Annotated in this window: 57 protein-coding genes and 1 tRNA gene (1 of these 58 only partly in view); 35 read left to right on the plus strand and 23 right to left on the minus strand. The window is 71.4% G+C overall.

What is annotated here, in order from left to right:
• Positions 1-82: 82 nt before the first annotated feature.
• The 5 genes from ACYVAQ_RS20210 to ACYVAQ_RS20230 all read right to left on the minus strand — a co-directional run bounded on the left by ACYVAQ_RS20210 (position 83) and on the right by ACYVAQ_RS20230 (position 5,187).
• Positions 83-799: a gamma-glutamyl-gamma-aminobutyrate hydrolase family protein gene (locus ACYVAQ_RS20210; RefSeq protein WP_460792311.1), complete on the minus strand. Its 717-nt coding sequence runs from the start codon at positions 797-799 to the stop codon at positions 83-85.
• Positions 800-884: 85 nt separating this feature from the next.
• The gene (locus tag ACYVAQ_RS20215) at positions 885-1,664 is read right to left on the minus strand and encodes a 3-oxoacyl-ACP reductase (protein ID WP_460792312.1); all 780 of its coding nucleotides are present in this window, start codon (positions 1,662-1,664) and stop codon (positions 885-887) included.
• Positions 1,665-1,688: 24 nt separating this feature from the next.
• Positions 1,689-3,050 carry an aldehyde dehydrogenase family protein gene (locus ACYVAQ_RS20220; RefSeq protein ID WP_460792313.1) on the minus strand — a complete coding sequence of 454 codons (1,362 nt, stop codon included), beginning with the start codon at positions 3,048-3,050 and terminating at the stop codon, positions 1,689-1,691.
• Positions 3,047-4,414, minus strand: a complete 1,368-nt coding sequence (locus ACYVAQ_RS20225) for a glutamine synthetase family protein (RefSeq protein WP_460792314.1) — start codon at positions 4,412-4,414, stop codon at positions 3,047-3,049. The genes ACYVAQ_RS20220 and ACYVAQ_RS20225 overlap by 4 nt, the downstream gene beginning before the upstream one ends.
• A gap of 8 nt (positions 4,415-4,422) precedes the next feature.
• Positions 4,423-5,187 (minus strand): FadR/GntR family transcriptional regulator, encoded by a 765-nt coding sequence (locus ACYVAQ_RS20230; protein WP_460792315.1) that lies wholly within the window; start codon positions 5,185-5,187, stop codon positions 4,423-4,425.
• Between the two features lie 131 nt (positions 5,188-5,318).
• On the opposite strand from ACYVAQ_RS20230, the gene ACYVAQ_RS20235 reads away from it, so the two are divergent.
• From ACYVAQ_RS20235 to ACYVAQ_RS20260, 6 genes are read left to right on the plus strand one after another with little or no spacing between them, the layout of a single operon-like run.
• A complete protein-coding gene (locus tag ACYVAQ_RS20235; protein ID WP_460792316.1) occupies positions 5,319-6,917 on the plus strand; it encodes an amino acid permease in 1,599 nt (532 codons plus the stop codon).
• Complete coding sequence (locus ACYVAQ_RS20240) at positions 6,914-7,660, plus strand: phosphotransferase (protein WP_460792317.1); 747 nt, start codon at positions 6,914-6,916, stop codon at positions 7,658-7,660. The genes ACYVAQ_RS20235 and ACYVAQ_RS20240 overlap by 4 nt, the downstream gene beginning before the upstream one ends.
• Positions 7,653-8,837: an MFS transporter gene (locus ACYVAQ_RS20245; RefSeq protein WP_460792318.1), complete on the plus strand. Its 1,185-nt coding sequence runs from the start codon at positions 7,653-7,655 to the stop codon at positions 8,835-8,837. The genes ACYVAQ_RS20240 and ACYVAQ_RS20245 overlap by 8 nt, the downstream gene beginning before the upstream one ends.
• A gap of 10 nt (positions 8,838-8,847) precedes the next feature.
• Complete coding sequence (locus ACYVAQ_RS20250) at positions 8,848-9,765, plus strand: hypothetical protein (RefSeq protein ID WP_460792319.1); 918 nt, start codon at positions 8,848-8,850, stop codon at positions 9,763-9,765.
• A 52-nt stretch (positions 9,766-9,817) separates the two neighbouring features.
• Complete coding sequence (locus ACYVAQ_RS20255) at positions 9,818-10,960, plus strand: LLM class flavin-dependent oxidoreductase (RefSeq protein WP_460792321.1); 1,143 nt, start codon at positions 9,818-9,820, stop codon at positions 10,958-10,960.
• Positions 10,957-11,598 carry an FMN reductase gene (locus ACYVAQ_RS20260; protein ID WP_460792322.1) on the plus strand — a complete coding sequence of 214 codons (642 nt, stop codon included), beginning with the start codon at positions 10,957-10,959 and terminating at the stop codon, positions 11,596-11,598. The genes ACYVAQ_RS20255 and ACYVAQ_RS20260 overlap by 4 nt, the downstream gene beginning before the upstream one ends.
• Before the next feature lie 106 nt (positions 11,599-11,704).
• Here the strand turns inward: ACYVAQ_RS20260 and ACYVAQ_RS20265 are convergent, their stop codons facing one another.
• Complete coding sequence (locus ACYVAQ_RS20265; protein WP_460792323.1) at positions 11,705-12,232, minus strand: YbhB/YbcL family Raf kinase inhibitor-like protein; 528 nt, start codon at positions 12,230-12,232, stop codon at positions 11,705-11,707.
• A 68-nt stretch (positions 12,233-12,300) separates the two neighbouring features.
• Between ACYVAQ_RS20265 and cobA the strand changes: the two genes are divergently transcribed.
• Both cobA and ACYVAQ_RS20275 read left to right on the plus strand, forming a co-directional pair.
• Positions 12,301-13,530, plus strand: coding sequence for a uroporphyrinogen-III C-methyltransferase (gene cobA / locus ACYVAQ_RS20270; protein WP_460792324.1), 1,230 nt, complete (start codon positions 12,301-12,303; stop codon positions 13,528-13,530).
• Between the two features lie 13 nt (positions 13,531-13,543).
• Positions 13,544-14,350, plus strand: a complete 807-nt coding sequence (locus ACYVAQ_RS20275; protein WP_460792326.1) for a TrmH family RNA methyltransferase — start codon at positions 13,544-13,546, stop codon at positions 14,348-14,350.
• Here the strand turns inward: ACYVAQ_RS20275 and ACYVAQ_RS20280 are convergent.
• A complete protein-coding gene (locus ACYVAQ_RS20280; protein ID WP_460792327.1) occupies positions 14,326-18,174 on the minus strand; it encodes a S8 family serine peptidase in 3,849 nt (1,282 codons plus the stop codon). The genes ACYVAQ_RS20275 and ACYVAQ_RS20280 overlap by 25 nt on opposite strands.
• 223 nt (positions 18,175-18,397) lie before the next feature.
• Here ACYVAQ_RS20280 and ACYVAQ_RS20285 point away from each other — a divergent pair, with 223 nt between their 5' ends.
• From ACYVAQ_RS20285 to ACYVAQ_RS20305, 5 genes are all read left to right on the plus strand, one after another.
• Positions 18,398-18,886 (plus strand): hypothetical protein, encoded by a 489-nt coding sequence (locus ACYVAQ_RS20285; protein ID WP_460792328.1) that lies wholly within the window; start codon positions 18,398-18,400, stop codon positions 18,884-18,886.
• 222 nt (positions 18,887-19,108) lie between these two features.
• The gene (locus tag ACYVAQ_RS20290; RefSeq protein ID WP_460792329.1) at positions 19,109-19,576 is read left to right on the plus strand and encodes a hypothetical protein; all 468 of its coding nucleotides are present in this window, start codon (positions 19,109-19,111) and stop codon (positions 19,574-19,576) included.
• 3 nt (positions 19,577-19,579) lie between these two features.
• Positions 19,580-19,951 (plus strand): RIO1 family regulatory kinase/ATPase domain-containing protein, encoded by a 372-nt coding sequence (locus ACYVAQ_RS20295; RefSeq protein WP_460792330.1) that lies wholly within the window; start codon positions 19,580-19,582, stop codon positions 19,949-19,951.
• A 38-nt stretch (positions 19,952-19,989) separates the two neighbouring features.
• Positions 19,990-21,303, plus strand: coding sequence for a DUF6421 family protein (locus tag ACYVAQ_RS20300; RefSeq protein WP_460792332.1), 1,314 nt, complete (start codon positions 19,990-19,992; stop codon positions 21,301-21,303).
• On the plus strand, positions 21,300-22,355 hold the full coding sequence (locus ACYVAQ_RS20305) for a threonine aldolase family protein (RefSeq protein ID WP_460792333.1): 1,056 nt from the start codon (positions 21,300-21,302) through the stop codon (positions 22,353-22,355). The genes ACYVAQ_RS20300 and ACYVAQ_RS20305 overlap by 4 nt, the downstream gene beginning before the upstream one ends.
• Before the next feature lie 63 nt (positions 22,356-22,418).
• Here ACYVAQ_RS20305 and ACYVAQ_RS20310 read toward each other — a convergent pair whose 3' ends face one another.
• Both ACYVAQ_RS20310 and def read right to left on the minus strand, forming a co-directional pair.
• Positions 22,419-23,327 (minus strand): alpha/beta hydrolase, encoded by a 909-nt coding sequence (locus tag ACYVAQ_RS20310; protein ID WP_460792334.1) that lies wholly within the window; start codon positions 23,325-23,327, stop codon positions 22,419-22,421.
• A 179-nt stretch (positions 23,328-23,506) separates the two neighbouring features.
• Positions 23,507-24,112, minus strand: coding sequence for a peptide deformylase (gene def / locus ACYVAQ_RS20315; RefSeq protein ID WP_460792335.1), 606 nt, complete (start codon positions 24,110-24,112; stop codon positions 23,507-23,509).
• 98 nt (positions 24,113-24,210) lie between these two features.
• Here def and ACYVAQ_RS20320 point away from each other — a divergent pair, with 98 nt between their 5' ends.
• Positions 24,211-25,575 (plus strand): acyl-CoA dehydrogenase family protein, encoded by a 1,365-nt coding sequence (locus ACYVAQ_RS20320; RefSeq protein ID WP_460792336.1) that lies wholly within the window; start codon positions 24,211-24,213, stop codon positions 25,573-25,575.
• A gap of 163 nt (positions 25,576-25,738) precedes the next feature.
• Positions 25,739-26,953 carry an acyl-CoA dehydrogenase family protein gene (locus ACYVAQ_RS20325; protein WP_460792337.1) on the plus strand — a complete coding sequence of 405 codons (1,215 nt, stop codon included), beginning with the start codon at positions 25,739-25,741 and terminating at the stop codon, positions 26,951-26,953.
• Positions 26,954-27,022: 69 nt separating this feature from the next.
• Here the strand turns inward: ACYVAQ_RS20325 and ACYVAQ_RS20330 are convergent, their stop codons facing one another.
• Positions 27,023-27,508, minus strand: a complete 486-nt coding sequence (locus ACYVAQ_RS20330; protein WP_460792338.1) for a hypothetical protein — start codon at positions 27,506-27,508, stop codon at positions 27,023-27,025.
• 167 nt (positions 27,509-27,675) lie between these two features.
• Between ACYVAQ_RS20330 and ACYVAQ_RS20335 the strand changes: the two genes are divergently transcribed.
• Entirely contained in the window at positions 27,676-28,224 is a 549-nt protein-coding gene (locus tag ACYVAQ_RS20335) for a nucleosidase (RefSeq protein ID WP_460792339.1), read from the plus strand.
• Positions 28,225-28,237: 13 nt separating this feature from the next.
• On the opposite strand, the gene ACYVAQ_RS20340 is transcribed toward ACYVAQ_RS20335, so the two are convergent.
• Complete coding sequence (locus ACYVAQ_RS20340) at positions 28,238-28,828, minus strand: LysR family transcriptional regulator substrate-binding protein (RefSeq protein WP_460792340.1); 591 nt, start codon at positions 28,826-28,828, stop codon at positions 28,238-28,240.
• A gap of 67 nt (positions 28,829-28,895) precedes the next feature.
• Here ACYVAQ_RS20340 and ACYVAQ_RS20345 point away from each other — a divergent pair, with 67 nt between their 5' ends.
• Together ACYVAQ_RS20345 and ACYVAQ_RS20350 are read left to right on the plus strand one after the other, a co-directional pair.
• Complete coding sequence (locus ACYVAQ_RS20345) at positions 28,896-29,351, plus strand: HNH endonuclease (protein ID WP_460792342.1); 456 nt, start codon at positions 28,896-28,898, stop codon at positions 29,349-29,351.
• A 56-nt stretch (positions 29,352-29,407) separates the two neighbouring features.
• Positions 29,408-29,492 (plus strand) — tRNA-Leu (locus ACYVAQ_RS20350).
• Positions 29,493-29,575: 83 nt separating this feature from the next.
• Here ACYVAQ_RS20350 and ACYVAQ_RS20355 read toward each other — a convergent pair.
• The 3 genes from ACYVAQ_RS20355 to ACYVAQ_RS20365 all read right to left on the minus strand — a co-directional run bounded on the left by ACYVAQ_RS20355 (position 29,576) and on the right by ACYVAQ_RS20365 (position 32,312).
• Positions 29,576-30,778, minus strand: a complete 1,203-nt coding sequence (locus tag ACYVAQ_RS20355) for a ScyD/ScyE family protein (RefSeq protein WP_460792343.1) — start codon at positions 30,776-30,778, stop codon at positions 29,576-29,578.
• A gap of 107 nt (positions 30,779-30,885) precedes the next feature.
• Positions 30,886-31,188, minus strand: a complete 303-nt coding sequence (locus ACYVAQ_RS20360; protein WP_460792344.1) for a MoaD/ThiS family protein — start codon at positions 31,186-31,188, stop codon at positions 30,886-30,888.
• 8 nt (positions 31,189-31,196) lie between these two features.
• Positions 31,197-32,312 (minus strand): WD40/YVTN/BNR-like repeat-containing protein, encoded by a 1,116-nt coding sequence (locus tag ACYVAQ_RS20365; RefSeq protein ID WP_460792345.1) that lies wholly within the window; start codon positions 32,310-32,312, stop codon positions 31,197-31,199.
• Positions 32,313-32,435: 123 nt separating this feature from the next.
• On the opposite strand from ACYVAQ_RS20365, the gene ACYVAQ_RS20370 reads away from it, so the two are divergent.
• Both ACYVAQ_RS20370 and ACYVAQ_RS20375 read left to right on the plus strand, forming a co-directional pair.
• A complete protein-coding gene (locus tag ACYVAQ_RS20370; RefSeq protein WP_460792346.1) occupies positions 32,436-33,107 on the plus strand; it encodes an HAD family hydrolase in 672 nt (223 codons plus the stop codon).
• Positions 33,108-33,147: 40 nt separating this feature from the next.
• The gene (locus ACYVAQ_RS20375; protein WP_460792347.1) at positions 33,148-33,879 is read left to right on the plus strand and encodes a methyltransferase domain-containing protein; all 732 of its coding nucleotides are present in this window, start codon (positions 33,148-33,150) and stop codon (positions 33,877-33,879) included.
• Positions 33,880-33,885: 6 nt separating this feature from the next.
• Here ACYVAQ_RS20375 and ACYVAQ_RS20380 read toward each other — a convergent pair whose 3' ends face one another.
• The 4 genes from ACYVAQ_RS20380 to ACYVAQ_RS20395 are packed head-to-tail and all read right to left on the minus strand — an operon-like array spanning position 33,886 to position 37,059.
• A complete protein-coding gene (locus ACYVAQ_RS20380; protein WP_460792348.1) occupies positions 33,886-34,320 on the minus strand; it encodes a hypothetical protein in 435 nt (144 codons plus the stop codon).
• Positions 34,320-35,144 (minus strand): lysophospholipid acyltransferase family protein, encoded by an 825-nt coding sequence (locus ACYVAQ_RS20385; protein ID WP_460792350.1) that lies wholly within the window; start codon positions 35,142-35,144, stop codon positions 34,320-34,322. Before ACYVAQ_RS20385 ends, ACYVAQ_RS20380 begins: the two co-directional genes overlap by 1 nt.
• A 44-nt stretch (positions 35,145-35,188) precedes the next feature.
• Positions 35,189-36,409 carry an aminotransferase-like domain-containing protein gene (locus tag ACYVAQ_RS20390; RefSeq protein ID WP_460792351.1) on the minus strand — a complete coding sequence of 407 codons (1,221 nt, stop codon included), beginning with the start codon at positions 36,407-36,409 and terminating at the stop codon, positions 35,189-35,191.
• Positions 36,406-37,059, minus strand: coding sequence for a TetR/AcrR family transcriptional regulator (locus ACYVAQ_RS20395; protein ID WP_460792352.1), 654 nt, complete (start codon positions 37,057-37,059; stop codon positions 36,406-36,408). Before ACYVAQ_RS20395 ends, ACYVAQ_RS20390 begins: the two co-directional genes overlap by 4 nt.
• A gap of 116 nt (positions 37,060-37,175) precedes the next feature.
• On the opposite strand from ACYVAQ_RS20395, the gene ACYVAQ_RS20400 reads away from it, so the two are divergent.
• The 5 genes from ACYVAQ_RS20400 to ACYVAQ_RS20420 are packed head-to-tail and all read left to right on the plus strand — an operon-like array spanning position 37,176 to position 43,030.
• Entirely contained in the window at positions 37,176-38,105 is a 930-nt protein-coding gene (locus ACYVAQ_RS20400) for an ABC transporter substrate-binding protein (RefSeq protein WP_460792353.1), read from the plus strand.
• Complete coding sequence (locus tag ACYVAQ_RS20405) at positions 38,102-39,001, plus strand: amino acid ABC transporter permease (RefSeq protein WP_460792354.1); 900 nt, start codon at positions 38,102-38,104, stop codon at positions 38,999-39,001. Before ACYVAQ_RS20400 ends, ACYVAQ_RS20405 begins: the two co-directional genes overlap by 4 nt.
• Positions 39,001-39,762, plus strand: a complete 762-nt coding sequence (locus tag ACYVAQ_RS20410; protein ID WP_460792355.1) for an amino acid ABC transporter ATP-binding protein — start codon at positions 39,001-39,003, stop codon at positions 39,760-39,762. Before ACYVAQ_RS20405 ends, ACYVAQ_RS20410 begins: the two co-directional genes overlap by 1 nt.
• Positions 39,762-41,438 (plus strand): amidohydrolase, encoded by a 1,677-nt coding sequence (locus ACYVAQ_RS20415; RefSeq protein ID WP_460792356.1) that lies wholly within the window; start codon positions 39,762-39,764, stop codon positions 41,436-41,438. The genes ACYVAQ_RS20410 and ACYVAQ_RS20415 overlap by 1 nt, the downstream gene beginning before the upstream one ends.
• Complete coding sequence (locus ACYVAQ_RS20420; protein ID WP_460792357.1) at positions 41,435-43,030, plus strand: thiamine pyrophosphate-binding protein; 1,596 nt, start codon at positions 41,435-41,437, stop codon at positions 43,028-43,030. Before ACYVAQ_RS20415 ends, ACYVAQ_RS20420 begins: the two co-directional genes overlap by 4 nt.
• A 15-nt stretch (positions 43,031-43,045) precedes the next feature.
• On the opposite strand, the gene ACYVAQ_RS20425 is transcribed toward ACYVAQ_RS20420, so the two are convergent.
• Entirely contained in the window at positions 43,046-43,612 is a 567-nt protein-coding gene (locus tag ACYVAQ_RS20425) for a M23 family metallopeptidase (protein WP_460792358.1), read from the minus strand.
• 350 nt (positions 43,613-43,962) lie between these two features.
• Between ACYVAQ_RS20425 and ACYVAQ_RS20430 the strand changes: the two genes are divergently transcribed.
• From ACYVAQ_RS20430 to ACYVAQ_RS20440, 3 genes are all read left to right on the plus strand, one after another.
• A complete protein-coding gene (locus ACYVAQ_RS20430) occupies positions 43,963-44,241 on the plus strand; it encodes a hypothetical protein (protein ID WP_460792359.1) in 279 nt (92 codons plus the stop codon).
• A complete protein-coding gene (locus ACYVAQ_RS20435; RefSeq protein WP_460792360.1) occupies positions 44,234-45,526 on the plus strand; it encodes a M20/M25/M40 family metallo-hydrolase in 1,293 nt (430 codons plus the stop codon). Before ACYVAQ_RS20430 ends, ACYVAQ_RS20435 begins: the two co-directional genes overlap by 8 nt.
• Before the next feature lie 66 nt (positions 45,527-45,592).
• Positions 45,593-46,792: a cytochrome P450 gene (locus ACYVAQ_RS20440; protein ID WP_460792404.1), complete on the plus strand. Its 1,200-nt coding sequence runs from the start codon at positions 45,593-45,595 to the stop codon at positions 46,790-46,792.
• Positions 46,793-46,838: 46 nt separating this feature from the next.
• Here ACYVAQ_RS20440 and ACYVAQ_RS20445 read toward each other — a convergent pair whose 3' ends face one another.
• A complete protein-coding gene (locus tag ACYVAQ_RS20445) occupies positions 46,839-47,078 on the minus strand; it encodes a DUF5703 family protein (RefSeq protein ID WP_460792361.1) in 240 nt (79 codons plus the stop codon).
• 5 nt (positions 47,079-47,083) lie between these two features.
• A complete protein-coding gene (locus ACYVAQ_RS20450) occupies positions 47,084-48,037 on the minus strand; it encodes an aldo/keto reductase (protein WP_460792362.1) in 954 nt (317 codons plus the stop codon).
• A gap of 69 nt (positions 48,038-48,106) precedes the next feature.
• Between ACYVAQ_RS20450 and ACYVAQ_RS20455 the strand changes: the two genes are divergently transcribed.
• Positions 48,107-48,934 (plus strand): undecaprenyl-diphosphate phosphatase, encoded by an 828-nt coding sequence (locus tag ACYVAQ_RS20455; protein ID WP_460792405.1) that lies wholly within the window; start codon positions 48,107-48,109, stop codon positions 48,932-48,934.
• Between the two features lies 1 nt (position 48,935).
• Here the strand turns inward: ACYVAQ_RS20455 and corA are convergent, their stop codons facing one another.
• Positions 48,936-49,916 (minus strand): magnesium/cobalt transporter CorA, encoded by a 981-nt coding sequence (gene corA / locus ACYVAQ_RS20460; RefSeq protein WP_460792363.1) that lies wholly within the window; start codon positions 49,914-49,916, stop codon positions 48,936-48,938.
• Positions 49,917-49,941: 25 nt separating this feature from the next.
• Here corA and ACYVAQ_RS20465 point away from each other — a divergent pair, with 25 nt between their 5' ends.
• Genes ACYVAQ_RS20465 through ACYVAQ_RS20485 form a run of 5 tightly spaced genes read left to right on the plus strand, consistent with a single transcriptional unit; the run spans position 49,942 to position 54,108 of the window.
• Positions 49,942-50,643: a histidine phosphatase family protein gene (locus ACYVAQ_RS20465; RefSeq protein WP_460792364.1), complete on the plus strand. Its 702-nt coding sequence runs from the start codon at positions 49,942-49,944 to the stop codon at positions 50,641-50,643.
• A gap of 10 nt (positions 50,644-50,653) precedes the next feature.
• Complete coding sequence (locus tag ACYVAQ_RS20470; protein WP_460792365.1) at positions 50,654-51,199, plus strand: DUF3090 domain-containing protein; 546 nt, start codon at positions 50,654-50,656, stop codon at positions 51,197-51,199.
• A gap of 13 nt (positions 51,200-51,212) precedes the next feature.
• On the plus strand, positions 51,213-51,950 hold the full coding sequence (locus ACYVAQ_RS20475; protein ID WP_460792366.1) for an SCO1664 family protein: 738 nt from the start codon (positions 51,213-51,215) through the stop codon (positions 51,948-51,950).
• 23 nt (positions 51,951-51,973) lie between these two features.
• Positions 51,974-53,197 (plus strand): cysteine--1-D-myo-inosityl 2-amino-2-deoxy-alpha-D-glucopyranoside ligase, encoded by a 1,224-nt coding sequence (mshC, locus tag ACYVAQ_RS20480; RefSeq protein ID WP_460792367.1) that lies wholly within the window; start codon positions 51,974-51,976, stop codon positions 53,195-53,197.
• Complete coding sequence (locus tag ACYVAQ_RS20485; protein ID WP_460792368.1) at positions 53,197-54,108, plus strand: hypothetical protein; 912 nt, start codon at positions 53,197-53,199, stop codon at positions 54,106-54,108. The genes mshC and ACYVAQ_RS20485 overlap by 1 nt, the downstream gene beginning before the upstream one ends.
• Here the strand turns inward: ACYVAQ_RS20485 and ACYVAQ_RS20490 are convergent.
• Positions 54,105-54,950 (minus strand): PAC2 family protein, encoded by an 846-nt coding sequence (locus tag ACYVAQ_RS20490; protein ID WP_460792406.1) that lies wholly within the window; start codon positions 54,948-54,950, stop codon positions 54,105-54,107. The two genes, ACYVAQ_RS20485 and ACYVAQ_RS20490, sit on opposite strands and share 4 nt — an antisense overlap.
• 128 nt (positions 54,951-55,078) lie before the next feature.
• On the opposite strand from ACYVAQ_RS20490, the gene metH reads away from it, so the two are divergent.
• On the plus strand, positions 55,079-55,113 hold the beginning of the coding sequence (metH, locus tag ACYVAQ_RS20495) for a methionine synthase (protein WP_460792369.1). 3,700 nt of this gene lie beyond the right edge of the window; only the first 35 of its 3,735 coding nucleotides appear in the window; it begins with the start codon at positions 55,079-55,081; the stop codon falls past the right edge of the window.

Raw genomic sequence — 55,113 nt, forward strand, 5'->3', positions numbered from 1 at the left:
TGCGCGCCAGTCCGAAGACGGCACCGAGGCTATGAGCCAGACACCGGGTGATCAGGATCCAACCACCGCCGGAGCGGTGCCATCACCCTGACACTGACGACGAGGCTAGGACCGCCGCGACGAAGCCCGCGAAGAGGCCCGCGTCCGCGGCGGTCTCCGGGTGCCACTGCACCCCGACCCGAAACGCGTCGCCGGGGGCCTCCATCGCCTCGAGCGTGCCGTCGGCGGCGGTGGCGACGGCCGTGAAGCCGGGGTGGGTGGCGACGGACTGGTGGTGGTGGCAGCTGCCCGTGACCGAGCCGCCGACGAGGGTGGCCAGGCGCGAGCCGGGCGCGACGGTCACCGCGACGGGGCCGAAGACGTCGCCGCCGGGGGAGTGCTCGGTGTGGCCGACCCGGTCCGGCACGTGCTGCTCGAGCGTCCCGCCCGCGTGGACCGCCATCAGCTGCATGCCGCGGCAGATGCCGAGGACGGGCAGGCCGGCGTCGTACGCGACCGAGAGCAGGGCGAGCTCCCACGCGTCCCGGTCGGGGCGCCACCCGGCGGTGCGGTCGTGCGGCTCGGCGCCGTAGCGGGCGGGGTCGACGTCCGCGCCTCCGGCGATGACGAGCCCGTCGAGGCGACCTGCCACGGCAGCGGCCGCGCCGGACGCGGCGACCGGCGGCAGCAGGACCGGTACGCCGCCGGCGGACTCGATCGCGGCGGCGTACTGCGTCGGGAGGAGGTCGGCCGCCTGGTGCCAGACGCCCCAGGCGGCCTCCTCCCGGTAGGTGGTGATGCCGATGAGCGGCGTGCTCACAGATCGACCAGCTTCGTTCGCTCGGACGCGGCCTCAAGGCACAGTCCGTTGGCGCCCTTCGGGCCGAGGCGGCCGCGCCGCTCGCTCACAGGGGCGTCACGTAGGCGCCGCTGATGCCGCCGTCGACCAGGAAGGTGTTGGCGGTCATGAACGACGAGTCGTCGCTGGCGAGGAACAGGACGGCGGACGCCATCTCCGACGGCTCGGCGAACCGGCCGAGCGGCACGTGGACGAGCCGGCGAGCGGCGCGCTCCGGGTCCTTCGCGAACAGCTCCTGCAGCAGCGGTGTGTTGACCGGTCCGGGGCACAGCGCGTTGACCCGCACGCCCTGGCGCGCGAACTGCACACCGAGCTCGCGGCTCATCGACAGCACGCCGCCCTTGGAGGCCGAGTAGGAGATCTGCGACGTCGCCGCGCCCATCACGGCGACGAAGGACGCCGTGTTGATGATCGATCCCTTGCCCTGCTCCAGCATGTAGGGGAGCGCGGCCTTGCAGCACAGGTAGACCGAGGTCAGGTTGACCTCCTGCACCTTGCGCCAGGCGTCCAGGTCGGTGTCGAGGATCGAGTCGTCCTCCGGCGGGCTGATGCCGGCGTTGTTGAAGGCGATGTCGACCGAGCCGTAGGTGTCCTTGGCGGTCTTGAAGAGCGCGTCCACCTGCTCCTTCGACGTCACGTCGACGCGGACGTACGTCGCCACGTCGGCACCGCCCAGCCGCTCGACCAGCTCCGCGCCGCGGGCGTCGTCGATGTCGCCGATGACGACCTTCGCGCCCTCCTCGACGAACCGCTCCACGGTCGCCAGCCCGATGCCCGAGCAACCGCCCGTGACGACCGCGACGCGGCCCTCGATCCTGCCTGCCATCTCTCTCCTTCGTGTGGTGCGCGATCAGTGCGCGATGAAGACGTTCTTCTCCTCGGTGAAGGCGTACGGCGCCTCCGGTCCGAGCTCGCGTCCGAGGCCGGACGCCTTGTAGCCGCCGAAGGGCGTCCAGTACCGCACCGAGGAGTGCGAGTTCACGCTCAGGTTGCCCGCCTCGACGGCGCGTGCGACCCGCAGCCCGCGGCCGAGGTCGTTGGTGAAGATCGACCCGGACAGGCCGTACTCGGTGTCGTTCGCGAGCTCGATCGCGTGCCCCTCGTCGTCGAACGGCATCACCGCGACGACCGGGCCGAACACCTCCTCGCGCCAGATCCGCTCGGCCGGGTCCTCGACCCCCACAACGGTCGGTGGCACCCAGAACCCCGCGCCTCCCGGAGCGGAGCCGGTGAACAGGGTGGTCGCCTCGTCGAGGAACCCGGCCACCCGGTCGCGCTGCGCGGCCGAGATCAGCGGGCCCATGTCGCCGCCCTGGTCGGTGCCGGGGTCGACGACCCGCACCGCCTCGACGGCCGGCTGGAGGAGCGAGAGGAACTCGTCGTACGCCGAGCGCTCGACCAGGATGCGCGAGCGTGCGCAGCAGTCCTGGCCGGCGTTGTCGAAGACGGCTCCGGGCGCGGCTGCCGCGGCGGCCGCGAGGTCGGCGTCGGCGAAGATGATGTTGCTGCTCTTGCCGCCGAGCTCCAGGGTCACGCGCTTCACCTGGTCGGCACAGCCCGCCATGATCTGCTTGCCGACGCGGGTCGAGCCGGTGAAGCAGACCTTGCGCACGAGCGGGTGCGTCACGAACCGCTCGCCGACCACGTCGCCCCGTCCGGGGACCACGGTGAGCACGTGCTCGGGCAGCCCGGCCTCGAGCGCGAGCTCGCCGAGCCGGATCGCGGTGAGCGGAGTCAGCTCCGCGGGCTTCAGGACCACCGTGTTGCCGGCGGCGAGCGCGGGCGCGAAGCCCCAGCCCGCGATCGGCATCGGGAAGTTCCACGGCACGATCACGCCCACCACGCCGAGCGGCTCGTGGAAGGTCACGTCGAGGCCGCCCGGGACGGGGATCTGCTTGCCGAAGAGCCGCTCGGGTGCCGCCGAGTAGTAGGTCAGGACGTCGCGGACGTTGCCCGCCTCCCAGCGCGCGTTGCCCCAGGTGTGGCCTGCGTTGCGGACCTCGAGCTCGGCGAGCTCCTCGACGTGGGCGTCGACGACGGCGGCGAACCGGCGCAGCAGCGCCGCGCGCTCCGCCGGCGGGAGGGCACGCCACGCCGGGAACGCCCCATGGGCGGCCTCGATCGCGGCGTCGGCCTCGGCGAGCGAGGCGAGCGGCACGTCCTGGACGGGAGCCGCGGTGGCCGGGTTCAGGATGGTGAACAGGTCGGTCACAGCCGCTCGAACCCCCGCTTGCGCTCCCAGTCGGTGACGGCTGCGTCGTACGCCGCCAGCTCCACGTCCGCCATGTTCACGTAGTGGTCGACGACGTCGTCGCCGAAGACCTTGCGGGCGATCTCGGATGCGTCGAACCGGTCGCGGGCGTCGCGCAGTGTCGTGGGGATCCGCGGCCGGCCGGCGGCGTCGTACGCGCTGCCGACGAGGGGCGGCTCGAGCTCGAGCTCGTTCTCGACGCCGTACAGGCCGCCCGCGAGCATCGCGGCGATCGCGAGGTAGGGGTTCACGTCGCCGCCGGGCACGCGGTTCTCCAGGCGCGCGCCGGCCCCGGTGCCGACCAGGCGCACGGCACACGTGCGGTTGTCCTCGCCCCACGCGATCGTCGTCGGCGCGAAGGAGCCCGCGGCGAACCGCTTGTAGGAGTTGATGTTCGGCGCGTAGATCAGCGTGAAGTCGGCCATCGTGGCGAGGATGCCGGCGATGAAGCGCTCGTAGAGCGGCGTGCGCGCTCCGTCGCCCCAGAACACCGTCTCGCCGTCCGGGCCGCGCAGCGACAGGTGGATGTGGCAGGAGTTGCCCTCGCGCTCGTTGTACTTCGCCATGAAGGTGAGCGACTGGCCGTGCTGCGCGGCGATCTCCTTGGCCATCGTCTTGTAGACCGAGTGGTTGTCGGCGGTGGCCAGCACGTCGTCGTACAGGAAGCCGATCTCGTGCTGGCCGTAGTTGCACTCGCCCTTGGCGCCCTCGACGTTCATGCCGGCGGCGTACGTCGCGTTGCGGATGTCGCGCAGCAGCGGCTCGACCCGGGACGTGCCGATGATCGAGTAGTCGACGTTGTACTGGTTGGCCGGCGTGAGCCCCAGGTAGTCGAGGTCGTGGGCCTGCTCGTAGGTCTCCTCGAAGACGATGAACTCCAGCTCGGTCCCGGCCACCGCGGTGAAGCCCAGGTCCGCGGCCTTCGCCCGCTGGGCGGCGAGGATGGTCCGCGGTGACTGCACGACCGGGCTGTGGTCCGGCCACTCCAGGTCGCACTGCACCAGAGCCGTGGCCGGGTGGTGGGGGAGCAGCCGGATGGTGTCGAGGTCGAGGGCGAACTCCATGTCGCCGTACCCGCGCTCCCAGGAGGTGATCGCGTAGCCGTCGACGGTGTTCATCTCGACGTCGACGCCGAGCAGGTAGTTGCACCCCTCGGTGCCGTGGCCGACCACGTGCTCCAGGAAGTACGCCGCGTGCAGCCGCTTGCCCTGCAGCCGCCCCTGCATGTCGGTGAACCCGACCACGACGGTGTCGATGTCGCCGGCCTCGACGGCAGCGGTCAGCTGCTCGACGGTGAGGTGCCGGTCGTTCCGCGGATGCGTCACGTCGTCTCCTATCCGACCAGACCGCGCAGCAGCGCGGCCGTGTCGTCGCAGTGTTGTTCCATCGCGCGCCGGGCACGGTCGGGCCGGCCGTCGCGGATCGCCTTGGCTACCGCGGCGTGCTGGTGGTCGGAGTGGTCGATGTTGCGGTCGAGCACCGGGATGGCGAGCAGCATCTCGTTGAGCACGCGCTGCACGTCGGTCACGCTCGCGATCACGCGCGGCGAGGCGGACAGCGTCGCGATCGTCAGGTGGAAGCGGGAGTCGGCCTGGCGGTGGGTCGCCGGCTTCCGTGCCGTGGTCACGTCGTCGAGGGCCGCTTGCAGCTTGTCCAGCTGGTCGCGGTGGAGGAGGCCGTCGCGGTTGCGCGCGGCAGCGAGGTACGCCGCCCCCGGCTCGATCACGCGCCGGAAGTCCAGCGAGTCCAGCCACTCGGCACGCACCTCGGGGGTGAGGCGGGCCGCCTTGCGGGCCGACGGGGTGCGCGGCTTGAGGGTGACGACCGTGCCGCCCCCACGGCCGCGCCGGGTCTCGACGAGGCCGGCCTCGCGCAGCGCCGCGATGGCCTCGCGGAGCGCCGCTCGTGACACGCCCATCCGCTCCGCCAGCTCGCGCTCGCCGGGCAGCGTGCTGCCCAGCGGGTAGACGCCGAGGCGGATCGCGGTGGCCAGCTGCTCCACGCACGCCTCGAAGACGTGGTGGCTGCGGACCGGCCGCAGCACGCTGCCCTGGAGGTCGAGCTCCGGGGGCTGTGGGGCGGGTGAGGCAGGGGGCACGGCGTCATCCTGGCAACAGGTGCTCTTCAAGTAAAGGTCTGAGTTCATACCTTTTTTACGTGGATCTGTTTACAAGCCGTTCGGCACGGGTCTAGCGTCCCGAAGAACTCGTTCTCACGGAGGTGTTCCCCATGCCCGAAGGCCACGACGAGGACCTCGTCGCGCACAGCAGCGACGAGGCCCATCTCGCGAAGCTGGGCTACAAGCAGGAGCTGGCGCGGACCTGGTCCGGCTTCTCCAACTTCGCCATCTCGTTCTCGATCATCTCGATCCTGGCGGGGTGTCTGACGACGTTCGCCACCGGCTGGAACAACGGCGGTCCGGCGGCCATCGCCTGGGGTTGGCCGATCCTGTCGATCCTGATCCTCGTCATCGGGCTGTGCATGTCCGAGTTGGTGTCGGCGTTTCCGACCTCGGGAGGCATCTACTGGTGGGCGAGCAAGCTGGGCAGCCCCGCCCACGGCTTCTACGCCGGCTGGCTCAACCTCATCGGCCTGCTCGCCATCGACGCCTCGGTCGCCTACGGCTGCGCGACCTTCTTCGACGCGACGCTGGGCTACCTGGACAGCGGCTACACGGCCGGCAACCTCGACCGGATCTTCCTGTACTTCTTCATCGTCCTGGCGCTCGCGGCAGCGATCAACATCTTCTCCAGCCACCTGCTCGCCGTGCTCAACAACGTGTCGGTGTGGTGGCACGTGATCGGTGCAGCGGCGATCGTCGTGATCCTGTTCTTCTTCCTGAAGGACGGCGCGCACCACGCCTCGATCGGCGACGTCTTCGGCACGACGGTCAACAACACCGGCCTGTTCCAGGGTCACAAGAGCCTCGGTGCGTTCATCTACCTGCTGCCGCTGTCGGCACTGCTGACCCAGTACACGATCACCGGGTACGACGCGTCCGTGCACCTCTCCGAGGAGACCCAGGGCGCCGCCAACAACGCGGCCAAGGGCATCTGGCAGTCGATCCTCTACTCGGCCATCGGCGGCTGGATCCTGCTCCTGGCCGTGCTCTTCGCCGTGCAGAACGTCGGCGACGTCTCCGGCGGGGGCGGCACGTTCTTCGCCGTGATCGGCGCGGCCCTGACCTCCAAGATGGCGGCGCTCGTCGTGTTCATCTCGACGGCCGGTCAGTTCTTCTGCACCTGCGCCTGCATGACCTCGACGAGCCGGATGTTCTTCGCCTTCTCCCGCGACGGCGCCGTCCCCGGCGCCAGGCTGTGGTCGAAGCTGAACGCGCACAAGGTGCCGGTCTACGGCGTCATCGCGTCCGCCGTCGTCGCGCTCGTGCTGACGCTTCCGGCGCTCGTCAAGGTGAACGAGGGCACGGCCGACACCCCGATCTACGTCCCGGTCGCCTTCTACGCGGTCGTGTCCATCGGCGTCATCGGCCTGTACCTGTCCTTCGCGATCCCGATCTACCTGCGCTGGAAGCACGCGAGCGCGTTCGAGGTCGGCGGCTGGAACAACGGAGCGAAGTACCGCTGGATGAACCCGCTCGCCGTCATCGAGATCGCCATCATGTCGGTCGTCGGGATGCTGCCGACGTACATCCTCGGCGTGCCGGGCGCGAGCGGGTTCTCCATGAAGTACGTGAACTACGCGGTCATCGTGGTGCCCGTCGCGCTCATCGCGCTGACCATCTACTGGCATCTCGACGTGAAGCACTGGTTCAAGGGGCCGATCCGCACGATCGAGGAGCCGGAGGAGCCCGTAGCCTCGACCGTGTGACCGACGGCGATGTCCTCGAGCGCCTGGCCGTCCTGGCCGGGCGCTCGTGGTCGTCCGAGGCACTCGCCGGAGGGTTGAACAACAGCGCCTTCCGGGTGCGTACGACGGACGGCCGGCGACCCGAGCTGGACCTGGTCGTGCGGCACTGGCCCGTCGACGACGGGCTCGACCACGACGTCGAGGTGGCGGCGTCGACGGCCGCGGCGTCGGTGGGAGCCGGGCCGGTCGTGGTGGCGCACCAGCCGGCCGACCGGCTGCTCGCATTCGAGCACGTCCCCGGCCGCTCGCTGACCGTTGCCGACCTCCATGACGACGCGACGCTGGCCCGGGTCGCCGCCGCCCTGCGCCGGCTGCACGAGGTCTCCGCCGACGTGCCGGAGCTCGGCCTGCTCGCTCGGACGACGGTGCCCGAGGACGTCGCCGCTGCGCTGGGGGAGGACCCGGAGCCGCTGGTGCTCTGCCACAACGACCTGGTCCCCGACAACCTGGTGGACGACGGCACGACGGTCACCCTCATCGACTTCGAGTACGCCGGACGTGGCGAGCCGTCCGCCGAGCTGGCCGGCCTCGCGATCGGAGCCGGTTTCGACGAGGAGCGGGTCGCGCTGCTCGTCCGGTTGTACGACGGCGTGGCGTCGCCCGACCGGCTGCAGCGGGTGCGGCTCTGGCAGGTCGTCGTACGACGCCTCTGGAGCGACTGGGCCCGCGCCCACGGTCACCCGCAGTGGGTTCTCGATGAGTGAGTCGCGCCCCACCCTGCGCCCGTGGCACTTCGTGCTCGCCTTCGGCGTGGTCAGCCTGCTCGCCGACATGGTCTACGAGGGAGCCCGCAGCATCATCGGCCCCTACCTCGCGACGCTCGGCGCATCCGCGACCGTGGTCGGCCTCGTCGCCGGCGCGGGGGAGTTCATCGGCTACGGGCTGCGTGTGGTCTCGGGCTACGCGGTCAGCCGCACCCAGCACTACTGGGTCTGGACGATCCTCGGCTACGCCCTGACGGTCCTCAGCGTCCCGCTGATCGGCGTCACCGGCGCCCTCGCGCCGGCACTGCTGCTCTACGGCTCGGAACGGCTCGGCAAGGCCGTCCGATCGCCCGCCAAGGACACGCTGCTGTCGCACGCCTCCAGCGCCACCGGCCGGGGCAAGGCGTTCGGCGTCCACCAGGCGATGGACCAGACGGGCGCGATCATCGGGCCGCTGCTGCTGGCGGCGGTGCTCGCGTGGCACGAGGGCGACTACCGGTTGGCGTTCGGGGTGCTCGTGGTGCCCGGCGTCGTCGTCCTCGCGGTGCTCCTCTGGCTGCGAGCGCGGGTACCCGACCCGCTGGCCTACGAGGAGCCGGACCGGCCCGCGAAGCCCGCGGCGACCTTGGCGATCGAGCCGTTGCCCGCCCGCTTCTGGTGGTACGTCGGTGCCGTCGCGATCCTCTCCTGCGGGGTCGCGTCCTTCCCGCTGCTCGCCTTCCACGCCGTCCACGTGCACCTCCTCGCGCCGTCGCTGGTGCCGGTCCTCTTCGCCGTCGCCATGGCGGTGGACGGGCTCACCGGTCTCGTCGTCGGCAAGCTGTACGACGACCGCGGCCCGGTCGTCCTCCTGCTCGTGCCGCTCGCTGCCATCGCGTCCGTCGGAGCGTTCAGCCTGACCGCATGGGTGGTCTGGGCGGGGGTCGCGATCTGGGGCATGGTCAACGGCGTCCTCGACTCGACCGTCAAGGCGGTCGTGACCGAGCTCGTGCCGCCAGCCCGTCGCGCTGTCGCGTTCGGCTGGCTGGCGCTGGTGCGCGGTCTGGGCCTTCTCGTCGCGGGCGGCGTGCTGGGCGCGGTCTACGACCAGGGCCGGGTCCTGGCCCAGCTGGTCGTCGTCGCCGCCAACGTCGTGGCGTTCGCGGCCCTCGCGGTGGTGCTGCCGCGGCGGCGGTGAGGAACCCGGGATGCCCCGGGTGCGTCGTACCGGCATGATCACGAGACTCGGCGGTGTCCTGCTGGCCGCCTCGCTGCTGGCCGGCTGCGGTGCCGCGGCCACGACTGCCGCCGACGCGCCGGTGTCGGCGTCCGGCACTCCTGCCACCTCCGGGTCGGCGACGACGGCGGGCAACCGCGCCCTCGCCCTCGCCGAGTCGCACCGTCTGCTGACCGTCCTGAGCCCGCCGAGCGGTGGGCGGGTGGTCGCCTCCGCGCCGGCGGCGTCCCTGCGTGACCAGGCGTGGGGGATGAGCCCGTCCGACAGCTCGCTCTCGCGCCACGCGTGGTGGACGGTCCCGATGGCGCCCACGGTCTTCGTCGCGTGGCTGCGGGAGCAGCACGTGGCCGGGCTGACCTCCTCGGACGGCGGGAGCGTCGGCGGGACCGGCATCGGGACCATCGACATCACGAACTTCACTGGCGACAGCACGGCGGCCTACAGTGCACCGACGCTGTCGTTCGGCTACGTCCCGCACGCCGGCGGTGTCGCGGTGCGGCTCGACACCTTCCTCGCGGCCCGGTACGCCCGGACGACGTACCTCGCGACCGACACCACCCGGGTCCTGATCCGCACCGTGACCACCTACGCCGACGGGCGACGGAGGACGACGCGCGGCAGGACGGTGTCGGATCCGGCCCAGGTACGGCGGCTGGTCGCGGCGGCGAACGGGCTGTACGGCATCGTCACCGTCCCCAACATCTTCCACTGCCCGATGATGCTGAGCACGACGACCGCCACCGCGGTGTTCTCCGGACCCTCCGGCACCTACGCCGTCTCGGGACCCTCCACGACGTGCGGTGCGGTCCTGTCCGTACGCCACGACGGCCGCCTGGTCCCGCCTGCGCTCGACCCCGGTCAGGGCTGGTTCCCGCTCCTCGGAATATAGTTGACATGTCACCTGTTGCAGCGGGTGACAGCAACTCACCCAGGAGCACACCATGCAGATCGGAATCTTCACCGTCGGCGACGTGACCACGGACCCGACGACCGGACACACCCCGTCCGAGCACGAGCGGATCAAGGCCACCGTCGCCATCGCGAAGAAGGCCGAGGAGATCGGCCTGGACGTGTTCGCCACGGGGGAGCACCACAACCCGCCGTTCATCGCGTCCAACCCGACCGCGACGCTGGCCTACATCGGCGCGCAGACCGAGAACATCATCCTGAGCACCGCGACCACGCTGATCACCACGACCGACCCGGTCCTGATCGCCGAGGACTACGCGAAGATCCAGCACCTCACCGACGGCCGTGTCGACCTGATGATGGGCCGCGGCAACACCGGCCCGGTCTACCCGTGGTTCGGCAAGGACATCCGCCAGGGCATCAACCTGGCGATCGAGAACTACGCCCTGCTGCGCAAGCTGTGGAGCGAGGACGTCGTGAACTGGGAGGGCCGGTTCCGCACCCCGCTGCAGGGCTACACGAGCACCCCGCGGCCGCTGGACGGCGTGGCGCCGTTCGTGTGGCACGGCTCGATCCGCAGCCCCGAGATCGCCGAGCAGGCGGCGTACTACGGCGACGGCTACTTCCACAACCACATCTTCTGGCCGGCCTCGCACGCCGCGCAGATGATCGACCTCTACCGCGAGCGCTTCGAGCACTACGGCCACGGCACGGCCGACCAGGCGATCGTCGGCCTCGGCGGGCAGATCTTCATGAACAAGGACAGCCAGGAGGCCGTCCGCCGGTTCCGTCCGTACTTCGACAACGCCCCGGTCTACGGCCATGGCCCGTCGCTGGAGGAGTTCACCGAGCACACGCCGCTGACCGTCGGGTCTCCGCAGCAGGTGCTCGAGCGCACCCTCACCTTCCGTGAGTACGCCGGCCACTACCAGCGTCAGCTGTTCCTGGTCGACCACGCGGGGCTGCCGCTGAAGACCGTGCTCGAGCAGCTGGACCTCCTCGGCGAGATCCTGCCGGAGATGCGCAAGGGCTTCGCCGAGGGCCGTCCGGCCCACGTCCCGGACGCCCCGACCCACGCCAGCCTCGTCGCCGCCGCGGGTGGCGCGAAGGACTCCACCGTGCACGCCGAGGACACCATGACCGGCACCACCGACCGCGAGGAGGTCACGGCATGACCACGAAGATCGTCATCGTCTCGGCGGGGCTCTCCGTCCCGTCGTCGACCAAGCTGCTCGCCGACCAGCTCGGCACCGCCGTCGAACAGGCGGTCCACGCCCGCGGCGGTGAGGTCGAGGTCCGGCACGTCGAGCTGCGCCCGCTGGCCCACGCCCTGGCCGACAACCTGGTGACCGGCTTCGCCTCGGGCGAGCTGGCCGAGGCCATCGACGTCGTGCGGCAGGCCGACGGTCTCGTGGTCGTCACGCCGGTGTTCGCCGCGTCGTACTCGGGGCTGTTCAAGACGTTCTTCGACGTCATCGAGAACGGCGCCCTGGACGGCAAGCCGGTCGTGCTCGCCGCGACCGCGGGCACCGCTCGGCACAGCCTCGTGCTCGACCACGCGCTTCGGCCGCTGTTCGCCTACCTGCGCGCGGTGGTCCAGCCGACCGGTGTCTTCGCCGCGAGCGAGGATTTCGGGGACGACCAGCTGGCCAAGCGCATCGACCGAGCTGCCGCCGAGCTGGCGGCCGCGGTCGGTGGACCCGCCGCCGTGGAGCGGCCGGCGCCGCGCCGGCGGACTGTCGAGGACGAGTTCGCGGACGTCACGCCGTTCGCCCAGCTGCTCGCCGAGGCGGGTGGGGACTCGGTGCGCTGAGTCGGTGCAGGAATCCCCGGTCGACCGGGGATTCCTGCGCTTGTCGGGTGTTGCAACACCCGACAAGCGCAAGGAAACCTCCGCCGGCCGGGACGTTGGCCCACCGTCAGTGCTGGTAGGTCCCCGTCAGGATCGCCCGCCCGGCCGTCTTGAAGGCCAGGTTGAAGCCGACCACGGCCGGAGTCGCGTCACCGTCGACGCCGAGCTTCGGCTCGGTGACCGCGTGCACCACGAAGAAGTACCGGTGCACCTGGTCGCCCTGCGGCGGTGCCGCACCACCGAAGTCGCGCGTCCCGAAGTCGTTGCGGACGTGGAACGCGCCCTCGGGCAGGCTGGCGTCCGACGAGCCGGCGCCGGTGTCGAGGCTGGTGACGTCGCCGGGGATGTCGACGACGACCCAGTGCCAGAACCCGCTGGGAATGGGGGCATCCGGGTCGAAGCAGGTCACCACGTAGCTCTGCGTACCCTCCGGGCCCCGCTCCCACGAGAGCTGGGGCGAGGTGTTGCCGCCGTCGTACACCTGATCGGGCTTCAGCGGCTGCCCGTCGGTGACGTCGGCGCTGGTGACCGCGAACGACGGGGCGGCGGGCAGGAGCGGGTACGGGTCCGGGCTGACCGGGCGATCGAGACTCATGCCACGAAACTAGTCCGAGCGATGGGCCCGGGCCAGGGGATGATGCGCAGGTTCGGAAGAATAGGCCCGTGAGCGACTTTCCGCCGTACCTCTCTGGTCTGCGCCTGTCCGGCCGTCGTGTCGTCGTCGTCGGCGGTGGACACGTGGCCCAGCGACGGGTGCCGCAGCTGATCGCGGTCGGAGCCGACGTGCACGTGGTGGCGCCGGACGCCACGCCCGCGATCGAGGGTCTTGTCGGCTCGGGCGAGGTCACCTGGCACCGGCGACCGTTCAGCGACGACGACCTGGCGGGCGCCTGGTACGCCTTGGCCCTCACCGACGACCGTGCGGTCAACGACCGGATCAGCGAGCTGTGCGAGCAGCACCGGATCTTCTGCGTGCGCTCCGACGACGCGACGCTCGGCACCGCGTGGACCCCCGCGACCGGCCGGTACGACGACCTCACCGTCGCCGTCCTCGGCAACCGGGACCCGCGCCGCTCCGCCGCCGTCCGCGACCACGTCGTCGAGGCGCTGCGCGAGGGCCGGATCCAGACCTCGCACGGCCGGCCCGGCGGCGAGAAGGTCGCGGGCGTGACCCTCGTCGGCGGCGGCCCCGGCCATCCCGACCTGATCTCGATCGCCGGCCGCAAGGCGCTGATGGAGGCCGACGTCGTCGTCGCCGACCGCCTCGCCCCGCGCGAGCTGCTCGGCGACCTTCCCGCCGACGTCGAGCTGATCGACGTGGCCAAGCTCCCGCGCGGCCGGTCGGCCATGCAGGAGGAGATCAACCGCGTGATCGTCGACCGTGCCCTCGCCGGGAAGCGGGTGGTCCGGTTCAAGGGCGGCGACAACTTCGTCTTCGGCCGTGGCTACGAGGAGATCCTGGCGTGCCGCGACGCCGGCGTACCGGTCACCGTCATCCCCGGTCTCACCTCGCCGGTCGCGGTGCCGGCCATCGCGGGCATCCCGGTCACCCACCGCGGCATCACGCACGAGTTCTGCGTCGTGTCCGGGCACATCCCGCCCGAGCACCCGGACTCCCTCGTCGACTACGAGGCGCTGGCGCGGATGCGCGGCACGGTCGTCCTGATGATGGCCGTCGAGAACGCGCCGGCGATCGCGAAAGCGCTAGTCGCGGGCGGGCGCGCGGCGGAGACGCCGGTTGCGGTCATCTGCGACGGCACCATGCCGACCCAGCGCACCGTGCTGGCCACCCTCGGCACGCTTGCGGACCGGCTGGTCGAGGAGCAGGTGAAGCCGCCGGCGATCATCGTCATCGGCGAGGTCGTCCGGGTGGCCCACCCCGACGCGTTCTGATGGCAGCTTCCTGATGGCGCAGCTGGTCGAGATCACCGACCCGGCCGATCCCCGGCTGGCGGACTACCGCGACCTGCGCGACGTCCAGCTGCGCACGTCGCTCGAGGCCGAGCACGGCCTCTTCCTTGCCGAGGGGGAGAAGGTCGTACGCCGGGCCGTGGCCGGTGGCGCGCGCCCCCGGTCCTTCCTCCTGGCGCCGCGCTGGATCGCCGGGCTGCAGGACGTGCTCGACGCGACCGACGCACCCTGCTTCGTGCTGTCCGAGGCGATGGCCGAGCAGGTGACGGGCTTCCACGTCCACCGCGGCGCGCTGGCGTCGCTGGAGCGCCCGCCCCTGCCGCCGCTGGACGAGGTGCTCGACGGCGCCCGTTCGATCCTGGTGCTCGAGGAGATCGTCGACCACACCAACGTGGGCGCCATCTTCCGCTCCGGCGCGGCCCTCGGCTTCGACGCCGTGCTGCTCGCGCCCCGCTGCGCCGACCCGCTCTACCGGCGCTCGATCAAGGTCGCGATGGGGGCAGTGTTCTCCGTCCCCTGGACCCGCCTGGATTCCTGGTACGACGCCCTGCCGGACCTCGAGGCACGCGGCTTCACCACCGTGGCGCTCACGCTCGCCGACGACGCGGTGCCGATCGAGGAGGCCGTCGCGGGCGTCGACAAGGTCGCACTGGTGCTGGGGTCGGAGGGTCACGGCTTGTCCCCGAGATGGCAGGAGACCGCCGCCCGCCGAGCGATCATCCCCATGAGCAGGGGGATCGATTCGCTCAACGTGGCGGCGGCCTCCGCGGTCGCCTGCTACGTGACGACCACGCGCACCTGAGCCGACTTCCCGGCCAGGTAGTTGCTGTCGCCGGCGTACGAGGCGACCAGCGTGAGCGTGCCCTTGGCGGCGGAGGTGAACTTGATCCTCGCCGTGCCGCCCGTGAGCGTGGCCTTGCCGAGCACCTTGGTACCGGACATCAGCCGCACCGTGCCGGTGGGGGCGATGCCCGCGACCGTCGCCACGGAGACGGTCGCGGTGGCGAACCTCCCGTGCACGAGGGTCTTCGGCGCGACGAGCTTGACCGTCGAGGCCGACTTCGTCACCGTCAGCGTCGCCGGTGCCGAGACGCCCGGCTGGTAGTTCTCGTCACCGGCGTACGACGCCACGACGGGGAGCTTCCCCGCCTTCGCGGACGAGAACGTCAGCGTCGCCGTCCCGTCCACCGCGGTGCCGGACGCCACCTGGGTGCCGCCCGCCGTGAGGGTGACGGCACCGGTGGCGCCGGGGCCGGCGTCCTTCGGGATCGTCACCGTGGCGGTCACGGTCTGGCCACGGGCGGCCGTGGTCGGAGCCAGGCTCAGGCCGACGGTGGCGGCGGCGTTGAGCCTGACGACCTGGGCCTTGTCGCCGACGGCGTTCTGGAAGTGCACGAGCAACGCACCCTTGCCGTTGTCGGCGGCGTACGAGGCCGGGTCCCGGGTCAGCTTCAGCACCGATGCCTCGGAGTCGGGGAACAGCAGCGGGCTGGCGTCGCCCGTGTAGCTGCCCGCGACCGAGACGCCGGGGTGCAGCACGTCCATGCTGAGCGGGTCGGACAGGGCCCCGGTGGCGTCCATGCCGATCGTGTCGATCGGGTCGCCCGAGTACGGCGTGTACGACGAGATGCCGTAGCTGATCCGCGAGTGGTCCGCGTCGATCCCGGGCAGGGCTGCGATCGCCACCGGCAGCACCAGAGTGTCGCTGTGCAGCAGGGCCGTGTCGGTGTCGCCGAGCGCGGCGTTGATCGGCTCGGCGTCGAGCACGTCGCCGGTGTCGAGGTCGACCAGCTGGGACACCAGCACGTCGGTCCCGGACAGGCGGGTGTTGTAGAGCACCGCGTCGGCCACCCCGTCACCGTTCGTGTCGATGGAGACGTCGAACTCCTGCATCCCGGACGCGGTGCGCCACGGGCCCTGGGTGTTGACCGCGAAGTAGGCCATGCCGTCCGACAGCGGGTCCTGCCCGTTGGCCCTCAGCTGCGGGGCGTCCGAGGTGGTGCCGACGTACCTCAGGTCGGCCGACCGCTGGTCCTCGAAGCTGACGCAGCCGCTGGTGACGGTGTCGGTGCACGTCGGCGCGCTGCCGTCGACCGCCTGCAGCTCGAAGCCCGCCACGGTGGACTGCACCTTGGTGTCGCCCGACCCGCTGTTGACCTGCCCGCCGGTGAGCGGGAGCAGGGTCGACTGCGAGGCTCCCGCGGGGAGCGTCATCGAGGCAGGCTGCGTCATCGTCGAGGCGGCCCGCGGCGCGGCGTACACGGGGACGCGCAGCTGCGGGGCGGATCCGGTCGGCGTGAGCAGCAGGTTGCCGCTCACGTCGGACTGGTAGACGCGGGGGAGCCCACCCTGGGTCAGGTCGACCGTCGGGTCGTGCGTCTTGGTCAGCTGTGACGGGTCGACAGTCAGCGTGACCGTGACGATCGTGGAGGACCGCGGGTCCAGCGTCACCGACGACGGCGAGACGCTGACGTCGGCGCCGGGCGCGGTGGTGCGGGCGTCGTAGGTGACGTCGTACGTCGTCGTCGAGGTGGTCGTGTTCTGGACCTTGACCGTCTTGGTAAGCGTCATCGGCTGGCTGGTCTCGACCGGGCCGAAGGACGCGCTCACCGAGCCGTGGTCCTCGGCGTTGTAGGCCAGCACGCCGTTGTCGAGCGCGGCCTTGACGTCGAGCCGGCCGGAGCCGACCCGCTGCGGGCCGTACTTGTCGCCGGTGTGACCGGTGCCCGTGTAGAGGTCCTGGCCGGCGGTGTTCATCAGGTCGGCCTTGACCTGCTCGGGGCTCCAGTCGGGGTGGGCCGACCGGACGAGCGCGGCGGCGCCGGCGACCATCGGCGTGGCCATCGACGTACCGCTGTCGTTCGCGCCGTCCGAGCCCGTGCCGCTGCCGACCGAGTAGACGCTCTCGCCGACGGCGGTGACGTCGGGCTTGACGTTGCCCGCGTCGCCGATGCCACGCGAGGAGAAGCCGGTGACCATGTCGTCGCGGGCACCGTTCGGGATCACCTGTCGGAAGCCCGAGGCGGTCGTGCTGCCGACGGTCACCGGGGTGTCGGCCTCGAGGGCGCTGCGGATGGCGTCGCCACCGCTCTTGGTGACGAGGACGCCGGGGATCGCTGCCGAGCCGGTGATGCCGGCGGAGAAGGTTTCGGAGTCGTCGGCGAAGATGAAGCCGGTCGCGCCGGCGGCGGCGAGCTTCGCGGCGCGCGCGGCGGAGCCGCAGCGCCGGTTGCCGCTGTCGTCGGTCCACTCGACGAACGCGATCTTGCCGCTGACCGCGGCGGCGTCGCTCGCGTTCAGCGTGCTGCAGCCGTCGAGGTTGCTGGGGTCGGTCACCCGGGCCACCGAGCCGGACAGGTCGGGGTCGTCGGCCCAGTCGTAGGCGATGGAGCGCTCCGCGCCGTAGCTGTCGGTCGTCGGGGCGGTGAGGTTGAGCGCGTCGAGCTGGGCGTAGGAGTCCGTGCTCGCGGCCACCGTCAGGGCACTCGGGGCGTCGCCCGGGCTGCCGCCCACGTCGTACAGGTCGTTGGCGTTGCCGCTGGCGACGACCATCTCGACGCCGGCGCGCGTCGCGCCCTCGACCGCCACCGAGTCACCGTCCTGGGGCGAGCCGAAGTCGGAGCCCAGGGACAGGTTCGCCACGTCGACGTGGTCGGAGATGTCGCCGTCGTCGTTGGGGTCGAGCGCCCGGTCGATCGCGTCGCCCACGAGGTCGGTGCTGCCGTCGCAGCCGAAGACCCGGAACGCGTAGAGCTTGGCCTTCGGGGCCATGCCGGGGCCGATCTTCATCGAGGCGAACGGGGTGCTGTTGTCGTAGGAGCCCGTGTACGTCGAGCCGTCGGCGTTCTCTCCGTAGCCCGCCACCGTGCCGGCGACGTGCGAGCCGTGGCCGTTGCAGTCCAGCGGGTAGGCATCCGGGCTCGGGACGGGGTTGTACGTCGCGGAATTCGGGTCTGCGTTGTAGCCGTCGCCGGCGAAGTCGTAGCCGCCGATGACCTTGGTGCCGGGGAAGTCCACGTCGTCACGGCCCTGGTCGGCCTGGGCCGCCTTGAACGCCGCGACGGTGCCCTCGCCGCCGAGGTCGGCGTGGGTGTAGTCCACACCGGTGTCGATGATGGCGACGGTCGAGCCCGCGCCGAGGTCGCCGTACGCCGTCCAGGCCTGCGGTGCGCCCTGCAGCGGGACCGCGTAGGAGTTGGACGCGGTCTTGGGTGCGATCGGGTAGACCGCGCGGACGCCGCGCAGCCCCCGCAGAGCGTCGAAGTTGCTCACGTCGGTCACGACGGCGACGCCGGCTGCGGCCGCGTGCATCCGGTACAGGACGCGCGAGCCGTGCGGCAGTCGCCCGATCACGGCGTTCTGGGCCAGCGTGACGGTGTTGAGCTGCGCCTTGGCCGCGGCCTTGGCCGTCCCGACGCCTGCGCTGCGGTTCTGCGCGTACGCGGTCGCCGTGCTCCTGGTGTCCAGCGTGACCAGGAAGGCGTACCGGCCGCGGTGCGGCAGGCCCGCGATCCGGGCACTCGCGCCGTCGCGTTCGGCGGCTGAACGGAGGTGGGCGAGTCCCTGTGCGGAGACACCCACCCCGTCGGTCAGCGGCTGCTGCGGTGCGGCCGACGCGCTCGACATTCCCAACGACGCCGCGATCGCCGCGGCTGCACCGGCGGCAAGGATCTTTCGCCGCCTCTTGATATCCCGATACATCTCCACCCTCTGGTGTCGTGAGCCCGAAAATGATGCGGGTGCGCGACGCATCCCCCTCACCCACCGTGAACCACACCACATCTCGGTCGGCGATGTGGCGGAACCGTGCATCTCGGGCGTGGCGCCGTCGCGGTGCGAGACTTCGCAGATGGCTCCTGCCCGGCTGCTCTCCTCCGTCGTGGACGCGCCATGGCTCCCCGCGGGCAGCACGGCGCAGGCATGGGTCGGTGAGGGATGCCCGGTCCCCGAGCCGGTGATCATCGTGCGGCTCCTGCTCACGCGCGGCGGCGCGGACGGTCCTGAGCTCTTCACCGTGCCGACCGAGCGCGGTGCGGACCTGCCAACGCTGCGCCTCGGTGCGGGAACAGGCTGGGCGGCGGGTCTGGCCGAGCTGGCACTGCGCGTGCACGGCCGTCCCGGCTCGGCGCACCGGTGCATCGGCTACATCAGGAACGTCGTACCGACGCCCGATGCCGACTACCCGCACGCCACACCGTGGGCGCACGTCCCGGTGTTCGCGCCGCTCGAGCGGGTGGAGCCGGTGGTTGAAGGGGAGTGGGTGAGCCTTCGGTCGGGCCGAGCCGGGCTCGGGGCGCGGCACTGGTGGCCGATCGTCGAGCACCACCTCGGCGACTGACCGATCACCGTCAGCGGTGGGGGTGCGGACCTCGACCGGCCACACCCGGGTGTCGAGACCCCCGGGAATCCGGTTGCGGCGGTGAGCCGGTGGTGGGGAGTATCGGCGACGACGAGGTGTCGGCGACCGCCGGCTCCGTGATCGAGAGGAGAGGTGACGTGTCCATCGCTGTCCTCGGCCTGTCCACCACCGGCCTTCTCGATCTCACCCGGAGCTACCACCGTGTCCCACCCTCTCGAGGGGATTGACCCCTCCTTCGTCTTCGACTTCCAGACCTACGACGAGGTCGGCGCCGGCCAACGCTGGTCGACCTGGCTCAGCGTCGAGCCGCTCCCGCGCGGTCCCGAGCCGCGGCCGGACTGGCTGGTGACGTCCCAGGGCGCCATCGACACCGAGCTCGGCATCCTCAAGACCGGCAAGGAGGCCGACGTCTTCCTGCTCGAGCGCGCCGATCCGCACGCGCCCGACAAGCGGGCGGTGATGGCAGCGAAGCGCTACCGGGACGCGAGCCACCGCACCTTCCACCGCTCGGCGACCTACACCGAAGGGCGCAGCGTCAAGCGCTCACGCGACGAGCGCGCGCTGAAGCGCGGCTCGACCTGGGGGCAGGTCGTCGCGGCGGGCGAGTGGGCCGTCGCGGAGTGGAATGCGCTCAACCGGCTCTGGCTGGCCGGAGCGCCGGTGCCCTAACCGGTGCAGATCGACGGCACCGAGCTGCTGATGGAGTGGATCACCGACACCGAGGGGGAGTCGGCTCCCCGCCTGGCCCAGACCCGCCCGGACCGCGCGCTGCTCCGGGAGTACTTCGACCAGCTGGTCGAGGCGTTGGCGCTGCTGGCGCAGTCGGGCATCGTGCACGGCGACCTGTCGGCGTACAACATCCTGGCGACGGGGGAGCGCGTGGTCATCATCGACCTGCCCCAGGTCGTCGACCTCGTCGCCAACCCCGCCGGCTTCGACCTGCTGCTGCGTGACTGCACCAACGTGTGCCGCTGGTTCCGGGCGCGCGGCCTGGAGGTCGACGAGCAGCAGGTGTACGCCGACCTGCTGAGCCATGCCTTCTGATGGTGGCCAACAGCAAATCCTTCTGTAAACTGGTCTGCATGACGGAAAACATCCGCAGCAACAGTGCCTGGACGACGCTCCGTGACGCTGTGACCGCCTTCCAGGCCCACCAGGGCACCGACGGTTCCGCGCCGGACGCCCCGGCCGGGCTGATGGACACGATCCGCCACAGCATCGCGGAGCTGGCGCCGAGCTTCCCGCACGACGCGGCGTACCTGACCGCGCTCGACGCCGATCTCGCGCGCTGGCAGGACGAAGGCTTCGGCAAGCCGGACTTCCTCGACTCACTGACGGTCTTCAACCCGTCGGCCGCCCGCGCCGACGGCCGTCAGCACCTCGTCGTCTTCCCGATGTACACCCAGAACGGCAGCGCCGAGCGCCACCTCGAGGCCGTCCTGATCCACGAGGTGTGGCCGGAGTGGCTGGCCGAGCTCGAGGCCACCCGCTACGACAACCCGATGTTCGTCCCGATCCGGTTCGACGACTTCACCAGCGGCTACGACACCCACTCGGCCGTGCTCTTCCCGGAGACGGTGGCCGTCCGCGAGACCCCCGCGAAGTACACCTGGGGCGCCATCTTCTGCGACCGCGAGGCCGCCCGCTTCCGCGCCGTCACGTCGGCCGCCGCCGACACCCTCAGCCTCGAGCTCGACGACGACGTCCGCGACCTGCTCGCCGACCAGTCCCGCTGCGAGGAGGCGTTCGTCCTCTGGGACCTCATCCACGACCGCGCGCACAGCCACGGCGACCTGCCCTTCGACCCGTTCATGATCCGCCAGCGCCAGCCGTTCTGGATGTACGGCCTGGAGGAGCTGCGCTGCGACCTCACCGCGTTCCGCGAGGCCCAGAATCTCCTCGAGCTCGGGGTCGCCCAGGCCGCCGACGTCCAGCACGCCGTGCTCTTCGACCGGCTGTTCCGCTTCCCGGTCTCCGGCGACCGCGTCCGCAACTACGACGGCATGGGCGGGCAGCTGCTCTTCGCCTACCTGCACCAGCACGACGCGATCCGGTGGACCGACAACCGGCTGCACATCGACTTCGCGGCCGCCCGCAAGCACACCGCGGCCCTCGGCGAGGAGATCGAGCGGTTCTACCGCGCGGGCATCGACCGCCCGAAGCTCACCCACTGGCTGGCCGGTCACGAGCTGGTGTCGACGTACCTGGCTCCGCACCCGGCCTCGCGCTGGGCGCACGCCTCCGAGTGCCTCGACCTGACCCTGCCCCCGCGCCAGCTCGTCGACGAGGTGCTGGCCGACGAGTTCCCGCTGAGCATGTTCTACGAGGCGCTCTCCCGGAAGCTCGGGGGAGTCATCGAGTCCACGCGGGGCGTGACCGGCACACTGTCTGCATGATCGAGCAGCGCCACGACCCGGCCCGGGTCGGCTTCGCCAGCGACAACTACGCCGGAGCGCACCCCGAGGTGCTCGCCGCCCTGGCTGCCGCCAACGGCGGACACGTCAGCGCGTACGGCGCCGACCCCTACACCGAGGCCCTCCCGCGACTGTTCGCCCCGCTGTTCGGCGACGGGCTCGAGGTCTACCCGGTGTGGAACGGCACCGGCGCCAACGTGGTCAGCCTGCTCGCGCTCACCGAGCGGTGGGACGGCGTCGTCTGCACGACGGACGCCCACATCAACACCGACGAGTGCGGTGCCCCCGAGCGGGTCGGCGGGCTGAAGCTGCTCCCCGTGCCGACCGAGCACGGCAAGCTGACGCCGGCCGACCTCGCGATCCCGCTGCGCGAGTTCGAGGACGAGCACCGGGCCCGGCCCAGCGTGCTGTCGCTGACCCAGACGACCGAGCTCGGCACGGTCTACACGCCCGACGAGGTCGCCGAGCTGGCGCGGATCGCGCACGGCTACGGCATGGCGGTCCACATGGACGGTGCGCGGCTGGCCAACGCGGCCGCCGCCCTCGACGTACCGGTGCGGTCGTTCACGCGCGACGCCGGCGTCGACGTCATCTCCTTCGGCGGCACCAAGAACGGCCTGGTGTTCGGCGAGGCCGTCGTCGTGCTCTCCCCGGAGAAGATCCGCGGCCCGCTCTACGTCCGCAAGTACGCCATGCAGCTCAGCTCGAAGATGCGGTTCATCTCGGCGCAGTTCGAGGCGCTGCTGCACGACGACCTGTGGCTGCGCAGCGCCGCGCACGCCAACGCGATGGCGCAGCGGCTGGCGGCCGCGGTCTCCGACGTGCCGGGCATCGAGCTCACGGCGCCGGTCGAGGCCAACGCGGTGTTCGCCCGGCTCCCGCGGGTCGTCGCCGACAAGGTCTCCGAGGAGTTCCCGTTCTACCTGTGGGACGAGTCCGACCACGACAACCCGGTCGCGCGGTGGATGTGCAGCTTCGACCTCACCGAGGCCGACGTCGACGCGTTCGTCGCCGCCTTGCGGGCTGCCTCCTAGGTCTCGATACGCGGCCGCACTCGACCTCTTCGGCGACGCGAGCTCGCACGCTCGCTCGCTGCCTCAGAGAAGGTCCCCGAACTTCCCGATCGTCTCCACGATCGCGGCCTGCGACGCCGACGAGAAGGCATCGAGGTCGAAGAAGCCGTGGATGAGGCCGGGGTACGTCGTGTGCTGCACCGGTACGCCGGCAGCCGCCAGCGCCTCGGCGTACGCGATCCCCTCGTCGCGAAGCGGGTCGAGCTCGGCGGTGACGACGACAGCCGGCGCGACGCCGTGCAGGTCACCGTGGAGGGGCGCGATCAGGGGATCGGTGGTCGAGGTGCCCTCGGGCACGTAGTGCCCCATGAACCAGGCGATGGTGTCTGCTTCGAGGAAGTATCCCTTCGCGTTGTCGGTGTGCGAGGGGTAGGCGGTGCCGCCGTCGGTCGCCGGGTAGACGAGCAGCTGCGCCTTGATGCCCGGCACCCGCTGGGCCACGACGGCGGACAGGTTGCCACCCGCGGAGTCGCCCGCGACGCCGAGCGACTCCGAGCCCCCGAAGTCGGCGAGTCGGGAGGCGACGTCCTTCGTCGCGGCGATCGCGTCGAGCGGCGCTGCCGGGAACGGGTGCTCGGGTGCGAGCCGGTAGTCGACCGACACGACCACGGCGCCCGCGCCCACGCAGATCGCGCGCGCCATGTTGTCGTGCGTGTCCAGGTCGCCGACCACGAAGCCGCCGCCGTGGAAGAGCACGACGGTGGGCACCGGGCCGGACTTGTCCGGCCGGTAGACCCGCGCCCGGAGCGGACCCTCGGCCCCCGCCACCTCGGTCTCCTCGACCGAGGCCACCGGGACGACGGTCTCGGGCGGGCGGAGGTGGACGGTCAGCGTGCGGAAGGCGTCGCGTGCGCCGGCGACGTCCATCTCGGCCATCGGCGTACCGGCGGCGACGAGGTCGAGCAGCGGGGCGATCTGCGGGTCGAGGGGCATGCCCGGCAACCTAGGGCATGGCTCCTTACTCACCGCCTACTACGCGACGTTTCCGCCTCGATGCGGCTGCGTTGGAGCCGCTCGACGTGCGATCCAGCATGCCGTCGCGTCTCCGCCTTGCCGCATCGGCCGCAAACGCCGCTCGCTACGGCGCTGAGTAAGGAGACATGCCCTAGCCGTCAGGTGGGCCACTCGGCGGGGTAGTCCGGAACCGCGGCGTCGTGCTGCTTCTGCAGCTTCTTGCGAGCGCGGTTGGCCAGCCGGTCCCCGAACACCATGCCCCGCGTGTGGTCGGTCTCGTGCTGCAGGCAGCGCGCGAGCAGCCCGTCGCCCTCGAAGCGGACCGGCTCGCCGTCCAGGCCGAAGCCGGTCACGGTGGCGACATCCGGGCGGGCGCACGGCACGAACGCGCCCGGGAAGGACAGGCAGCCCTCGTCGCCGTCGTCGAGGGTGCGGTCCTTGCCCTCGGGCAGCTCCAGGCTCGGGTTGCAGACCACGCCCACCCAGTGCTCGCCGGACGCGTCGGGGCAGTCGAACACGAACACCGCCTGGTCCACGCCGATCTGGCAGGCGGCGAGGCCGACGCCGTCGGCGGCGTACATCGTCGCGACCATGTCGGCGACGAGGGCGGCGAGCGCGTCGTCGTACGCCGTCACCGGCTGCTGGGGTCGGTGCATGACGGGCGTGCCCCACCGGGTCATCGGACGGACCGTTCCGCCGCGCGGCAGCGGGCCGTACGGCGCGTGCGTGGTCTGCTCGGGAGGGGGAGTGGTGCCGCGGGCCATGGCGGTGATCCTAGGTCTGCGCCGTGCGACCGATGACACACGGGGTCATTCCGGACGGAGGTGTAGCGCGCTGTGTAACTCTGAGTTACATTTTCGGTATGTCCCTCCTTCCGAACCTCAAGCCGGGCGGCAAGCACGGGGTTCCGCGCAACGAGAGCCGTGACCCCATCGGCATCCTCGTCGCCGGCCTCAGCAAGCTCGCCCAGAGCGACCTCATTGACAAGGTCGGCCTGCGCAAGCAGACCGAGCAGGCCGTCTTCAGCGTCACCCGCTCCGGGTTCAAGACCATGACGAACGCGAGCCGCACGTTCTCCAAGAAGGGCAAGAAGGGCGCCCCCGGCGCCCGGCCCGCCCCGACCGCGGGCACCGGACCGTTCGACCTGACGCCGTCCGAGGACGAGCAGATGCTCGTCGACGTGGTCAGCGACTTCGCCGACGAGGTCGTGCGGCCGGCGGCCGCCGAGGCCGACAAGGCCTGCGCCGCGCCCGACGAGCTGCTCAAGGCGAGCCTGGAGATCGGCCTGCCCATCCTCGGCCTGCCCGAGTCCCTCGGCGGCATCTCCGAGGAGCGCTCCGCGATGGCCGGCACGCTGGTCGCCGAGGCGCTCGCCAAGGGTGACATGGGCCTCGCGGTCGCCACCCTCGCTCCCGGCTCGGTCGCCACCGCGATCGGCCTGTGGGGCACCGACGAGCAGCAGCAGACCTACCTCCCGGCCTTCACCGGCGCCGAGGTCCCCGCCGCGGCGCTCGCGCTCAACGAGCCGGCCGTCCTGTTCGACGTGATGGCGCCCGCGACGACCGCGACCAAGACCGCCGACGGCTATGTCCTCAGCGGGCGGAAGAGCCTCGTGGCCCGCGGCGACAGCGCCGAGCTGTTCGTCGTCGGCGCGCAGCTCGACGGCAAGCCGGTCCTGTTCCTCGTCGAGTCGTCGACCGAGGGCCTCAGCGTCGGCGGCGACCCCGCCATGGGCGTCCGCGCCGCATCCCTGACCACCCTCACGCTCGAGGACGTCAAGGTCGGTCCGGACGCGATCCTCGGCGAGACCGACGGATCGACGTACGCCGAGTGCGTGCGGCTCTCCCGCCTGGCCTGGTGCGCGCTCGCGCTCGGCACAGCCCAGGCGGCGCTCGACTACGTGACGCCGTACGTGAAGACCCGCGAGGCGTTCGGCGAGCCCATCGCCCACCGCCAGTCGGTCGCGTTCATGGTCGCCAACATGGCCATCGAGCTGCAGGGCATGCGGCTGCTGACCTACCGCGCCGCGGCTCGTGCGGCCGCGGGCAAGGACTTCAGCAAGGAGGTCGCGCTGGCCCGCAAGGCGTGCGCCGACCACGGCATGCGGATCGGCCTCGACGGCGTGCAGCTGCTCGGTGGTCACGGGTTCGTCAAGGAGCACCCGGTGGAGCGGTGGTACCGCGACCTGCGTGCCATCGGCATCATGGAAGGGACGGTGCTCGTGTAGTGCCTCACTCCCGAAGTGCTGGCGCGCTTCGCGCGCCCACAGCACGCACCTCGCTGCGTTGCCGTCGCTCGGAATACAGCCCGGTATGCCTTCGCTCCGGCGCCTTGCGATGCACGCACTCTGACCACGCCAACCCCACCATCACTTCAGGAGTGAGGCACTGATGGCCATCAACCTGGAAGTTCCCAAGAAGCACCGCCAGCTCATCGACCAGGCCCACCAGGTCGCGATGAACATGCTGCGGCCGATCTCGCGCAAGTACGACGTCGCCGAGCACGAGTACCCCACCGAGCTCGACATGCTCGCCGCCATGATCGACGGCCTCGCCGAGTCGGGTGCGAGCGAGGGCGCGGGCGCCACCGGCGTACGCCGTGACGAGGCGGACGCCGACAAGGGCGTCAAGAACGGCTCCAACATGGCCTCGGTGACCTCGGTCGCCGAGATGTGCTGGGGAGACGTGGGCCTGCTGCTCTCGATGCCGCGGCAGGGCCTGGGCAACTCGGCCATCGCCTCGGTGGCGACCGACGAGCAGCTCGAGCGGTTCAAGGGCACCTGGGCCTCGATGGCGATCACCGAGCCGTCCTTCGGCTCCGACTCCGCGCAGGTCTCCATGACCGCGGTGCTCGACGGCGACCACTACGTGATCAACGGCGAGAAGATCTTCGTGACCTCGGGCGAGCGGTCGGACTCCATCGTCGTCTGGGCGACGCTGGACAAGTCGCTCGGCCGCGCGGCCATCAAGTCCTTCGTCGTCACCAAGGACATGCCCGGCGTGAAGGTGGAGCGGCTCGAGGAGAAGCTCGGCATCCGGGCCTCCGACACCGCGGTGATCACGTTCACCGACGTGCGGGTGCCCAAGGAGAACCTGCTGGGCTCGCCGGAGATCGACGTGAAGCAGGGGTTCGCGGGCGCCATGGCGACCTTCGACAACACCCGGCCGCTCGTCGCGGCGATGGCCGTCGGCTGTGCCCGTGCGTCGCTCGACCTCACCCGCGACCTGCTGAAGCAGGCGGGTGTCGAGGTCGACTACGACAAGCCGGCTCAGCTGCAGTCCGCCGCGGCCGCCAAGTTCCTCGAGCTCGAGACCAACTGGGAGATGGGCCGCCTGCTCACCCTCCAGGCGGCGTGGATGGCCGACAACCGCCAGCCGAACTCGCTCGAGGCCTCGATGGCGAAGGCGAAGGCCGGCCGGGTCGGCTCCGACGTCACGCTCGGCTGCGTGGAGCTGTGCTCCTCGGTCGGCTACAGCGAGGGCGAGCTGCTCGAGAAGTGGGCGCGGGACTCCAAGATCCTCGACATCTTCGAGGGCACCCAGCAGATCCAGCAGCTGATCGTGGCGCGCCGGATCCTGGGCCTGACGAGCTCCGAGCTCAAGTGACCTGACGCGTCCGACGTACGACGACGGCCGGCACCCCGATCGGGGTTGCCGGCCGTCGTGCTCGTCGGGTCAGGAGCAGGTGGCGGTGCCCTTGCGGACGCCCTTCACCTTGCCCTTGGCCACGACCACGGTCTGCGAGCGCTTGCCCTTCGGGCCGACGCACACCGAGACCTGACCGCCCTTGACACCCGTGACCGTCACCAGGAACGGACCCGGCTTGCCCTGGCGCCGCTTGGTGTAGAAGGCGCCGACGACCTTGGCCTTGCGGTTGCCCGCGAACTTGCCGAGGTCGACGGTCGCGCCGGCGGAGCCCGCCGCGGCGGAGCCCGAGGCGCCCATCGAGCCGGTGGCGCTGGCCGAGCCGGTGATGTCGGACAGCTTCGACTTGGCGGCGGTGGCCGCCTTCGACTTCAGTGCCTGTGCCTGCGAGTTCGTCGCGAGGGCGCTGGCGTGCTGCTTGGCCTTGTCGGCGACGTCCTTGCCGGAGCACCCGGTCAGGGCGACAGAGGCGGAGAGGCCGAGAGCGGCGACGGACATGAGTCGTCGGTCGAGCATGGGAGATTCCTTTCATCGAACTTATCGATGCCCCGAGATGGACACCCCTTGCACACGTCAACGCCGGCGAGCCGGAGCGGTGACGCTGTGTCACATTAACGAGGTCGGAGTCACACCGGTCACGGGCGTCTCACGTTCGCCCCGCATCCTTGCCCTAGCCTCCTGTCGTGCCCGTCCTGCTCGTCGCCGCCACCGAGGCCGAAGCCCGCTACCTCCCCGACGGTGTGGAGGTGCTCGTCACGGGCATCGGCAAGGTCGCCGCCGCGACCGCGCTGACCCGGCGGCTGGCCGCGGCCTCCGCCGACGAGCTCGCCGGGCTGTCGATCGTCAACGTCGGGACAGCCGGTGCGCTCCACCCGCACCTGTCGGGCCTGTTCGAGATCGGCGCCGTGCTCAACCACGAGATCAGCGCCGATGCCCTCCGGACCCTGGGGTACGACGTCCGCGAGCGGCTCTTCATCGGCGGCGGCGAGACGGTGCTGGCGACCGGCGACGTGTTCGTCACCGACCCGGCGGTCCGTGACGCGCTGTCCGCTCGGGCCCAGCTGGTCGACATGGAGGGCTACGCGGTCGCGTACGTCGCTGCCGAGTTCGGCGTACCGGTGCGGATGGTGAAGTACGTGTCCGACACCGCGGACGAGTCGGCGATGGACTGGAACACGGCCGTGGACCGGTGCGCCCGGATCCTCGGCGACTGGGCCGCCTCGCTCGTCTGACCAGCTGGCCTGGCTAGCGGCTGCTGCGGGCTCCGCGCCCGCGCGTCACGCCGACGAAGTCCTGGTGGACCGGGCTGTCGTCGCTGCGCAGCCAGAGCAGCGCGATCGTGGTGGGCTCCAGGTCCGTCACGACGCGGTGGATCGCGTCCTTGCGGTGGTGCAGGCGGGCCAGCGACATCGGCACGATCACGACGCCCGTGCCGGACGCGGCGACCTCGATGGCGTCCTTCACGGTCATCGGGGGGAAGGCCAGCTGGGCGGCGTCAGGGGTCCAGCCGGAGGGATGGGGGAGCACCAGCTGCTCCTGGCTCAGGTCGGCGAGCTCGACCTCCTCTCCGGCCGCCACGAAGTGGTCCACCGACGCGACGACGACGGGCAGCTCGTCGTACAGGCGCACGCAATGCAGCGGCGCGGGGTCGTGGAGCTCGACGGGGAGTCGGGCCAGGAGCAGGTCCGCCTCGCCGTCGTCCAGGGCACGGCGCGCGTCGACGTCGTCGTCCAGCGGCACCAGCTGCAGCCTGATGTTCGGGTTGCGTTCGCGCCAGGCTCGCGCCCACTTGTCGGGCGTGACACCGGGTACGAATGCAATTCGCAGTTGCTGCACGCTTGATGAGTATTCACACTTGAGTTCGAGAGCCCGCATCGGGCACGGCAGGAGGAGGTGGCCGCGGATGAGCAGCCATGGACCTGTCGTGCTGCTCAACGCGTCGTACGAGCCTCATGACGTCGTCTCGTTCCCCCATGCGGTCCGGATGCTGTTCCGCGGGGTCGCCGTCGTCCACGAGGCCGACGGCGATCGTGTGATCGGGCCCCATCCCTGGCCGAAGGTCGTCCGGCTGGTGCGGTACGTCGTGGCCTCGTGGATGTACCGCCCGGCGGCGTACGGCCGCGACGCGGTGCTGAAGCGCGACCGCCACCGCTGCGCCTACTGCGGCGACCGGGCCGACACCGTCGACCACGTGGTCCCCCGATCCCGGGGCGGGACCTGGACCTGGCTGAACACCGTCGCCGCGTGCGGGCGCTGCAACAACCGGAAGGGCAACCGCACTCCGACCGAGGCCGGGATGCGGCTGCGCTTCGACCCGTGGGAGCCCACGCGCGCCCAGGTGACCGGCTGGCACCACTGAGGACCAGCCCCGATGTGTCATTCGGGCCTGCTGTTGCTAGTGTTCTCCACGCACTCGTCCGGGTGGCGGAATTGGCAGACGCGCTAGCTTGAGGTGCTAGTGCCCTTATTGGGCATGGGGGTTCAAGTCCCCCCTCGGACACAGGTAGAGAAGCACGGAACCCCAGGCCAGGCCTGGGGTTCCGTGTTTTTGCGCCAGATCGGGTCCGGTCGCCGGAGGGGAGCTCAGCCCCCGACGGCCAGCCGCATCACCCCGCCGTTGATGCCGGGCGCGGAGGACCCGACGGTCACGTACATGGCTCCGTCGGGGCCCTGCGCGATGCCGCCGGGCAGGGGCAGCCGGCCGGCGCCGAAGTGGGACTGCATCGACGGCGAGGCGAAGGGGATCCGCACCACGTCACCGGGAGGCGTCGCCCCGAGGCCGCCCGCGAACATCTCGGTCGCCCAGAAGTTGCCCTGCCGGTCGAACGTGCACCCGGTGATGGTGGTCAGGCCCGTGGCCCAGACCGTCGGCGCGGACGGGAAGCTCCCGTTCGGGTCGACGCGCCACACCCGGGAGAGGCCACCCGTGCCGGGTGGGACGAACAGGTTCGAGACGAAGTCGAGGGTGCCGACGTACAAGAACCCGTCGGGGCCCTGGGCGATGCAGGTCGGCGTCGCGTCACGGAACGCCCCGAAGTCCTCGTTGGGCAGGTAGGCCACCACACGTGCGGTGCCTCCCGGCATGATCTCGCTGATCGTGTTCGCGCCGGCGTCGGCGACGAAGGTGCGGATCCGGTCGGTCGCCGGGTCCTTGGTCACGAGCACGCCGTACGGGTTCGAGTCGGGGAAGTCGCTGGGGAACAGGTCGGCGTGGTCGCCCGTCCACTGGTACATCTGCGAGCCGACGTCCGCCAGCGAGGTCGGGGCCCCGGTGGCTCCGTCGAGGCGGTAGAGGTGTCCCGCCTGCGGGTCGTTCACCTGTCCGTCGGACGCGGCCAGCACGCCGGGCGTCGACTCGCTGGTGATCATCTGGACCTGGCAGCCGTTGCGCTGGCCACGGCTGTGCTTCATGCATCCGCGACCGAACGCGCTGATGCCTTCCGGCCCCAGCACGTCGGGCGGCGCGGACGGGTCCTCGGTCGCGTACACGGAGCTGAAGCTCGTGCTCCAGGCCGGGGTGGTCGAGCCCCACCGGTACTTGTCGACCTTCCCGCTGTGCGTCATCCCGGCCGGCCCGTCGCCCGCGACGCCCGACTCGGCGACGTACATGCTGCCCTGTCCGTCGAACGCGATGCCCCGCGGCGCGGCCAACCCGCCCAGGACGGGCGTGATGGTGACGGACGGATCGGCGTGCCCGATGCCGGCAGCGCCCACCAGTGCACCGCCGGTCAAGGTGATGACCGACGCCACCGACACGACACGGCTACGGAAGCGAGGAATGGACATGGTTCTCCGATCGTCGGGGCGCTAGGGGAGCGGCAGGACCACCGCGACCTCAGTCTGTGACGTACGTCACGTCGAAGCCATCCCGCGGATCGGTGGTACGGCGTCGGTCAGCCGCCGGCCATCGCCCCGACGACGAGGAAGGGCTCCTTGCCGGCCGCGACGCGGTCGGGGAGCGGGGCGTCCGGGTCCTCGTGGGAGAGGTCCTCCTCGCAGGCGAAGAAGCGGACGAACGAGCGGCGGCGGGCCGTGGCCCGGTCGCGGATCGTGCCGGCGAGCATCGGGAAGTCGGCCTCGAGGGCGTCGAGCACGGAGCGCTGGGTGACGGCGCCCTCGACCTCGACGCAGACGTCGCCGTGGACCTTCGCCAGGGCGCGCAGGTGGGCAGGGAGGACGACGTGGATCGTGGACATCGGCGGCCTCAGGGGAGCGTCTGGACCTCGACCGACAGGACGGCCGGGAGGTCGCGGGCGACGGTCCGCCACGTGTCACCGGAGTCGGCCGAGGCGTAGACCTGGCCGCCGGTCGTGCCGAAGTAGACCCCACACGACTCGTGCCGGTCGACCGCCATCGCGTCACGGAGCACGTTGACGTAGCAGTTCTCCTGCGGCAGGCCCTCGGTCAGCGCCTCCCAGTCGTCGCCGCCCGCGCGGCTGCGGTAGACGCGGAGCCGGCCGTCGGGCGGGAAGTGGTGGGAGTCGCTGGTGATGGGGACGACGTAGACCGTCTCGGGCTCGTGCGCATGGACCGCGATCGGGAAGCCGAAGTCGGTGGGCAGGTTGCCGCTCACCTCCTGCCAGCTGTCTCCGCCGTCCTTGCTGCGCATGACGTCCCAGTGCTTCTGCATGTAGAGCACGTCGGGGTTGCTGGGGTGCAGGTCGAGGTGGTGGACGCAGTGGCCGACCTCGGAGTCCTGGTCGGGGATCTCGCCGGACCGCAGGCCCCTGTTGATGGGCTGCCAGGTCGTGCCGCCGTCGGTCGTGCGGAACGCGCCGGCCGCGGAGATCGCGACGTAGAGCCGATCGGGGTCGGTGGGGTGCTCGAGGATCGTGTGCAGGCACATCCCGCCCGCTCCCGGCTGCCACTGCGGGCCGGTGTCGTGCCGCCGCAGACCCGAGAGCTCGGTCCACGTGACGCCGCCGTCGGTCGACTTGAAGAGCGCGGCGTCCTCGACACCGGCGTACACCGTCTCGGCGTCGTGCTGGGAGGGCTCCAGGTGCCAGACCCGCGTGAACTCCCAGGGGCGGAGGGTGCCGTCGTACCACTGGTGCTCGCCCGGTACGCCGTCGTAGGTGAAGTCGTTGCCGACCGGCTCCCACGAGCGGCCGCCGTCGTCGGACCGGTGGATGACCTGGCCGAACCAGCCGCTGCTCTGCGAGGCGTACAGCCGGTCGGGCGCCAGCGGCGAGCCCTTCACGTGGTAGATCTCCCAGCCCGGGAAGTGGGGGCCGTCGACCTCCCAGCTCGACCGCTCCTCGTCCGAGGTCAGGATGAACGCGCCCTTGCGGGTCCCCACCAGTACACGCGTGCCAGCCATGGTGCCGATCCCTTCGCCGTAGGTCCTCGCGACGCTACTCGCGAGGACCGACATCGGCTATGCCCGGCGCGGCCGCATCGGTCCGTCCGGACATGAGGTCGGGTCGGTGGGGAACCAGGGACCATGGACACCTTCGACACCGCCGTGCTCGACATCGACGGCACGCTCCTCGACTCGACCTACCAGCACGCCGTGGCGTGGGCGCGCGCCTTCGACGCGGTCCTCGACGAGCACGTGCCGGTGTTCGCGATCCACCGCGCGATCGGCATGGGCGGCGACCGGCTGGTGGCCGCGGTGGCGGGGGAGGAGGCCGAGCGACGGCACGGCGACGAGGTCCGGGCCCGCTGGAAGAAGGAGTACGACGCCGTCATCGAGCACACCGGGCTCTTCGACGGAGCGCGCGACCTGCTCGACGCGCTCCAGGAGCGCGGGCTGGACGTCGTGCTCGCCAGCTCGAGCATCCCCGAGCACGCCCAGCGCGCACTCGACCTGCTCGACGCCGACCGCCGCTCCGACGCGGCCACGACGAGCGAGGACGCGGAGGAGTCCAAGCCGAGCCCGGAGATCCTCGACAAGGCCCTGGAGAAGGTCGGCGGCGGTCGCGCGGTCATGATCGGCGACGCGGTGTGGGATGTCGAGGCGGCCGGCCGGATCGGCGTACCGACCATCTGCCTGCTGGCGGGCGGGTCAGGTCGCGACGAGCTCCTCGACGCGGGCGCGGCGGTCGTGCTGCGCGACTGCCGCGACCTCGTCGAGCACCTGGACGCCGCCCTGGAGCGCGCCGGTCGGACCTGAGCTCCCGGGAAGTGCGCGCTGGTCTGCGTAGCATCGCGACGTGCACTTCTCGGCCTTCCGCGCCATGGCGCGCAACATCGACGCCTTCGTCCCCAAGGACCGCCCGATCACGGTCCTCGACGTGGGCTCCGGCACGACCGAGGACCGGATGGAGAAGGGACTCACGCACGGAGCTCTCTTCGCCGAGCACGACGCCACCATCATCGGCGTCGACATCATCGACGGCCCGAACGTCGACCGGGTGCTGACCAAGCCCTACCGCTACCCGGTCCGGACCAACAGCGTCGACGTGGTCGTCTCCGGACAGGTCTTCGAGCACATCCCGTTCTTCTGGGCGGCCATGTTCGAGGTCGCCCGCGTGCTCAAGCCCGGCGGCATCTTCATCATGACCGTGCCCTCCCGGGGCCACAAGCACATGCTGGTCGACTGCTGGCGGTTCTACGACGACGGCGTCCGGGCGATGGCGGCGTTCACCGGGCTGCACCTCAAGCGCGCGCACACCGACTACATCCCGGCGCGTCCGGGCGAGCGCCGGTACTGGGACTACCCGGCGGACCGCCAGGACGTGCACTACTGGGGCGACACGGTCGGCGTCTTCGAGAAGCCGGTCGACTACCCGACCCGTCGGATGGCCGTGGTCCGAGGACCGCTCGTCTGGTGGGCGAACAAGAAGGATCCGGCGTTCATGTCCTCGATCGAGAAGGCCGCCGCCGTCCGTGAGCGGCAGCGCCGCAAGCGCGAGCGTGCCCGCCGCGAGCGCGGGGAGGCGTGAGCCCCGTCAGCCCTCGCCGAACTCCAGCTGGTGGCGCAGCTGCTCCAAGCCGGCCCTGACGTGCCGGCCGACGATGCCGCGGGCCAGCCGCCCGGTCATCGCGGCGAAGAGGAGCCCGGTGAACTCCGTCGTGACGGTCACTGTCACCCGGGCGTGGTCATCCTCGGGCGTCACCTCGAGCAGCGCGCTCTGGCTGGTGCCGCGGATCGACTGCCACGACAGGGTCGTCCCGTCGGTGGGGCGTACGACGACCCGCCCGCCCACGTGGATGGTGCCGATGTCGAGGAAGAGGTCCCACTCGGCCGACCCGTCGGCGTACTCACGGATCAGGGAGATCCGGCCACCCACGAGCGGCAGGACGGCACAGGCGTCCGTGGCCACCGTCGCGACCTCGGCGAAGGGGCGGCGCACGAGCACCGACTCCACCACGGGCGCGGCCATCAGCCGAGCACCGGGAAGACCGACTTGGCGGCCAGCTGGGACAGGCCCACCTGCATCACCGAGGTCACGTAGTCGTACGCCGCGTCCCAGTCCGGCTCGTCCCCGAAGCGCTCCTGCAGGTCGATCGGCGGCAGGACCTGCACCCGGATCTTCGCAGGGAGCGAGATGTGCGGCAGGTCCCCGGGGATCAACAGCCACGGGATGCTCATCGAGATCGGCACCGACTTGATCCGCAGGTACTTGTCGAAGCGCAGCAGCTGCGCGGTCCGCCGACCGTCGTTCAGCACGAAGAAGGTCTCCTGCCCGCCGGTCGCGACGACGGGGACGATCTTCACCCCGGCCGCGTGCGCGAGCTTGAGGAAGCCCTTGCGACCGTCGAAGACGATCTTGTTGCGGTCGCGGAACGGGCGCAGCGCCTCGACGTCCCCTCCCGGGTAGACCAGCACGTTAGCGCCCTCGTCGAGCAGCTCGCGCGCGGTCGTGGGCCCCGCCTGCACCACTCCGAGCCGCCGGGCGATGTCACCGAGCACCGGCATCCGGGTGATGACCTCGTGCGCGAGCCCGAACAAGGGCCGCCCCTCGACGGTGAAGTACGTCGAGTAGGCCAGCAGGAAGGCGAAGGTGTCCGGGATCATCGCCCCGCCGCTGTGGTTGCCCACGAACAGCACCGGCTCGTCCGGCACGTTCTCGAACCCGTCCACCTCGGCCCGGTGGTAGATCTGCAGCGCGAGCCAGAACCGAGGCAGCATCCGCCGGATGAACTCGGGGTCACGCCCGGCGAAGCCCTCCGGGACCTTGCGCAGCGACGGCAGTGGGAGCCCCATGCGCACAGTCTGGAGGCTGCCCTCGACGTACGTCGAGAAACCGCTCAGGCGAGCCCGCTGATCCGCCGGATCGCCGTCGTCAGCCGCTCGGCACCCTCGACCAGGTTCGCCTCGTCCTCGAGCGAGAACGCCAGTCGGAGCCGGTCGCGCCCCGCCCCGTCGGCGTAGAAGGCGGTGCCGGGGACGAAGACGGTCCGCGCGTCGATGGCGGCGTCCAGCACGGCGAGCACGTCGACCCCCTCGGGCAGGGACAGCCAGGTGAAGAACCCGCCGCGGGGCACCGACCAGGCGACGCCCTCGGGCGCCGTCGCGCCGAGTGCGGCGAGCAGGGCGTCGGCCCGCCCGCCGTACAGGCTGCGCGCGGTGTCGAGCACCGCCCGCCAGTCGTGCTGGTGGACGTACTCCTCGACCACCCGCTGACTCAGCACCGAGGCACAGATCGTGGTTGCCTCGGAGGCGAGCTGCAGCGGCCGGCGCAGCGGCTCGGGCGCGATCGCCCAGCCGACCCGCAGCCCGGGGGCCACGACCTTCGAGAACGAGCCCAGGTAGATGACGTTGTCGGGGTCGAGATCGCGCAGGCTCGGCATGCTGGTGCCGTCGAAGGAGAGCAGCCCGTAGGGGTTGTCCTCGAGGATGCTGACGCCCGCCTCGCGGCAGATGCGCACCACGTCGGGTCGCCGTTCAGCCGCCAGCGTCACGCCGCTGGGGTTGTTGAAGTTCGGGATCGTGTAGAGCGCCTTGACCGTGCGGCCGGAGCGCCGGACGCGGTCGATCGTCTCGGCGAGGTCGTCGGGGCGCAGGCCGTCCGCGTCGGTGGCGACGTGGACGACGTCGACCTGCATGCCGGCGAACAGCCCGATCGCGCCGACGTACGTCGGGCCCTCCGCCAGGATCACGTCGCCCGGGTCGCAGAGCAGCTTGACGACGAGGTCGAGCGCCATCTGCGAGCCGGCGGTGATCTGCACCTGGGCCGGGTCGACGGTCATGCCCTCGGCGGCCATCGTCGCGGCGACGGCGTGCCGGGCGCCCTCGGTGCCGAGACCGCTGCCGTACTGCAGGACGTCCAGCCCGTCGGTCGCGATCGCGCGGGCCGCCACCTCGGACAGCTCCGCCAGCGGGAGGACGGAGAGGTCCGGGTTGCCACCCGCGAGCGAGATGACGTCCGGGCGCATCGACACCTCCCAGAAGTCGCGGACGGGGGAGGGGCGGAAGCCGGCCGCGCGGCCCGCGAGGAGCGTGCTGAGGGACTCGACGGAGGCGGTCATCGGGCAGCTCCGGCCGTCTCGAGGTCGACGCCGAGCGCCGCTCCGGCGAAGGAGCGCAGCAGGGTGCGCATCCGCTCCGGGTCCATCCCGTAGGTGCCGTTGATCGCCTGCATCGCGAGGCCGTCGCCCAGGGCGACGACCATCGAGGTCAGCTCGGCGACGGTCGCGCTCGTGTGGAGCAGTCCGGCCTCGTCGGCGGCGGTCAGGGCGTCCTCGAAGAGCTGACGCCACAACGAGAGGCGGTCGGTGAGGCGGGTGCGCACCTCGGTGTCGAGCCGGGCCGCGGCGGTCACCTCGATCCAGAAGCCCCAGGCGTCGTGGAAGTCCTTGGCCCCGGCGACCACGTAGTCGAGCAGGGCGGCGAGCCGGGGGAGAGGGGCCTCCTCGCGCTCGGCGATCTGGCGCCACTCGTCCTGCGACTCGGCCATCCGGTGGTCGATGCACGCGGTGATCAGCCGGTCCCGGGTGCGGAAGTGGTGCTGCAGCATGCCGATGCTGAACCCGCTGGCCTCGGACACCGCGGCGAACGAGCAGCCGCCGACCCCGGCCGCGACGATGACGTCGGCGGTGTGGCGCAGGATCTCCGCGCGTCGCTGGGCGATGGCCTCCTCCGTGACGGCGTTGGTACGCCGCCGCGACCCGTCGGTCATCGGTCCTCCTCGCTGCTGGTGGCCCACATCTTGACAGTGGCCCGCGTCACCCCAACAATAAGTTGCACATATTAAAGTTGCAAGCCGAACCCGCTCACTCCAGGGAAGGTCACCCGATGACTCCAACCGCCCGCCACCTGATCGCCGCCCTCGCCCTTACCGCGCTCGGCGCGAGTGCCGCCGGCTGCTCGAACACCGAGAGCACCGCCGACGCGGCCGCCGCCCAGGGTGTCGGCGTGGGTGGCCGGGCCGCCGCCGACGCGGTGCTCACCGACAGCGCGGTGCAGAAGCTGGTCCCGGCCTCGGTGGCGTCGGCCGGCACGCTGACCGTGGTGACAGACCCGACGTACGCGCCGATGGAGTACACCGACGACAGCGGGAAGATCGTCGGGTTCGACGCCGACGTCGCCGACGCGGTCGCCCACAAGATGGGGCTGAAGGTCTCCTTCGACAAGGGCGACTTCAACGGCATCATCGCCGGCATCCAGGCGGGTCGGTACGACGCGTCGTGGGCCTCGTTCTCGGTCACACCCGACCGTGAGCAGAAGGTCGACATGACCAGCTACGTGAAGAGCGGCACCGCGGTCCTCGTCCGGCACGGCAACCCGGACAACATCGCCAAGATCACCGACCTGTGCGGCCGGACCGTCGCCGCGCAGACCGGCAACACCGCCGCTCTGACCACCCTCCCGAGCTTCCAGAAGACCTGTGCCGACGCGGGCCTGGGCAAGATCCAGGAGCTGATCCTGCCGCAGCAGGACAACGTCAACCAGGCGGTCTCGACCGGCCGCGCCGACGCGCTGCTGGCCGACAGCGCCCTGGTCGCCTACTACGCCCAGCTCCAGCCCGACGCGTTCAGCCAGGTCGACGGCATCTTCGTCGAGCCGGCGCTGCTCGGTGCGATCACCAAGAAGGGCACCGGTCTGGCGCCCGCGATCGAGGCGGCCGTGCAGTCGCTCATCGACGACGGCACCTACGCCAAGATCCTCACCGCGTGGGGCCTCAGCGCCGCGGCCGTCGACAAGGCGGGGGTGAACCAGGCATGAGCACCGCTCTGGCCACCGAGCACGACCGCATCGACTACGTCGCGATGTCCGGGCGGCCCGTCCTGCGCCGCCGCCGTCCGGGCCAGCTCGTCGCCATCGCGGTCCTCCTGCTGCTCGTCGCCTGGGCGATCGGCACGCTGATCACCAACGACGGCTTCGACTGGCCCGTGGTCGGTCGCTACCTGCTGGACACCCGGATCCTCTCCGGCCTGCTCGTGACCATCGAGCTGACCGTCATCGCCGAGGTGATCGGCATCGTCGGCGGCCTGCTGCTCGCCGTGATGCGGATGAGCGACAGCCGGGTCATCTCCGGCACCGCCGGCGCCTACGTCTGGTTCTTCCGCGGTACGCCGCTGCTCGTCCAGCTCCTCTTCTGGGGCTTCGCCGCCGCGATCTTCCCGCGCATCGGCGTCGGGGTGCCGTTCGGCGGCCCGCTGTTCGTCTCCTGGGACACCAACCACGTGATCTCCCTGATGACCGCCGCGATCCTCGGCCTCGGGCTGAACGAGGCGGCGTACACCGCCGAGGTGGTCCGCGCCGGGCTGCTGAGCGTCCCCAAGGGCCAGACCGAGGCGAGCCGCGCGATGGGCTTCGGCCGGACCCGGACGCTGCGCTACGTCGTGGTGCCGCAGGCGATGAAGGTGATCATCCCGCCGATCGGCAACAACGTGAACGCCATGCTGAAGACGACGTCCCTGGTCGTCGTCATCGGCGTGGGTGACGTCCTCTACAACGCCCAGCAGATCTACGCGAAGAACCTCGAGCAGATCCCGCTGCTCATCGTCGCGAGCATCTGGTACCTCGTCCTGACCACCCTGGTCGGCCTCGGCCAGAGCCGGCTGGAGCGCCGGTTCTCGCGCGACGCCGTACCGCTCACCCTGAGGGAGGCCCGCTGATGTCGGCCACCGTCGAGTTCCTGAACGTCCACAAGAGCTTCGGCCACGTCGAGGTCCTCAAGGGCGTGGACTTCGTCGTGCAGCCCAGTGAGGTCGTGTGCGTGATCGGGCCGTCCGGCTCGGGCAAGTCCACCCTGCTGCGCTGCGTGAACCACCTCGAGGTCACCACCTCGGGCGCGATCCTGGTGAACGGCTCCACGGTCGGGTACGACGTGCGCGGCGACCGCCTCGTCGAGGCGCCGGAGTCCGAGGTCGACCGCCGTCGCGCCAGGATCGGCATGGTCTTCCAGGGGTTCAACCTGTTCGGGCACATGACCGCGCTGGAGAACGTCATGTTCGGCCCGCTCAAGCTGCTCCGCACGCCGCGGGCCGAGGCCGAGGCGCGGGCACGCGCCCTGCTGGACCGGGTCGGGCTCGCGGACCGTGCCGACAACTACCCGTCCCAGCTGTCCGGCGGTCAGCAGCAGCGGGTCGCCATCGCGCGGGCGCTGTCGATGAAGCCGGACCTGATGCTGTTCGACGAGCCGACCTCGGCGCTCGACCCCGAGCTGGTGGGCGAGGTGCTCGAGGTGATGAAGAGCCTCGCCGCCGACGGCATGACGATGATCGTCGTGACCCACGAGATGGGCTTCGCGCGCGAGGTCGCGGACACGGTCGTCTTCATGGACGGCGGCGTCGTCGTCGAGCAGGGCGCCCCCGCGGACGTCCTGGTCCACCCGCAGCACGAACGTACGAAGTCGTTCCTCTCGAAGGTCATCTGATGCGCAAGCTGGTCACGTTCCACACGCCCGCGGCCGACGCCCGGGCCACGCTGCTCACCGGCGGCACCATCCACACCCTCGAGGACGGCCCGGCACCCGAGGCGGTGCTCGTCCTCGGTGGCGACGTCGTCGCGGTCGGCTCGCGCGAGCAGTGCGACGAGGTCGCCCGGTCGATCGCCGGTGAGGTCACCGTCGTCGACCTGGCCGGGGCCACGCTGGTCCCCGGCTTCGTCGACGCCCACGCCCACCCGTTGATGTATGGCCAGCTGATGACCTGGGTCGACTGCGGCCCGGACCGGGCCGGATCGATCCCGGAGATCGTCGCCCTGCTGCGGGCGGCCGCTGAGGGCACGCCGCCGGGCCGACCGGTCCGCGGGTTCGGCTACGAGCACCGGAACCTCGCCGAGGGCCGGCACCCGACCCGCCACGAGCTGGACGGGGTGGCCGAGGACCGCGAGGTCTACCTGATGAACGCCTCCGGCCACGGCGGCGTCGTCAACTCCTTCACCCTCGCCCTGCACGGTGTCGATCGCGACACCCCGGACCCGCAGGGCGGCACCTTCTTCCGCGACGCCGACGGCGAGCTGACCGGCGAGCTGTCCGACGCCGCGTGCAACGTGCTGACCGGGCTGCACGGGGTGAAGATCGGCCACCACGGCCCGAACTTCCACCTCGCCGACGAGCCCGAGGAGCACCTGCGCCAGCTCGCGGTCGCCCAGGAGCGGTTCCTGGCCGGCGGCGTCACGACGATCGGCGACGCCCAGGTCTCGAAGCGCGAGCTCGACATGTACCTGCGTCTCGCCGAGGCCGGCGACCTGAAGGTCCGGGTCAGCATGTATCTGCTGTCGCACCTGCTCGACGACGCGCTCGAGATGGGCCTGCACGGAGCCTTCGGCAACGACGTGCTCAGCTTCGCAGGCATCAAGCTGTACGCCGACGGCACGCTCGGCGGCTGGACGGCGTACTTCCCCGACGGGTACGTCGGTGACCCCTGCCGCACCGGGCAGCTCTACCACGAGCCCGAGGAGTACCGCGCTCTCATCCGGCGCGCGCACCTGGCCGGTCTGCAGACCGCGACCCATGCCCAGTCGCCCACCGCGATCGAGATGGTCGTCGGCGCGATCGAGGACGCGTTGGCCGAGCGGCCGGACGCCGACGCCCGGCACCGGATCGAGCACTGCGGCCTGCCGACGCCCGAGCAGATCGGGCGGATGGCGAGCGCGGGCATCCTGCCCGTCAACCAGCCCCAGCACCACTACAACTGGGGCGAGGGCGTCACCGCCGCCGTCGGTACGCCGGGGGAGCGGTTCAACCCGCTCGGCGAGATGGTCGCCGCCGGCGTACCGGTCACGATCAGCTCGGACGCGCCTGTCGCGGACCCGCTGCCGCTGGAGGCCCTCCAGGCCGCCGTCACCAGGGTGACTCGCCGCGGGGTCACGCTCGGCCCCGACAGCCTGCGGATCACCGCGGAGCAGGCGCTGCGCGCGCACACGCTCAACGGGGCGCGGGCCATCGGGCGCGAGGACGACCTCGGCTCGATCGCGCCCGGCAAGCGCGCCGACTTCGCCGTGCTCAGCGCGGACCCGCTCACCACCCACCCCGAGCGGATCGCGGAGATCGAGGTGCTGCAGACCTGGGTCGGCGGCGTCGTACGTCATGGAAAGGACAGCGAGTGAGGAACACCGGCCTGGCGGTGATGACCGTCCTGCGGGCGTACGGGATCGACACGATCTTCGGCATCCCCGGCACGCACAACCTCGAGCTGTACCGCCACCTCCCGGCGCTCGGCATCCACCCGGTGACCACCCGGCACGAACAGGGCGCCGGGTACGCCGCCGACGGCTGGTCGCAGCAGACCGGTCTCCCCGGCGTGGTCGTCACGACCTCCGGTCCGGGGCTGCTCAACGCGCTCTCCGCCGCCGCCACCGCGTACTGCGAGTCGCGACCGATGATCATCGTCGCGCCCGGCCCGGCCCTCGGCCAGGAGGGCGCGGATCGTGGCACCCTGCACGAGACCAAGGACACCGCGGGAGCGGCACGCGCGGTCGTCGAGTGGGCCCGCCGGGTCCGGACCGCGGTGGAGGCGGTCGAGGCCGTCCACGACGCGTTCACGCTGTTCCGCACCGGTCGCCCGCGACCGGTCTACATCGAGGTGCCGCTCGACGTGCTCGAGGCGCCCGCCGACGTCGCCGAGGAGCTGCTCGCCGCACGACCCGCGCCGGAGCCGGCGCCTGCCGACGCGAGCGCCCTGGGGGCAGCGGTCGAGGCGCTCGCGGGCGCGAGCGACGTGGTGATCCTCGCCGGCGGCGGGTCGCTCCCCGCGGGCGACGCGGTACGCCGCCTCGCCGAGCTGCTCGACGCCCCCGTCGTCACGACCCTCAACGGCAAGGCATCCGTGCCGGAGTCGCACCCGCTCTCGCTGGGCGCGGACATCCGCACCTCCACCGCGCAGCAGGTCTGCTCGCGGGCCGACGTGCTCGTCGTCATCGGCTCCAAGCTCGGCGAGGCCGAGATGTGGGGCGGCGCGGTCACGCCGCAGGGCACCGTCGTCCGCATCGACGTGCTCGAGGGCCAGATGGACGTGAACGTGCACGCCGACGTCCGGCTCGTCGGCAGCAGCGCCGCCGTCGTGCCGCAGCTGCTCACCGCACTGGAGACGGCGGGGGTGGGTGCCCGCGGATGCGGTGCTGCCGGGGCCCAGCGGCTCCGCGCCGCGATCCGGGTCGACGCGGGCTCGACCGCGCCGGAGCTCACCCAGCTGGCCGAGGCGATCGTCTCGGGTCTGCCGACGGACACGGTCGTCGCCGGCGACTCCTCGCAGATCACCTACTTCGGCACCTCCTCGATCCAGCAGGACGTGCCGCACTCCTTCCTCTACATGCCGGCCTACGCCACGCTCGGTTACGGGCTACCCGCAGCGATCGGGGCCAAGGTGGGCGCGCCGGACCGTCCGGTCGTGTGCGTGGCGGGCGACGGCGCGTTGATGTTCGCGATCCAGGAGCTCGCCACCGCCGTCGAACAGCGCCTGGACCTGGTCGTGGTGTGCGTCGACAACGGTGGCTACGCCGAGATCCGGCAGAACGAGGCCGACCGCGGCATCGCTCCGATCGGGGTCGAGCTGCACCAGCCGGACTGGGCGGCGCTGTGCCGGGCCTTCGGCGGTGACGGCGTCCGGGTGGACACGACGGCCGAGGTCGGACCGGCGGTCAAGGACGCGCTGGTCGCCGGCGGCGTACGCCTCGTGCACGTACGCCAGCCGCGTCCCTGACGCCGACGAGGTGCATCAGGGCTTCAGGCCCTGGTGCACCAGCCAGGTGAACGGGTCGACGGCGTCGCCGCCGTGCGGGTGCACCTCGAGGTGCAGGTGTGGGCCGGTCGTGTTGCCGGTCGCGCCGATCAGGCCGATGACCTGACCCGCCTCGACGTGCTCGCCGACCTTCACGTCGAAGGCCGACTGGTGGCAGTACCAGAGCACGGTGCCGTCGGTGAGCCGCACGACCGTCTTGTTGCCGTACGAGCCGTCGTACGACGCCGCCAGCACGACGCCGTCGGCGATCGCGTGGATCGGGGTGCCCTCGGGCGCGGCGAAGTCGAGACCGGTGTGGACCGTCCGCCACAGGCCGCTCACGTCACCGAACCGCCCGGTCAGCCGGTAGTGCCCGACCGGGAGCTGGACGGGCACGGGCTGCAGGGCGGGACGGTGCAGGACACGGGGAGCAGCCGACACCAGGAACAGGTCGGCGGTGGTCGCGCCGGCGTCGTCGCTCGGCACGACCGTGGTCGCTGCGACCGCGAGCCCGATCAGGCTCGGGGCGATCGCGGCGCGGTACAGGCTGGTGCGGAAGTTCATGGTCCATCTCGAATCGGTCGGGTGCTTGCTGTAGCAAGCAGACGCTCCAGTGAGCAGGACCGGCGTACGCCGCCGCAAACCCGACACGCCGCGGGATGTGGCCGGGGCCACCCGGCTGCGTCACACCTCCCGCTCAGGCGCGGAGGTTTTTGGGAGCGACGTCACAACAGGACCAAGGTCCCGGTAACGCCGACCGAACGGAGGCGTTGAATGGGCATGAACGCCACGCCCCGCATCCCGCAGGCAACGCTCCGCGAGGAGTGGGCCGTGGCTGTCACCCAGCTGTGGGCCCGTGCGCTCGGTGGGGCGGTCGCACAGGCCCACACTGCTGTGGTGGCAGACTTGCCCGCGTGCTACCGCTGAGCCTCGGACACCTCCTCGGAGTCGACGGAGGGGAGTGGTACTCGTTCTGGTCCGGCTTCGCCGCCGACGTCGGCGAGCTGGCGATCATCTCGGCTTCGCTGGGCATGTACAACAAGCACCGCTGCCATGTCGGCCGGTGCTGGCGTCTCGGCAAGTCCCCGATCGAAGGCACCGTCTGGGTGGTCTGCCACCGGCACCACCCGCACGGCAGGCCGACGGCCGCGGACATGGCGGCGCTCAAGCAGGCGAGGGCCGACGATGAGTGAGGTCGTCGAGATCTGCCACCGGCTGATCCGGATCGACACCACCAACGACGGCCGGAACGACGGTCCGGTCGAGCGCCCCGCCGCGGAGTACGTCGCCGGGCTGCTCGACGAGGTCGGCATCCCCGCTGAGGTCGTGGAGACGGGTCCTGGTCGGTCCAACGTCATCGCCCGCTGGGGCGGGTCCGGTGCTGCGGGTCGCCAGGACGCGCTGCTGGTGCACGGGCACCTCGACGTCGTACCGGCCGCCAAGGAGGACTGGCAGGTCGACCCGTTCAGCGGCGAGATCCGGGACGGCTACCTGTGGGGCCGCGGCGCGGTCGACATGAAGGACTTCGACGCGATGGCGCTGGCCGTCGTGCGGGCCCGCGCTCGCGAGGGACGGGTCCCCGAGCGCCCGCTGGTCCTGTGCTTCACGGCCGACGAGGAGGCCGGCGGCCACCACGGTGCAGACGTCCTGGTGCGCGACCACGCCGACCTGTTCGACGGCTGCACCGAGGCCGTCGGCGAGGTCGGCGGCTTCAGCACCACAGTGCGGGGGCAGCGGATCTACCTGATCGAGGCCGCCGAGCGCGGGATGGCCTGGATGAAGCTCACCGCGCGCGGCCGTGCGGGGCACGGCTCGATGATCAACGACGAGAACGCCGTCACGCGGCTCGCCTCGGCGATCGCCCGGATCGGCACCCACGAGTGGCCGGTCCGGCTGACGCCCACGATGCGGACGCTGCTCGCCACCGTCGGCGAGCTGGCCGGCGTCGAGGCGACCCCGGAGAACGCGACCGAGCTCGTCACGGAGTTCGGGGGAGCGGTCCGGATGCTCGGCGCGGTGCTGCGCAACTCGATCAACCCGACGATGCTCGATGCCGGCTACAAGGTGAACGTGATCCCCACCGAGGCCACGGCGTACGCCGACGGCCGGTTCCTGCCGGGCTACGAGGACGAGTTCTTCGCCACCCTCGCCGAGCTGGTCGGCGACGACATCACCATCGACTACCTGTCCAACCAGCGGCCCTGGGAGATGCCGTACGACGGCCGGCTGGTCGACGCGATGACGACCAGCCTCGTCGCGGAGGACCCGGGCGCGCTGGTGGCGCCGTACCTGATGAGCGCGGGCACCGACGCCAAGCACTTCAGCAGGCTCGGCATGCGCACCTACGGGTTCGCGCCGCTGCGGCTGCCCGAGGACCTCGACTTCACCGCGCTCTTCCACGGCGTCGACGAGCGCGTGCCGACCGACGCGCTGGAGTTCGGCGTCCGGGTCTTCGACCGGTTCCTCGACCTCGCCTGAGCCGCAATCCTCCCCGGGTCGGATGACAGACCGGGCCGCGAGGTCCACAGTGGCCGGGTGACCGAGATGTCCTACGTCTTCGACCCGTTCGCGCCGGGCTTCACCGACGACCCGTACCCGGAGTACCAGCGGCTGCGGGCCGCGGGGCCGGCGTACGAGCACCCGCTGGGGTTCTGGGTCACCGCCCGCTATGCCCACGTGTCGGACCTGCTGCGCGCCTCGATGTCGGTGGAGGAGCGCAACGTGCGCGGCCCGCTCGCCGAGCTCAACGCTGCGATGTACGGCGACCGCGAGGAGCGCGCGGGCGGGCTGTCGATGCTCGACCGCGACCCGCCGGTGCAGACCCGGCTGCGCAAGCTGGTGTCGAAGGTGTTCACGCCGCGCTCGATCGCCGCGCTGGAGCCGGGCATCACCGCGCTCGTCGACGACCTGCTCGACGCGATGTCGGGCACCGCCGACCTGATCGAGGAGCTGGCGTTCCCGCTGCCGTTCGCGGTCATCTCGGAGATGATGGGCATCCCGGACAGCTCCGACCACGCCCGCATGCGCGAGCTGACCGGCACCCTGGTGCGCTCCCTCGAGCCGGTCGCCGACCCGGGGCTCGCCGCTCAGATCATGGCCGCCGACACCGAGCTGACCGCCCTGTGCTCGGAGATCATCGGGTGGAAGCGCAGCAACCCGGGCGACGACCTGCTGACCGCGCTGATCCGCGCCGAGGACGACGGCGACGTCCTCGACGACGACGAGCTCGTGGCCCAGGTCCAGCTCCTCTACGTCGCGGGCCACGAGACCACGGTCAACCTGATCGGCAACGGCTTCCTCGCGCTGCTGGACAACCCGGACCAGTACGCGCTGCTGCGCAGCACACCCGAGCTCGCCGGCAACGCGGTCGAGGAGCTGCTGCGCTACGACTCGCCGGTCCAGCAGACGCGGCGGATCACCCTGGCGCCGTACGACGTCGGCGGCACCACGATCCCCGCGGGGAGCTTCGTGCTGGCCGGCCTCGGCGCGGCCAACCGCGACCCCGACCACTGGGGGCCGGACGCCGACCTGCTGCGGCTCGACCGTGCTGACGCCCGCACCCACCTGTCCTTCGGCGGCGGTGTACACCACTGCCTCGGCGCCGCGCTGGCCCGGCTCGAGGGCCGGGTCGTGCTGGAGCGGGTGGCGGCGCGGTTCCCGAGGATGGAGCGGGCCGGCGAGGTGACGTGGAACGGGCGGATCAACCTGCGCGGCCTCACCACCCTGCCGGTGGTCGTTGGTTGAGTAGCGCGAGCGAGGGACGAGCGAGCGCGTATCGAAACCAGCGACGCTACGCCGTCCGGATCGCCCGGATGATCTTGCGGCGCAGCACCACGCGGCGCTTGCCGTCCGGGCCGATCTGCAGCCGGTCGAGCTCCCAGCCGCCGTGCTCGGCACGCTCGACGAGCAGCTTGGTGACCTGGTTGCGGGAGAACCCGCGCTCGAACACGACCCGGTCGAACTCCCACTCGACGCCACGTCCGAGCCCGCGCATGATCTTCGTGCGCAGCTCGATCGGGGCCTCGGTCACCTCCCTCAACCCGCCACCTCGGAGACGTCGTCCAGCGCCGTGCGGATCTCGGGTGGGAGCGTGCGGCCCTCGGACAGCAGCGCGGTCCTGAGCTGGGCCGCGGTGCGCGCTCCCACGATGGGTGCCGCGACGCCGGGCCGGTCGCGCACCCAGACCAGCGCGACCTCGAGCGGGGTCCAGCCCAATCCGTCGGCCGCGCGGCACACCGCCTCGACGATGCCGCGGCTGCGGTCGTCGAGGTAGGCCTCGACGAAGGAGGAGAAGACCGGCGACGCCGCGCGGGAGTCCGACGGCGTGCCGGTGCGGTACTTCCCGGTCAGCACCCCGCGCCCCAGCGGCGACCAGGGCAGGACGCCCAGCCCGAGCGCGTCGCAGGCCGGCAGCACCTCGCGCTCGATGCGCCGGTTGACCAGCGAGTACTCCATCTGGGTCGAGGTGAGGAGAGCGCGGCCGACGCCGGCGCGCTGCCAGGTCGCCGCCTGGGCGGTCTGCCACCCGGCGTAGTTCGAGATGCCGACGTACGCCGCCCGGCCGCTGCTGACCGCGAAGTCGAGCGCGCCGAGGGTCTCCTCGAGCGGCACGTCGTCGGACCAGATGTGCACCTGCCACAGGTCGACGTGGTCGGTGCCGAGGCGCTTCAGCGAGGTGTCGAGACCCCGCAGCAGAGCCCCTCGGGACGTGTCGGTCGCCCGGTCGCCGCCGCGGCGCCAGATGCCGGCCTTGGTCGCCAGGACGACCTCGTCGCGGCCCACGACGTCGCCGAGCAGCGACCCGATGAGGGCCTCGGAGCGGCCGTCGGTGTAGCCCGCGGCCGTGTCGATCAGGCTGCCGCCGGCCTCGATGAACGCCACCAGCTGGTCGCGGGCCTCGTGCTCGTCGGTGTCCTTGCCCCACGTCATCGTGCCGAGGCCCAGCCGGGAGACGCGGAGGCCGCTGGCGCCGACGTACCGATGGTGCATGGCGAAAACCTAGTCCGGCGTGGGGCGAAGCGTGGATGCGGCTCGCCGTTACGCTTGCGCGCGATGATCATCAACTACCTTGACTCCGTGGTGCTCGGCGTGGTCGAGGGACTCACCGAGTTCCTCCCCGTCTCCAGCACCGGTCACCTCACGATCGCCGAGAAGCTGCTCGGCCTGCCGATCGACAACGACGCCGTCACGGCGTACACCGCGGTCATCCAGATGGGTGCGATCGCCGCGGTCCTGCTGTTCTTCGCGCGCGACATCTGGCAGATCGCCCTCGGTTGGTGCCGCGGGCTGGTGAAGCCGGAGTACCGCGGCACGGCCGACCACCGGATGGGCTGGTACGTCATCCTCGGCTCCATCCCGATCGGGATCGTCGGCCTCGCGGCCAAGGACGTCATCTCCGGCCCGCTGCGGTCGCTGTGGGTGGTCGGCGCCGCGCTCGTCGTGTGGAGTGCCGTGATGGTGTACGCCGAGCGCACGGCGCGCCAGGAGCGCGACCTGAAGAAGGTCACGATGCGCGACGCCCTCGTCGTCGGCGTCGTGCAGTGCATCGCGCTCGTGCCCGGTGTCTCGCGCTCGGGCGCCACGATCTCCGCCGGGCTCATCGGCGGCCTGGACCGGGTCGCCGCCACGAAGCTCAGCTTCTTCCTGTCGATCCCCGCGCTCACCGGCGCCGGGCTCTACGAGCTCAAGGACGCCGTTGGCCAGGGGATCGGGGTCGGCCCGACCGCCGTCGGCACCCTGATCAGCTTCGTGGTCGCCTACGTCTCGGTCGCCTGGCTGCTCAAGTTCGTCGCCGGCCACTCGATCGCCGCGTTCGTGCCCTACCGGGTCGTGGTCGGCGGGGTGCTGCTGGTGCTGCTGGCCACCAACGTCATGTCGGCGACCTGACCTACAGCCAGCCGGACTTCTTGAAGAACCAGTAGAGGCCGCCCACGATCAGCACCATGAGGGCCAGGGCGTAGGCGTAGCCGAACTGCCAGGACAGCTCCGGGATGTGCTTGAAGTTCATGCCGTAGACGCCCGCGATCAGGGTGGGGACGGCGGCGAGCGCGACCCCCGCGGAGATCTTGCGCATGTCGTCGTTCTGCTGCACCGACATGCGGGCCATGTGGGCCTCGAAGGCGGTCGAGAGGAGCGAGTCGAGGGTGTCGATCTCCTCGGCGGCTTGGGCGAGGTGGTCGGTCACGTCCCGGAAGAACGGCATCGCGCCGGCCTCGATCATCGGGACCCCACCGGTGGCGAAGCGCCGCATCGGCTCGCGCAGCGGCAGCACCGCACGGCGTACCTCCGACAGCTCGCGCTTGAGGATGTAGATGCGGTTGGAGTCGTCGGTGCGCCTGTCGGAGAAGACCGACGCCTCGACCTCGTCCACGTCGACCTGCAGCTCCGCGACGACGTCGGTGTAGCCGTCGACGACCACGTCGCACACGGCGTAGACGACGGCCGAGGGGCCGTGGTCGAGCACCGACTGCTGCGCCTCGAGCGTGTGCCGGGCGTCGCTGAGCTGCGCGCCCCGGCCGTGGCGCACCGTGATCACGAAGTCGGTGCCGATGAACATGTTGATCTCGCCGGTCTCGACGGCGTCGTCCTCGTCGACGTACCAGAGCGTCTTGAGGACCAGGAACAGGCTGCCCTGGTAGGTCTCCAGCTTGGGCCGCTGGTGGGCCACGACCGCGTCCTCGACCGCCAGCGGGTGCAGGCCGAACGCCTGCGCCATGTCGGACAGCTCGGTGTGGCTGGGCTCGTACAGGCCGACCCACACGAAGTCGCCCTCCTCGGAGGCGTTCTTGCGCAGGGTGGCGTAGTCGTGGACGTGGCAGTCGACGGGGAGTCGGGTGCCGTGTCGGTAGACAGCGCTGTCGACGATCACAGGTCAACGCTAGCCTTTCGGGACGATGGCGACGCTGATCCTGGTGCGGCACGGCCGCACGACCGCGAACGCGTCCGGCACGCTGGCCGGCCGGCTCCCCGGCGTACGTCTCGACGAGACGGGGGAGCAGCAGGCCGCACGTGCCGGCGCCCGGCTCGCCGCAGTGCCGCTCGCGGCGGTCGTGAGCAGCCCCCAGGAGCGCTGCCGGCAGACCGCGAAGCTGCTGCTCGCGCCGCGTGACGAGCGGCCGCGCGTGCTCTCCGAGCGTGGGCTCGCCGAGTGCGACTACGGCGAGTGGCAGGGCCGCCCGCTCAAGGAGCTGGCCAAGGAGAAGCTCTGGGCCACCGTCCAGCGGCAGCCGTCCGCGGCGACCTTCCCCGGCGGTGAGTCGATGGTGGAGATGAAGCACCGCGCCGTCTCCGCCGTACGCCGTCGGGACGCCGCCATCGAGGCCGAGCACGGTCCCGGGGCGGTGTGGGTGGCGGTCAGCCACGGCGACATCATCAAGTCGCTGCTCGCCGACGCGCTCGGCATGCACCTGGACCTGTTCCAGCGGATCCAGGTGGATCCCGCCTCGATCTCGATCATCCGCTACACCGCCGACCGGCCCTACGTGCTGGCCACCAACACCCACGACGGCGACCTGTCCTGGCTCGGCGCGAAGCCGAGCGGCCGGGGCCGTCCGAAGGGCGCGGTGGTCGGTGGCGGTGCTGGTCCTTCTCACTAGGGTGGGCGCCATGGGCATCGTCCACGCTTTCGACCCTCCCGAGCGCTTCGTCGCCGGCACCGTCGGTGAGCCCGGTTCGCGGACCTTCTTCCTGCAGGCGCGCGACGGCGCGCGCCTGGTGAGCATCGCGATCGAGAAGGAGCAGGTCGCCGCGCTCGCCGAGCGGGTCGACGAGCTGCTCGACGAGGTCATGACCGAGACCACGACCCGCACGGTCGTGCCCGCGGTCGCCCCCGTGGCGCTGGCAGACGACGACCCGCTCGAGCAGCCGATCGAGGAGGAGTTCCGCGGCGGCACCATGACCCTGTCGTGGGACCCCGACGACGAGCGGGTCGTGATCGAGGTGTTCCCCGTCGGCCAGGAGCCCGACGAGAACGGCGAGGCGAGCGAGATGCTGGTCGTCCGGCTGGAGCCTGCGGTGGCCCGCTCGTTCGTGCAGCGCACCGCGCTCGTGGTCGGCGCCGGCCGCCCGGACTGCCCGTTCTGCGGGCAGCCCATCGACCCGGACGGGCACCTCTGCGTCCGAGCCAACGGCTTCAAGCGCCGCGCTCCCTGAGCCCGACGAGACGGTGCTGACGCTCAAGGGCCGGATCATGCCGGCCTCCAACGCCACGTTCCTCGCCGAGCTCGAGGACGGCCGGGAGGTCGTCTACAAGCCGATCGCGGGGGAGCGGCCGCTGTGGGACTTCCCCGACGGCACGCTGGCCGGCCGCGAGGTCGCGGCGTACCTCGTCTCCGAGGCGACCGGCTGGGGCATCGTCCCCCGCACCTGGATCGGCGACGGTCCGCACGGGCGGGGGATGGTCCAGGAGTGGCAGCAGGTCGCGGACGACGACGCGGTCTCGCTGGTGCCCGGAGGGCAGGTGCCGGCCGGGTGGCTCCCCGTCGTCGAGGGGTACGACGAGCGCGACCACCCCGTCACGCTGATCCACGAGGACTCCGCGGCGCTGCGCCGGATGGCCGTGTTCGACGCCGTCGTCAACAACGCCGACCGCAAGGGCGGCCACGTGCTCGCGATGGCCGACGGGCGTCGGCTCGGGGTCGACCACGGCGTGACCTTCCACCACGAGAACAAGCTGCGCACGGTGCTGTGGGGCTGGGCGGGGTCCCGCCTCACCGAGGAGGAGCTCGGCGTCCTGCGCGCGCTCGAGGAGGCGTTGACCGGTGATCTCGGCGAGGTCCTGGTCGCGCACCTGACCGGCCACGAACGCCGCTCGCTCCGCGCGCGCATCCGTCGGCTCGGCGAATCGGGTCACCTGCCGTCGCCCGGGGACAGCTGGCCGAGCATCCCGTGGCCACCCTTCTGATCGCTGCCCACTAGCATCGCTGCATGCGCGCCTGGTCTGCCCCGGAGATCCCCTCGCTGCCGGTCACCGGTCCGGAGGTGGTCGTCCACGACACCGCCACCGGCGGGAAGGTGGGCGTCACCCCCGAGGGCGCGGCACGGCTCTACGTCTGCGGCATCACGCCGTACGACGCCACCCACATCGGGCACGCCAACACCTACGTCGCCTTCGACCTGCTCAACCGCGCGTGGCGGTCGGCCGGGCACGACGTGACCTACGTGCAGAACGTCACCGACGTCGACGACCCTCTGCTCGAGCGCGCCGAGAAGATCAAGCTCGGGTGGGACGAGCTGGCGCTGCGCGAGACCGACCTGTTCCGCCGGGACATGGAGGCGCTGCGCGTCATCCCGCCGGACCACTACATCGGTGCGGTCGAGTCGATCCCGCTGGTGATCGAGATGATCCAGCGGCTCGAGTCAGCCGGTGCGACGTACACGGTCGACACCGACGTCTACTACGCCGTCTCCGCCGACCCGGCGTTCGGCAAGGAGTCCAACTACGACCGCGACACGATGACGCGCCTCTTCGGCGAGCGGGGTGGCGACCCCGACCGGCCGGGCAAGCGCGACCCGCTCGACGCGGTGATGTGGCGCGGTGAGCGTCCGGGCGAGCCGTCCTGGGACAGCCCGTGGGGCAAGGGCCGTCCCGGCTGGCACATCGAGTGCGCCGCCATCGCGATGGAGCACCTCGGCGGCGACTTCGACGTCCAGGCGGGCGGCAGCGACCTGATCTACCCGCACCACGAGCTGTGCGCCGGTCACGTGCAGGCGCTCGGCGAGGGCAGCTTCGCCAAGACGTACAGCCACGCCGGGATGGTCGCGTACGACGGGCAGAAGATGTCCAAGTCGCTGGGCAACCTGGTCTTCGTGTCCGCCCTGCGCAACGCGGAGATCCACCCGATGGCGATCCGGCTCGCGCTGCTGCGCCACCACTACCGCGCCGACTGGGAGTGGACCGACGCCCAGCTCTTCGACGCCGTCGACGACATCGCCCGCTGGAAGCGCGCCCTCGCCAGCCCGGCCGGCGCCGACGCGGCTCCGGTCGTCACCGAGATGCTCGCCGCCCTCGCCGACGACATCGACGCGCCGCGGGCGACGGCCGCGGTCGACGCCTGGGTCGACGCGACCCTCGCCGGCGACGCGACGGACACCGACGCCCCGGCGACGGTCCGGACGCTGCTCGACGCGGCCCTCGGCGTACTGCTCTGATGCGGTGGTCCCGCGGCGCCGCAGCCAGCGGCCACGCGGGCACCGCCGTCGCGATCCGGTGCACCGGACCCGGCCCCGACGTGGACCGGGTGGCGGCCTTCTTCGCCGACGCCCTGCCCGACGCCGAGATCTGGTTCGTGGCCGACCGTCGCGGCGCGGGCACGGCCCGCCGCTTCCCCGACGAGGGCCGCGTCATCGCGCTCACGGACCGGTGGCTGGACGAGGCCGGGCTGTTCCACGCCCGCACCAACGTGGGGTGGCGGTGCGGCGACTACGCCTACTACGCGGCGCTCGACCGCCCCTGGGACCACCTCTGGCTGGCTGAGCCGGACATCGCGTTCCAGGGTGATGCCCGCGCGATCATCCGCGAGGCGGAGCGCAGCGACGCGGCCCTGATCGGCACGCGGATCTCCCGCCGGGGCAGGGCGTGGCGCTGGTCGCGGGCACTCGAGGCCGTGGAGCCGAACGCCCAGACGTGGGGCATGCTCTTCCCGCTGAGCCGCGTCTCGAGGCCTTTCGCGGTCACCGCCTTCGAGAGCCGGGTCGCGATGACGCCCCGGCTGGCGGTGGACGAGGGCCTGGCCGTGCCGAACGACGAGGTGTTCGTGGCGTCCATGGCGAAGACCGGCGGCTACGGCACCCTCGACCTCGCCGCGACGTACCCCGACGCGTTCCGGAGCTGGGGCTGGCAGGTCCGGCACTGCCTGGAGGAGCTGTCGGACGAGACCGCGATCGTCCATCCCGCACTGTCACGCGACGACCTCGTGCGCGCCCTCGTGGACGAGGCGCAGGCGGCGCTGGCCAAGGGGCGGTTCAACCCGACGATGGCCGCAGTGTCGGCCGACCTGCGGGCAGCGGTGCTCGACCACGTGCTGGCGGGCTACGACGGGCCCGACCAGCCGCCTGCCTAGCCGTCCTCGCCGCGCCGCTTGAGGTACCGCTCGAACTCGCGCGCGATGGCCTCGCCGGACGCCTCGGGCAGCTCGGTCGTGTCGCGCGCCTCCTCGAGGCTGCGCACGTAGTCGGCGAGGTCCTCGTCCTCCTCCATGAGCTGGTCGACGCCGCGCTCCCAGGCCTTGGCCTCCTCGACCAGGTCACCGAGCGGGAGGCTCGTCTGGAAGAGCTCCTCCAGCTTCGTGAGCAGGGCGAGCGTCGCCTTCGGGCACGGCGGCTGGGCGACGTAGTGGGGGACCGCGGCCCAGTAGGAGACGGTGGGGATGTCGAGCCGCACGCAGGCGTCCTGGAGGACGCCCGGGATGCCCGTGGGACCCTCGTACGTCGAGGTCTCGAGGTCGAGCCGGTCCAGCAGCTCGGGCTCCGACGTGCTCCCGCTGACCGGCACCGGACGGGTGTGCGGGGAGTCGGCGAGGAGGGCGCCCAGGGTCACGACCAGCTCGGCCCCGAGGTCGTCGACGACCGCGAGCAGCTCGGAGACGAACGCACGCCAGCGCATGTTCGGCTCGATGCCGCGGATGAAGATGACGTCACGGTCCAGGTTCGCCGGCTTCGCGACGGCGATGTGGGTGCTCGGCCAGGTCAGCTTGCGGTGGCCGTTCTCGTCGATGCCGACGTCGGGCCGGTTGACCTGGAAGTCGTAGTAGTCCTCGGGGTCGATCGCCCCGATGACGTGCGCGTCCCACTGCCGCATCAGGTGGTCCACGACCGCCGTGGCCGCCTCGGCGCCGTCGTTCCAACCCTCGAAGGCGGCGATGACAATCGGGTCGACCAGATCGCGGACCTTCTCGAACTCCATCACGGGTCGAGCCTAGTAGCATGGGTGGCGCCGAGAGGCGTTGCAACGGGTCCTGCCGGGATGGCACACCCGCCACGCTCGGCGTACTCCCCAAGGACGCCTTCCGTGACGGAAGGACTGTGTACCTGATGAGCACCGAGTGGCGCGAGGACGCGACCGACGA

The organism is Nocardioides maradonensis (assembly GCF_054777115.1).

Coding starts and splice junctions, on each gene's coding strand:
- ACYVAQ_RS20470 (WP_460792365.1), top strand. CDS start 50,654: ATGGGCATCGTCCACGCTTTCGACCCTCCCGAGCGCTTCGTCGCCGGC.
- ACYVAQ_RS20275 (WP_460792326.1), top strand. CDS start 13,544: ATGGCGCAGCTGGTCGAGATCACCGACCCGGCCGATCCCCGGCTGGCG.
- ACYVAQ_RS20400 (WP_460792353.1), top strand. CDS start 37,176: ATGACTCCAACCGCCCGCCACCTGATCGCCGCCCTCGCCCTTACCGCG.
- ACYVAQ_RS20435 (WP_460792360.1), top strand. CDS start 44,234: ATGAGTGAGGTCGTCGAGATCTGCCACCGGCTGATCCGGATCGACACC.
- ACYVAQ_RS20280 (WP_460792327.1), bottom strand. CDS start 18,174: ATGTCGAGCGCGTCGGCCGCACCGCAGCAGCCGCTGACCGACGGGGTG.
- ACYVAQ_RS20395 (WP_460792352.1), bottom strand. CDS start 37,059: ATGACCGACGGGTCGCGGCGGCGTACCAACGCCGTCACGGAGGAGGCC.
- ACYVAQ_RS20425 (WP_460792358.1), bottom strand. CDS start 43,612: ATGAACTTCCGCACCAGCCTGTACCGCGCCGCGATCGCCCCGAGCCTG.
- ACYVAQ_RS20390 (WP_460792351.1), bottom strand. CDS start 36,409: ATGACCGCCTCCGTCGAGTCCCTCAGCACGCTCCTCGCGGGCCGCGCG.
- ACYVAQ_RS20405 (WP_460792354.1), top strand. CDS start 38,102: ATGAGCACCGCTCTGGCCACCGAGCACGACCGCATCGACTACGTCGCG.
- ACYVAQ_RS20355 (WP_460792343.1), bottom strand. CDS start 30,778: ATGTCCATTCCTCGCTTCCGTAGCCGTGTCGTGTCGGTGGCGTCGGTC.
- ACYVAQ_RS20305 (WP_460792333.1), top strand. CDS start 21,300: ATGATCGAGCAGCGCCACGACCCGGCCCGGGTCGGCTTCGCCAGCGAC.
- ACYVAQ_RS20345 (WP_460792342.1), top strand. CDS start 28,896: ATGAGCAGCCATGGACCTGTCGTGCTGCTCAACGCGTCGTACGAGCCT.
- ACYVAQ_RS20320 (WP_460792336.1), top strand. CDS start 24,211: ATGTCCCTCCTTCCGAACCTCAAGCCGGGCGGCAAGCACGGGGTTCCG.
- ACYVAQ_RS20300 (WP_460792332.1), top strand. CDS start 19,990: ATGACGGAAAACATCCGCAGCAACAGTGCCTGGACGACGCTCCGTGAC.
- ACYVAQ_RS20310 (WP_460792334.1), bottom strand. CDS start 23,327: ATGCCCCTCGACCCGCAGATCGCCCCGCTGCTCGACCTCGTCGCCGCC.
- ACYVAQ_RS20325 (WP_460792337.1), top strand. CDS start 25,739: ATGGCCATCAACCTGGAAGTTCCCAAGAAGCACCGCCAGCTCATCGAC.
- ACYVAQ_RS20255 (WP_460792321.1), top strand. CDS start 9,818: ATGCAGATCGGAATCTTCACCGTCGGCGACGTGACCACGGACCCGACG.
- ACYVAQ_RS20465 (WP_460792364.1), top strand. CDS start 49,942: ATGGCGACGCTGATCCTGGTGCGGCACGGCCGCACGACCGCGAACGCG.
- ACYVAQ_RS20370 (WP_460792346.1), top strand. CDS start 32,436: ATGGACACCTTCGACACCGCCGTGCTCGACATCGACGGCACGCTCCTC.
- ACYVAQ_RS20260 (WP_460792322.1), top strand. CDS start 10,957: ATGACCACGAAGATCGTCATCGTCTCGGCGGGGCTCTCCGTCCCGTCG.
- ACYVAQ_RS20485 (WP_460792368.1), top strand. CDS start 53,197: ATGCGGTGGTCCCGCGGCGCCGCAGCCAGCGGCCACGCGGGCACCGCC.
- ACYVAQ_RS20380 (WP_460792348.1), bottom strand. CDS start 34,320: ATGGCCGCGCCCGTGGTGGAGTCGGTGCTCGTGCGCCGCCCCTTCGCC.
- ACYVAQ_RS20250 (WP_460792319.1), top strand. CDS start 8,848: ATGCCCCGGGTGCGTCGTACCGGCATGATCACGAGACTCGGCGGTGTC.
- ACYVAQ_RS20215 (WP_460792312.1), bottom strand. CDS start 1,664: ATGGCAGGCAGGATCGAGGGCCGCGTCGCGGTCGTCACGGGCGGTTGC.
- ACYVAQ_RS20440 (WP_460792404.1), top strand. CDS start 45,593: ATGTCCTACGTCTTCGACCCGTTCGCGCCGGGCTTCACCGACGACCCG.
- ACYVAQ_RS20245 (WP_460792318.1), top strand. CDS start 7,653: ATGAGTGAGTCGCGCCCCACCCTGCGCCCGTGGCACTTCGTGCTCGCC.
- mshC (WP_460792367.1), top strand. CDS start 51,974: ATGCGCGCCTGGTCTGCCCCGGAGATCCCCTCGCTGCCGGTCACCGGT.
- ACYVAQ_RS20360 (WP_460792344.1), bottom strand. CDS start 31,188: ATGTCCACGATCCACGTCGTCCTCCCTGCCCACCTGCGCGCCCTGGCG.
- ACYVAQ_RS20450 (WP_460792362.1), bottom strand. CDS start 48,037: ATGCACCATCGGTACGTCGGCGCCAGCGGCCTCCGCGTCTCCCGGCTG.
- ACYVAQ_RS20365 (WP_460792345.1), bottom strand. CDS start 32,312: ATGGCTGGCACGCGTGTACTGGTGGGGACCCGCAAGGGCGCGTTCATC.
- ACYVAQ_RS20410 (WP_460792355.1), top strand. CDS start 39,001: ATGTCGGCCACCGTCGAGTTCCTGAACGTCCACAAGAGCTTCGGCCAC.
- ACYVAQ_RS20265 (WP_460792323.1), bottom strand. CDS start 12,232: ATGAGTCTCGATCGCCCGGTCAGCCCGGACCCGTACCCGCTCCTGCCC.
- ACYVAQ_RS20490 (WP_460792406.1), bottom strand. CDS start 54,950: ATGGAGTTCGAGAAGGTCCGCGATCTGGTCGACCCGATTGTCATCGCC.
- ACYVAQ_RS20330 (WP_460792338.1), bottom strand. CDS start 27,508: ATGCTCGACCGACGACTCATGTCCGTCGCCGCTCTCGGCCTCTCCGCC.
- ACYVAQ_RS20285 (WP_460792328.1), top strand. CDS start 18,398: ATGGCTCCTGCCCGGCTGCTCTCCTCCGTCGTGGACGCGCCATGGCTC.
- ACYVAQ_RS20235 (WP_460792316.1), top strand. CDS start 5,319: ATGCCCGAAGGCCACGACGAGGACCTCGTCGCGCACAGCAGCGACGAG.
- ACYVAQ_RS20385 (WP_460792350.1), bottom strand. CDS start 35,144: ATGGGGCTCCCACTGCCGTCGCTGCGCAAGGTCCCGGAGGGCTTCGCC.
- ACYVAQ_RS20415 (WP_460792356.1), top strand. CDS start 39,762: ATGCGCAAGCTGGTCACGTTCCACACGCCCGCGGCCGACGCCCGGGCC.
- def (WP_460792335.1), bottom strand. CDS start 24,112: ATGGCCCGCGGCACCACTCCCCCTCCCGAGCAGACCACGCACGCGCCG.